This is a genomic window from Tepidicella xavieri (assembly GCF_004363315.1).
Taxonomy (GTDB): domain Bacteria; phylum Pseudomonadota; class Gammaproteobacteria; order Burkholderiales; family Burkholderiaceae_C; genus Tepidicella; species Tepidicella xavieri.
The window spans coordinates 55,877-111,785 of sequence record NZ_SNYL01000002.1; the positions used below are offsets into that span (position 1 = coordinate 55,877).

56 protein-coding genes, 2 tRNA genes and 1 riboswitch (2 of these 59 cut by a window edge) are annotated in these 55,909 nt (G+C 65.2%); of the genes, 15 read left to right on the forward strand and 43 right to left on the reverse strand.

What is annotated here, in order from left to right:
• The 3 genes in view from DFR43_RS01710 to surE are tightly spaced (at most 46 nt apart) and all read right to left on the reverse strand, a layout consistent with a single transcriptional unit that may run on beyond the window.
• A protein-coding gene (locus DFR43_RS01710; protein ID WP_425471063.1) for a peptidoglycan DD-metalloendopeptidase family protein crosses the window boundary here: on the reverse strand, nt 1-344 show its 5' portion. The gene continues 532 nt to the left of window position 1, outside the view; the window shows 344 of its 876 coding nt (coding positions 1-344); the start codon lies at nt 342-344; its stop codon lies off the left edge, out of view.
• A 46-nt stretch (nt 345-390) separates the two neighbouring features.
• A complete protein-coding gene (locus DFR43_RS01715; protein ID WP_425471064.1) occupies nt 391-1,206 on the reverse strand; it encodes a protein-L-isoaspartate(D-aspartate) O-methyltransferase in 816 nt (271 codons plus the stop codon).
• Complete coding sequence (gene surE / locus DFR43_RS01720) at nt 1,203-2,042, reverse strand: 5'/3'-nucleotidase SurE (RefSeq protein WP_133595649.1); 840 nt, start codon at nt 2,040-2,042, stop codon at nt 1,203-1,205. The genes DFR43_RS01715 and surE overlap by 4 nt, the downstream gene beginning before the upstream one ends.
• A gap of 104 nt (nt 2,043-2,146) precedes the next feature.
• Here surE and DFR43_RS01725 point away from each other — a divergent pair, with 104 nt between their 5' ends.
• On the forward strand, nt 2,147-3,139 hold the full coding sequence (locus tag DFR43_RS01725; RefSeq protein ID WP_133595650.1) for an NADPH:quinone oxidoreductase family protein: 993 nt from the start codon (nt 2,147-2,149) through the stop codon (nt 3,137-3,139).
• Nucleotides 3,140-3,161: 22 nt separating this feature from the next.
• Nucleotides 3,162-3,271, forward strand: a riboswitch (TPP riboswitch).
• Nucleotides 3,261-4,628 carry a sodium:solute symporter family transporter gene (locus DFR43_RS01730; protein WP_133595651.1) on the forward strand — a complete coding sequence of 456 codons (1,368 nt, stop codon included), beginning with the start codon at nt 3,261-3,263 and terminating at the stop codon, nt 4,626-4,628. (Overlaps the previous riboswitch by 11 nt.)
• A 77-nt stretch (nt 4,629-4,705) precedes the next feature.
• Here the strand turns inward: DFR43_RS01730 and DFR43_RS01735 are convergent, their stop codons facing one another.
• On the reverse strand, nt 4,706-6,016 hold the full coding sequence (locus DFR43_RS01735) for a glutamine synthetase family protein (RefSeq protein WP_425471065.1): 1,311 nt from the start codon (nt 6,014-6,016) through the stop codon (nt 4,706-4,708).
• 200 nt (nt 6,017-6,216) lie between these two features.
• On the opposite strand from DFR43_RS01735, the gene cutA reads away from it, so the two are divergent.
• A complete protein-coding gene (cutA, locus tag DFR43_RS01740; RefSeq protein WP_133595653.1) occupies nt 6,217-6,537 on the forward strand; it encodes a divalent-cation tolerance protein CutA in 321 nt (106 codons plus the stop codon).
• Between the two features lie 129 nt (nt 6,538-6,666).
• Here the strand turns inward: cutA and DFR43_RS01745 are convergent.
• From DFR43_RS01745 to uvrC, 8 genes are all read right to left on the reverse strand, one after another.
• Nucleotides 6,667-6,742 (reverse strand) — tRNA-His (locus DFR43_RS01745).
• A 66-nt stretch (nt 6,743-6,808) separates the two neighbouring features.
• Entirely contained in the window at nt 6,809-8,722 is a 1,914-nt protein-coding gene (locus DFR43_RS01750) for a SurA N-terminal domain-containing protein (protein ID WP_133595654.1), read from the reverse strand.
• 54 nt (nt 8,723-8,776) lie between these two features.
• Nucleotides 8,777-8,852, reverse strand: a tRNA-Val gene (locus DFR43_RS01755).
• Between the two features lie 19 nt (nt 8,853-8,871).
• Nucleotides 8,872-9,144 carry an HU family DNA-binding protein gene (locus DFR43_RS01760; RefSeq protein WP_133595655.1) on the reverse strand — a complete coding sequence of 91 codons (273 nt, stop codon included), beginning with the start codon at nt 9,142-9,144 and terminating at the stop codon, nt 8,872-8,874.
• 82 nt (nt 9,145-9,226) lie between these two features.
• Entirely contained in the window at nt 9,227-10,315 is a 1,089-nt protein-coding gene (locus DFR43_RS01765) for a tartrate dehydrogenase (RefSeq protein WP_133595656.1), read from the reverse strand.
• A 16-nt stretch (nt 10,316-10,331) separates the two neighbouring features.
• Entirely contained in the window at nt 10,332-11,225 is an 894-nt protein-coding gene (locus tag DFR43_RS01770; protein ID WP_133595657.1) for a DMT family transporter, read from the reverse strand.
• Between the two features lie 16 nt (nt 11,226-11,241).
• Nucleotides 11,242-11,811: a CDP-diacylglycerol--glycerol-3-phosphate 3-phosphatidyltransferase gene (gene pgsA / locus DFR43_RS01775; RefSeq protein ID WP_133595658.1), complete on the reverse strand. Its 570-nt coding sequence runs from the start codon at nt 11,809-11,811 to the stop codon at nt 11,242-11,244.
• Nucleotides 11,812-11,832: 21 nt separating this feature from the next.
• Nucleotides 11,833-13,827, reverse strand: coding sequence for an excinuclease ABC subunit UvrC (uvrC, locus tag DFR43_RS01780; protein WP_133595659.1), 1,995 nt, complete (start codon nt 13,825-13,827; stop codon nt 11,833-11,835).
• A gap of 42 nt (nt 13,828-13,869) precedes the next feature.
• Here uvrC and earP point away from each other — a divergent pair, with 42 nt between their 5' ends.
• The 4 genes from earP (at nt 13,870) to DFR43_RS01800 (ending at nt 17,570) form a co-directional block, all read left to right on the forward strand.
• Nucleotides 13,870-14,982 carry an elongation factor P maturation arginine rhamnosyltransferase EarP gene (gene earP / locus DFR43_RS01785; protein ID WP_133595660.1) on the forward strand — a complete coding sequence of 371 codons (1,113 nt, stop codon included), beginning with the start codon at nt 13,870-13,872 and terminating at the stop codon, nt 14,980-14,982.
• 150 nt (nt 14,983-15,132) lie between these two features.
• Entirely contained in the window at nt 15,133-15,687 is a 555-nt protein-coding gene (gene efp, locus DFR43_RS01790) for an elongation factor P (RefSeq protein ID WP_133595661.1), read from the forward strand.
• A gap of 56 nt (nt 15,688-15,743) precedes the next feature.
• Nucleotides 15,744-16,649 (forward strand): AEC family transporter, encoded by a 906-nt coding sequence (locus DFR43_RS01795; RefSeq protein WP_245988798.1) that lies wholly within the window; start codon nt 15,744-15,746, stop codon nt 16,647-16,649.
• A gap of 39 nt (nt 16,650-16,688) precedes the next feature.
• A complete protein-coding gene (locus DFR43_RS01800) occupies nt 16,689-17,570 on the forward strand; it encodes an LOG family protein (protein WP_133595663.1) in 882 nt (293 codons plus the stop codon).
• A gap of 60 nt (nt 17,571-17,630) precedes the next feature.
• Here the strand turns inward: DFR43_RS01800 and DFR43_RS01805 are convergent, their stop codons facing one another.
• The 12 genes from DFR43_RS01805 to DFR43_RS01860 all read right to left on the reverse strand — a co-directional run bounded on the left by DFR43_RS01805 (nt 17,631) and on the right by DFR43_RS01860 (nt 27,942).
• Entirely contained in the window at nt 17,631-17,972 is a 342-nt protein-coding gene (locus tag DFR43_RS01805) for a cation:proton antiporter (RefSeq protein ID WP_133595664.1), read from the reverse strand.
• Entirely contained in the window at nt 17,969-18,235 is a 267-nt protein-coding gene (locus tag DFR43_RS01810) for an MrpF/PhaF family protein (RefSeq protein ID WP_133595665.1), read from the reverse strand. Before DFR43_RS01810 ends, DFR43_RS01805 begins: the two co-directional genes overlap by 4 nt.
• Entirely contained in the window at nt 18,232-18,579 is a 348-nt protein-coding gene (locus DFR43_RS01815; RefSeq protein ID WP_133595666.1) for a Na+/H+ antiporter subunit E, read from the reverse strand. The genes DFR43_RS01810 and DFR43_RS01815 overlap by 4 nt, the downstream gene beginning before the upstream one ends.
• A 1-nt stretch (nt 18,580) precedes the next feature.
• A complete protein-coding gene (locus tag DFR43_RS01820) occupies nt 18,581-20,035 on the reverse strand; it encodes a complex I subunit 5 family protein (protein WP_133595667.1) in 1,455 nt (484 codons plus the stop codon).
• Nucleotides 20,032-20,469, reverse strand: coding sequence for an NADH-quinone oxidoreductase subunit K (locus tag DFR43_RS01825; protein WP_133595668.1), 438 nt, complete (start codon nt 20,467-20,469; stop codon nt 20,032-20,034). The genes DFR43_RS01820 and DFR43_RS01825 overlap by 4 nt, the downstream gene beginning before the upstream one ends.
• Nucleotides 20,466-20,930, reverse strand: a complete 465-nt coding sequence (locus DFR43_RS01830) for an MnhB domain-containing protein (protein WP_133595669.1) — start codon at nt 20,928-20,930, stop codon at nt 20,466-20,468. Before DFR43_RS01830 ends, DFR43_RS01825 begins: the two co-directional genes overlap by 4 nt.
• Nucleotides 20,927-23,203, reverse strand: a complete 2,277-nt coding sequence (mbhE, locus tag DFR43_RS01835) for a hydrogen gas-evolving membrane-bound hydrogenase subunit E (protein WP_211338577.1) — start codon at nt 23,201-23,203, stop codon at nt 20,927-20,929. The genes DFR43_RS01830 and mbhE overlap by 4 nt, the downstream gene beginning before the upstream one ends.
• A gap of 95 nt (nt 23,204-23,298) precedes the next feature.
• Nucleotides 23,299-24,684, reverse strand: a complete 1,386-nt coding sequence (locus DFR43_RS01840; protein ID WP_133595671.1) for a DNA recombination protein RmuC — start codon at nt 24,682-24,684, stop codon at nt 23,299-23,301.
• Nucleotides 24,685-24,691: 7 nt separating this feature from the next.
• On the reverse strand, nt 24,692-25,708 hold the full coding sequence (locus DFR43_RS01845) for a 2-hydroxyacid dehydrogenase (protein ID WP_133595672.1): 1,017 nt from the start codon (nt 25,706-25,708) through the stop codon (nt 24,692-24,694).
• A gap of 5 nt (nt 25,709-25,713) precedes the next feature.
• The gene (locus DFR43_RS01850; RefSeq protein ID WP_133595673.1) at nt 25,714-26,442 is read right to left on the reverse strand and encodes a nitroreductase; all 729 of its coding nucleotides are present in this window, start codon (nt 26,440-26,442) and stop codon (nt 25,714-25,716) included.
• Nucleotides 26,443-26,512: 70 nt separating this feature from the next.
• Nucleotides 26,513-26,974, reverse strand: coding sequence for an acyl-CoA thioesterase (locus tag DFR43_RS01855; RefSeq protein ID WP_133595674.1), 462 nt, complete (start codon nt 26,972-26,974; stop codon nt 26,513-26,515).
• Nucleotides 26,971-27,942 (reverse strand): histone deacetylase family protein, encoded by a 972-nt coding sequence (locus DFR43_RS01860; protein WP_211338578.1) that lies wholly within the window; start codon nt 27,940-27,942, stop codon nt 26,971-26,973. The genes DFR43_RS01855 and DFR43_RS01860 overlap by 4 nt, the downstream gene beginning before the upstream one ends.
• A gap of 191 nt (nt 27,943-28,133) precedes the next feature.
• Here DFR43_RS01860 and DFR43_RS01865 point away from each other — a divergent pair, with 191 nt between their 5' ends.
• The 6 genes from DFR43_RS01865 to rpoD all read left to right on the forward strand — a co-directional run bounded on the left by DFR43_RS01865 (nt 28,134) and on the right by rpoD (nt 36,858).
• Complete coding sequence (locus DFR43_RS01865) at nt 28,134-28,673, forward strand: phasin family protein (protein ID WP_133595675.1); 540 nt, start codon at nt 28,134-28,136, stop codon at nt 28,671-28,673.
• Between the two features lie 183 nt (nt 28,674-28,856).
• Entirely contained in the window at nt 28,857-29,909 is a 1,053-nt protein-coding gene (locus DFR43_RS01870) for an extracellular solute-binding protein (protein WP_133595676.1), read from the forward strand.
• A gap of 101 nt (nt 29,910-30,010) precedes the next feature.
• Nucleotides 30,011-30,769 carry a 3-hydroxyacyl-CoA dehydrogenase gene (locus DFR43_RS01875; RefSeq protein WP_133595677.1) on the forward strand — a complete coding sequence of 253 codons (759 nt, stop codon included), beginning with the start codon at nt 30,011-30,013 and terminating at the stop codon, nt 30,767-30,769.
• Nucleotides 30,770-30,840: 71 nt separating this feature from the next.
• Complete coding sequence (locus tag DFR43_RS01880) at nt 30,841-32,373, forward strand: GGDEF domain-containing protein (protein WP_133595678.1); 1,533 nt, start codon at nt 30,841-30,843, stop codon at nt 32,371-32,373.
• A gap of 52 nt (nt 32,374-32,425) precedes the next feature.
• The gene (gene dnaG, locus DFR43_RS01885; protein WP_211338579.1) at nt 32,426-34,369 is read left to right on the forward strand and encodes a DNA primase; all 1,944 of its coding nucleotides are present in this window, start codon (nt 32,426-32,428) and stop codon (nt 34,367-34,369) included.
• Between the two features lie 317 nt (nt 34,370-34,686).
• Nucleotides 34,687-36,858: an RNA polymerase sigma factor RpoD gene (gene rpoD, locus DFR43_RS01890; RefSeq protein WP_425471067.1), complete on the forward strand. Its 2,172-nt coding sequence runs from the start codon at nt 34,687-34,689 to the stop codon at nt 36,856-36,858.
• A gap of 84 nt (nt 36,859-36,942) precedes the next feature.
• Here rpoD and DFR43_RS01895 read toward each other — a convergent pair whose 3' ends face one another.
• Nucleotides 36,943-37,794, reverse strand: a complete 852-nt coding sequence (locus tag DFR43_RS01895) for a class III extradiol dioxygenase family protein (protein ID WP_133595680.1) — start codon at nt 37,792-37,794, stop codon at nt 36,943-36,945.
• A 17-nt stretch (nt 37,795-37,811) separates the two neighbouring features.
• On the reverse strand, nt 37,812-38,207 hold the full coding sequence (locus DFR43_RS13690; protein ID WP_281276354.1) for a protocatechuate 4,5-dioxygenase subunit alpha: 396 nt from the start codon (nt 38,205-38,207) through the stop codon (nt 37,812-37,814).
• 84 nt (nt 38,208-38,291) lie between these two features.
• Between DFR43_RS13690 and DFR43_RS01905 the strand changes: the two genes are divergently transcribed.
• On the forward strand, nt 38,292-39,248 hold the full coding sequence (locus DFR43_RS01905; protein ID WP_211338580.1) for a LysR family transcriptional regulator: 957 nt from the start codon (nt 38,292-38,294) through the stop codon (nt 39,246-39,248).
• Here DFR43_RS01905 and DFR43_RS01910 read toward each other — a convergent pair.
• The 8 genes from DFR43_RS01910 to DFR43_RS01945 all read right to left on the reverse strand — a co-directional run bounded on the left by DFR43_RS01910 (nt 39,200) and on the right by DFR43_RS01945 (nt 46,009).
• Complete coding sequence (locus tag DFR43_RS01910) at nt 39,200-40,201, reverse strand: aldo/keto reductase (protein ID WP_133595683.1); 1,002 nt, start codon at nt 40,199-40,201, stop codon at nt 39,200-39,202. The genes DFR43_RS01905 and DFR43_RS01910 overlap by 49 nt on opposite strands.
• A 9-nt stretch (nt 40,202-40,210) precedes the next feature.
• Complete coding sequence (locus DFR43_RS01915; RefSeq protein WP_133595684.1) at nt 40,211-41,173, reverse strand: Gfo/Idh/MocA family oxidoreductase; 963 nt, start codon at nt 41,171-41,173, stop codon at nt 40,211-40,213.
• A gap of 82 nt (nt 41,174-41,255) precedes the next feature.
• Nucleotides 41,256-42,125, reverse strand: a complete 870-nt coding sequence (locus DFR43_RS01920; protein ID WP_133595685.1) for a class III extradiol dioxygenase subunit beta — start codon at nt 42,123-42,125, stop codon at nt 41,256-41,258.
• A gap of 9 nt (nt 42,126-42,134) precedes the next feature.
• Nucleotides 42,135-42,575: a protocatechuate 4,5-dioxygenase subunit alpha gene (gene ligA, locus DFR43_RS01925; protein ID WP_133595686.1), complete on the reverse strand. Its 441-nt coding sequence runs from the start codon at nt 42,573-42,575 to the stop codon at nt 42,135-42,137.
• Nucleotides 42,576-42,586: 11 nt separating this feature from the next.
• Entirely contained in the window at nt 42,587-43,522 is a 936-nt protein-coding gene (locus tag DFR43_RS01930; RefSeq protein ID WP_133595687.1) for an amidohydrolase family protein, read from the reverse strand.
• 14 nt (nt 43,523-43,536) lie between these two features.
• A complete protein-coding gene (gene ligK, locus DFR43_RS01935) occupies nt 43,537-44,220 on the reverse strand; it encodes a 4-carboxy-4-hydroxy-2-oxoadipate aldolase/oxaloacetate decarboxylase (protein ID WP_133595688.1) in 684 nt (227 codons plus the stop codon).
• Nucleotides 44,221-44,243: 23 nt separating this feature from the next.
• The gene (locus DFR43_RS01940; RefSeq protein WP_133595856.1) at nt 44,244-45,272 is read right to left on the reverse strand and encodes an amidohydrolase family protein; all 1,029 of its coding nucleotides are present in this window, start codon (nt 45,270-45,272) and stop codon (nt 44,244-44,246) included.
• A gap of 44 nt (nt 45,273-45,316) precedes the next feature.
• Complete coding sequence (locus DFR43_RS01945) at nt 45,317-46,009, reverse strand: substrate-binding domain-containing protein (RefSeq protein ID WP_211338581.1); 693 nt, start codon at nt 46,007-46,009, stop codon at nt 45,317-45,319.
• A gap of 131 nt (nt 46,010-46,140) precedes the next feature.
• Between DFR43_RS01945 and DFR43_RS01950 the strand changes: the two genes are divergently transcribed.
• Nucleotides 46,141-47,094 (forward strand): LysR substrate-binding domain-containing protein, encoded by a 954-nt coding sequence (locus DFR43_RS01950; protein WP_133595689.1) that lies wholly within the window; start codon nt 46,141-46,143, stop codon nt 47,092-47,094.
• Between the two features lie 29 nt (nt 47,095-47,123).
• On the opposite strand, the gene DFR43_RS01955 is transcribed toward DFR43_RS01950, so the two are convergent.
• The 9 genes from DFR43_RS01955 to DFR43_RS01995 all read right to left on the reverse strand — a co-directional run.
• Nucleotides 47,124-48,029: an NAD(P)-dependent oxidoreductase gene (locus DFR43_RS01955; protein ID WP_245988800.1), complete on the reverse strand. Its 906-nt coding sequence runs from the start codon at nt 48,027-48,029 to the stop codon at nt 47,124-47,126.
• Between the two features lie 8 nt (nt 48,030-48,037).
• Nucleotides 48,038-49,354, reverse strand: coding sequence for a TRAP transporter large permease (locus tag DFR43_RS01960; protein WP_133595691.1), 1,317 nt, complete (start codon nt 49,352-49,354; stop codon nt 48,038-48,040).
• 1 nt (nt 49,355) lies between these two features.
• The gene (locus DFR43_RS01965) at nt 49,356-49,877 is read right to left on the reverse strand and encodes a TRAP transporter small permease (protein ID WP_133595858.1); all 522 of its coding nucleotides are present in this window, start codon (nt 49,875-49,877) and stop codon (nt 49,356-49,358) included.
• Between the two features lie 84 nt (nt 49,878-49,961).
• Nucleotides 49,962-51,002, reverse strand: coding sequence for a TRAP transporter substrate-binding protein (locus tag DFR43_RS01970; protein ID WP_133595692.1), 1,041 nt, complete (start codon nt 51,000-51,002; stop codon nt 49,962-49,964).
• 247 nt (nt 51,003-51,249) lie between these two features.
• Nucleotides 51,250-52,569, reverse strand: a complete 1,320-nt coding sequence (gene fahA, locus DFR43_RS01975; protein WP_133595693.1) for a fumarylacetoacetase — start codon at nt 52,567-52,569, stop codon at nt 51,250-51,252.
• 7 nt (nt 52,570-52,576) lie between these two features.
• Entirely contained in the window at nt 52,577-52,783 is a 207-nt protein-coding gene (locus DFR43_RS01980; protein WP_133595694.1) for a DUF2783 domain-containing protein, read from the reverse strand.
• Between the two features lie 15 nt (nt 52,784-52,798).
• Nucleotides 52,799-54,403: an FAD-dependent oxidoreductase gene (locus tag DFR43_RS01985; protein ID WP_133595695.1), complete on the reverse strand. Its 1,605-nt coding sequence runs from the start codon at nt 54,401-54,403 to the stop codon at nt 52,799-52,801.
• Between the two features lie 40 nt (nt 54,404-54,443).
• The gene (locus tag DFR43_RS01990) at nt 54,444-54,986 is read right to left on the reverse strand and encodes a VOC family protein (RefSeq protein ID WP_133595696.1); all 543 of its coding nucleotides are present in this window, start codon (nt 54,984-54,986) and stop codon (nt 54,444-54,446) included.
• A 21-nt stretch (nt 54,987-55,007) separates the two neighbouring features.
• Nucleotides 55,008-55,909, reverse strand: the 3' portion of a protein-coding gene (locus tag DFR43_RS01995; RefSeq protein WP_133595697.1) for an MBL fold metallo-hydrolase. It continues 55 nt past the right edge of the window; the window shows 902 of its 957 coding nt (coding positions 56-957); the start codon falls outside the window, past its right edge — the gene reads right to left on this strand; the stop codon is at nt 55,008-55,010.

The following is a 55,909-nucleotide window of genomic DNA, read 5'->3' on the forward strand; positions in this document are numbered from 1 at the left end:
ACTGGCTCCGGCGGCACCACGCGCAACACCTGCCCCACCTCGATCACGTTGGGGTTGACGATGCCGTTCCAGGCTTGAATATCCCGCCAGTTCTGGCCGGTTTCCAGGCCAATGCGAATCAGCGTATCGCCGGGCCGCACGGTGTAGTAACCGGGCTTGCCGGCGTTTTCGGCACCAGGAGGCAACGGGGTAGAGGCGGCCGTGGAGGCCGGCACCGGCGCACGATCGACCACCGGCGCACGCTGGGCCGGATTCTTCGGCGCCGCGCAACCCGCCAACACCAGCGCCGACAGCAGCATCACACCCAGGGCGCTCGTCCTCCCGCAGGGCAGATTCGGTTCCATGCAATACCTCATCGAAAATCAAAAAGCCCAACGCGCCGCATGGCGGTCAGGCCACCCCCGATTTTAGAGGGACAAACAGGACCGCTTCGAGCACGTTCCTCACATAGCCATGCGCGGTGCGCTCCACCACGACCAGACTTTGCCGGCCCGGCGTGAGTTCCGCAGGCGCCACCAGCCGGCCGCCGACCGCCAGTTGCTCCAGCCAGACCGCAGGAATCTCCTGCCCGCCTGCCGCAGCCACGATGCCCGCGTAAGGCGCGCCCGAGGGGAAGCCCGCCATGCCATCGCCAAAAATCAGATGCACATTGGGCAACCGCAAGGGGCGCAGATTCTCGCGTGCGCGCTCATGCAGGCTGCGGATGCGCTCCATGCTGTAAACCTCTTGGCACAAATGGCTGAGCAGCGCGGCTTGATAGCCGCAGCCGGTGCCGATTTCGAGCACGCGCCCCAGTCGGGCGGGACGGTCGGCGCAGAGCAGTTCCAGCATCCGGGCCACCACACTCGGCTTGGAGATGGTTTGCCCCCAGCCGATCGGCAAGCTGGTGTCCTCATACGCCTGGGCCACCAGGCCAGAGTCCACGAAACGGTGGCGCTCCACCGTGGCAAAAGCCTGCTGCACCCCGGGGTGACGCAAGCCCTGCGCCACGAGCCGCTGAACCATCGCCAGGCGCACGGCCTGCGAGTCCAGCCCCGCCCCCGTGGGCAACGCACTGAACGCGGCGGGGTGTTGCCCACTGCTGCGCCCTGAAGCGGCGGCAGCGGCACCAGCCACCGACCGGGCATGAGGGGACGAAGCCGGCGCCGCCGAGCGGGCCACCCACCCCGGCAAACGATCGGCTGAAGGGGGCGTTCGGCGGTTCACCGGGAACGGAACTCCGAGGAGGCTGCGGCGGGCAGCGGCTCAGCCATGGGCTGGCGGGCCGACAAGTGCGCCACCGACTGGGCCCAGTAAGCCAGTCGGGCATGATCGGTCAGATCGATTTGCAGCGGGGTGACCGACACATAACCCTGGGCCGTCGCGTGGAAATCGGTACCTTCGGCCTCGTCCTTGGCCGGCCCGGCGGCGCCGATCCAGTACATCGTCTCGCCGCGCGGGTTGACTTGCTTGATCACGGGCTCGGCCGCATGGCGCCTGCCAAGGCGAGCGACCTTGAACCCCTGCAACTGGGCCAAAGGCAGGCAAGGAATGTTGACGTTGAGGAGCCACGGCTCGTGATGCCCGCCCTCGGCCGCCTGCCGATGGGCCAGAATGGACGGCGTCAGAAAGCGTATCAACTCCTGGGCTTTGGCCGCTGCCGCATCGAGGTGGCGCCAGCCTTTCTCGGTCTGGGAAAACGCCACCGCAGGCACGCCAAACAGATAGCCCTCCATCGCCGCGCCGACGGTCCCCGAGTAGATGGTGTCGTCTCCCATGTTGGCGCCGTTGTTGATGCCCGAAACCACCAGATCCGGGGTGTAGCCCAGAAACCCCGTCAGCGCGATGTGGACGCAATCGGCCGGGGTGCCATTCACATAGCGAAAGCCGTTGTGGGCGGTGTGCACGTACAGCGGCGAGTGCAGAGTCAGCGCGTTGGATTTGGCGCTGTTGTTGTGCTCCGGCGCCACCACCTCGACGCAGGCGATCTCGCTCAAGGCCTCATACAGCGCCTGGATGCCCGGCGCCTGATAGCCGTCGTCGTTGGACAGAAGGATTTTCATCAGAGGTGATTGTAGGCCGTCGCCACAGGGACAAGCGCGTCTGGCCGGCTGGCCCGGTGCTGCCTATGATGGCCGCTGAGCCATTTTTCGAGAAGGAGACCCGCATGCAAGCCTGGCTGTGCGACAACCCCGTGGGCGTGGAGGCCCTGACCTGGAAGAACCTGCCCACGCCGACACCCGGCCCCCGGGAAGTGCTGATCGAGATCCACGCAGCCAGCCTCAACTTTCCCGACCTGCTGATCGTCCAGAACAAGTACCAGATCAAGCCCCCGCTGCCGTTTGTGCCCGGCGCGGAATACGCCGGGGTGGTGCAGGCGGTGGGCAGCGAGGTGACCCACCTGAAGCCCGGACAGCCCGTGGCCTGTCTGAGTGGGACGGGCGGCTTTGCCACCCACACCCTGGCGCCGGCCGCGCTGTGCATGCCCCTGCCCCCCGGGTTCGACCTGGTGGATGCGGCCGCTTTCATCATGACCTATGCCACCTCTTACCATGCCCTCATCGACCGCGCGGCCCTCAAGGCAGGGGAAACCGTGCTGGTGCTCGGCGGTGCCGGCGGGGTGGGCACAGCGGCCATCCAGATCGCCCGGGAGGCTGGCGCCCAGGTGATCGCCGCGGCGTCCAGCGAGGAAAAATGCGCGCTGTGCCGTGAGGCAGGGGCGCACGCCACCATCAACTACAGTGAGCATGCGCCCGCAGGCACACTGCGCGACGCAATCAAACAGGCCACGGACGGCAAAGGGCCTGATGTGATTTACGACCCGGTCGGCGGGGATTTTGCCGAACCCGCTTTCCGCTCCATCGCCTGGCGGGGGCGCTATCTGGTGATAGGCTTCGCTGCTGGCCCCATTCCCAGCCTGCCGCTGAACCTGCCGCTGCTCAAGGGGGCGTCCATCGTGGGCGTGTTCTGGGGCGACTTTGCCAAGCGCGAGCCCCAGGCCAATGCCGCCATGCTGCAAACCCTGGCGCAGTGGTATCTGCAAGGCAAGATCAAACCCGTGATCGACCGCACCCTGCCCATGGCCGAGCTGCCCCAGGCCTATGCGTGGATGGGCAGCCGCCAGGTCAAAGGCAAACTGGTGCTCGTCAATCCGCGCTAAACTCGCAGCTCATCCATTGTTCAACAGTCGCCAGGGGAGTCCCGCCAAGGGGCTGAGAGTGCGCCCAAGCCGCGCAGACCCTGGAACCTGATCCGGTTCATGCCGGCGGAGGAAGCGCGACATGGCATACGCCACTTTGGCCGCCCTGGGGGCGGCGCTCTTGCTGTTCGTCTGGGTCGGGCTGCGGGCCCGCAGCGCACCAGGCGATCTCGATCAATACCTCACGGCCCGCAATTCGCAGGGGGCCGTCACGCTCGGCCTGTCTTTTCTGGCTTCGGGCATGGGGGCGTGGATTCTGTTCGCCCCACCCGAAGTGGGGGCTTTCGTGGGCCCGGTGGCCGTGGCGGGGTATGCGCTGGGGGCGGCATTGCCCTTCTTGGTGCTGGCCTGGTGCGGTTCGGCCATCCGGCGCCGGCTGCCGCAAGGCCGCAGCATCGGCGAATACGCCCAGCAACGCTTTGGCAACGGCTTGCGCCACTGGGTCTCGGCCTTGTCGGTGCTGTACATGCTGTGCTTCATCACGGCCGAACTCACGGCCATCGGCGCCATCACCGCTATGCTGTCAGACATCCCGGGCAGTCGGACGGTGGTGGGCGTGGCCGTCACCACGCTGATCTACACCGCGTGGGGCGGTCTGCGCGCCAGCCTGGCCACCGATCGCTGGCAGGCCTGGCTGTTGGTTGGGCTGCTGGCCATCGTGGCGGGGGTGGCGGTGCCCACGCTGCCCAGCAGTGCTTTTGACAACCCCCTGCCCGCCGCCCCGATCGGGGTGTCGCTGTCGGTGGCGCTGACGCTGGTGATCGCTGTGACCGCGGCCAACCTCTTTCACCAAGGGTACTGGCAGCGGGTCTGGGCCGCGGCCAGCGATTCCGCCTTGCGCCGAGGGGCCTGGATCGGCGGCATGGCGACGGTGCTGGTGGTGCTCCTCGTCGGTGCCCTGGGCATCCTCGCCGCCGCTTCGGGCAAACACCTGGGGCAGCCGCCCATTCCTTTCTTCGCCCTGCTGGCCGATGCCCCCGGCTGGCTGGCCCTGCCGGCGCTGCTGCTGGCGCTGGCGCTGGTCGCTTCGTCGGTGGACACCCTGCAAAACGGCATCGCCTCGCTGGTGGCCACCAGTCGGCGCGGGTTTTCCCTGTCAGCGGCGCGCTGGGTCACGGTCGCGCTGATGGTGCCGGTGGTGTTGGTGGCGTTGCAAGGGCTGTCGGTGCTGCGCCTGTTCCTGATCGCCGACCTGCTTTGCGCCACGGCCGTGGTGCCGGTGCTGTTGGGCCTGTGGAACCGCATGACCCCAGCCGCCGCCGTGGCGGGCTGCGTGGCGGGCCTCATCGGCGCGGTGCTGCCCGGATGGATGCAAACCGGCTCACTGGCGGGCAGCCTGCTCGCGGCCAGCTTCCCCGACAGCATCCCCACCCTCGCCCCCTTCCTGGGGGCCTTGGTGACATCGACCGTGGTGAGCATGGGCTGGGCGCTGGCGCGGCCGGCGCGTTGAGCCAGCCTGTTGAGGGCGTCCGGCCCCGCCGGGCCTCGCTGCCGCCTGCCGGGGCTTTGGCCGGCGGCTCGGCGCGCTCACACATGCAGCAACAGGAAGCGCCGCTCCCAGGGGCTGACCACGTCGAAATACTCCTGGTATTCCGCCTCCTTGATGGCGCTATAGGTTTGCAGAAAATGCTCGCCAAACAGCTCGGCCAGCGGCTGACAGGCCGTCAGGCGTTCGATGGCGTCATCCAGATGGCGCGGCAACTGGTGGGGCTGCTCGTAGGCGCTGCCCGTGGTCGGCTCGGTCGGTCGGATGCGCTGCTTCATGCCCAGATAACCACAGGCCAGGCTCACCGCAATCGCCAGATAGGGGTTCACATCCACCCCCGCCAGCCGGTTTTCCACGCGCCGCGCCTCTGGCCCTGAATGGGGCACGCGCAGGCCGCAGGTGCGGTTGTCGTAGCCCCAGCTCAGGTTGATGGGTGCCGACGTGAAGCGCGACAGGCGCCGATATGAATTCACATAAGGCGCGAAGACCGCCGTGGCCGCCGGCAGATAGGTTTGCAAGCCGCCGATGAAGTGGAAAAACTCGTCGGAAGCCTGGCCGTCGGGCCGGCTGAAAATGTTTTTTCCCGTGGCCGTGGAGAGCACGCTCTGGTGGATGTGCATGGCGCTGCCGGGCTGCCCTTGCATGGGCTTGGCCATGAAGGTCGCGTACATGTTGTGGCGAATGGCCACCTCCCGCACCGTGCGCTTGAACAGAAACACCTGGTCGGCCAGCGGCAAGGGGTCGCCGTGGTCGAGGTTGATCTCCATCTGCGCCGTGCCCATTTCATGGATGAGCGTATCGAGCTGGATGCCCTGGGCTTCGCACCAGTCGTACATCACGTCGAAGATGTCGTCGTACTCGTTGACCGAATCGATGGAAAAGCTCTGCATGCCGGCCTCGGTGCGGCGGGTGCGGCCCACCGGGGGCTTGAGGGGGATGTCTTCATCGGGCTCGATCTGCACCAGGTAGAACTCCATCTCTGGCGCGACCACAGGCTTCCAGCCTTCGGCTTCATACAGCCGGATGAGGCGACGCAACACGGCCCGCGGCGACAGCGGGGTTTCCGTGCCATCGAAGCGGTAGCAGTCGTGGATGATTTGCGCTGTCGGCTCTTTGGCCCAGGGAACGGGCCGCAGGGTGGTGGCGTCGGGCACGAGCATCATGTCGCCGTCGGCCACCGAGGTAAAGTCTTTCTCCGGATAGTCGCCGGTCACAGTCATGGTCAACACCGCTTCAGGCAGCCGCAAGCCGACGGCAGGGTCGTACTTGTGGCGCGGCACGATCTTGCCCCGTGCCTGGCCGGCCATGTCGGGGATGAGGCATTCGACTTCGGTGATGCGGTGTTCATCCATCCACCGCTGGATGTAAGCTGGGTCCTGTGTGGCTGAAGGCTGGTCCATAAAATGGTCAAAAATGGCGATGGCGCAACTGTACGCCCAAGCTGGCGGCCTTGCACAGCCGTTTGGGCAAGGCGCGTTGGTGCCGCTTTGCCGCTCAGCGGCTCGGTGCCGCGCCCTGCATCGTAACCACAGGAGCATCACCCCATTCGGCCATGAACGACGTGCAACTGATTTTCACCACCACCGACTCTCGCGCCACGGCCCAGGCACTGGCCCGGGCACTCGTGCAGGCGCGACTGGCCGCATGCGTGCAGATCGAGACCATCGACAGCGTGTATGAATGGAACGGTGCGATCCAGGAGGCCCGCGAATTTCGCCTCTGCATCAAGACCACGGCCACGCAAGCCCGCGCGGCCATTGACCTCATCCGCGCCCAGCACCCTTACGAATTGCCCGCCATCTGGTGGAGCGCTGCCCAGTCCTCCCCGGAATACGCCGCCTGGGTCGCGGCGCAGACTGGACCTGCCCCCTGAAGCACAAGGGCCGCAAAGTTGCACGCAGAGGGCCTTGGCGGCATAGCGCCATTCCATCCCCGGGAGCACGGGCGCATAAAAAAGCCCTTGCCGCCGAAAGGCGCAAGGGCTTTGAACATCATGAATGCTTGGGGTGGCTGATGGGACTCGAACCCACGACAACCAGAATCACAATCTGGGACTCTACCAACTGAGCTACAGCCACCGTAGCCTTCAATTATAACCTGTATTGCGCTCCTTTTTACGGAGCCCAAAGCTGCTCAAGCCATTTTTACGAAGCCTGCTGGCGCTTGGCGAGCACCTGCACCTTGTAGCGGGCACGCAAGGCTTGCAGATAGGCTTGCGCCTCTGCCTGGGCCCAGAGTTCGGCCAGTTGGTTGCGCTCCAGCGAAGCGCGTACGGCGTCAGGGGCTTCACGCTCCAAGACACGATTGACGCGAATCACCATCACGCCATCGGCCCCCAGATCGGCGCTGGTCCAGGCGGCGGTCGAGGGGCCGGCACTGGCGCTCAGCGCCGCCCCCAGAGCCGGGCCGGGCAGCCCTTGATCATCGATGCGCGACACCACCACAGGTGCTTGCAAGCGCGGCTGGGCGCCGTCGCGCCAAGCGGCCAGCTGCTTCTGGGCCTCCTCGCGGGCGGCTTCCTGGGCGCGCTGTTGCAGCAGGCGCTCCCGGACTTCGGCCTTCACGTCATCGAGCGGCTGCAGGCGTGCCGGCCGATGCTCCAGCACCCGGGCCGACACCAGGCGGCTGGCGCCGATCTCCACGGCTTCGGTGTTGCGCTTGGTGCGCAGCGAATCGGGCGCGAAGACGGCCTCCAGCACGCGGCTGTTGGCCAGCGCGGCATCGCGGCCTGCATCCAGCGGCCCGGTGCGCAACACGCCATTGGCGCGGCGCACGGTCAGCCCCAGGGCTTCGGCGGCGGGCGCCAGCGAATCGGCCTGTTCGTACACGAGGTTGCTGAAATCCTCGGCGGCTTCGGCGAAGCGACGCTGGGCTTGCTGCTGACGCAGCTCGCGCTCCAGGCGCGGCCGCGCCACCTCGAAAGGCTCGGGCGCGGGGCGGCGAATGTCGGTCACTTGAATGATGTGGTAGCCGAATTCGGTTTCGACCACGTCGGAAATGGCGTTGCGTTCGAGGGCGAAGGCCGCATCCTCGAACGGCTTGACCATGGCGCCGCGGGAGAAAAAGTCCAGATCGCCCCCCTGGGCCGCAGAGCCCGGGTCCTGCGAGCGGGCACGGGCCAGCTCGGGGAAGCGTTCGGGGTGCTGGCGCAATTCCGCGAGCAACGCCTCGGCCTCGGCCTTGACGGCGGCACGGGCTTCGGCGCTGGCACCGGGCTCCACGGTCAGCAAAATGTGGCGAGCGCGGCGTTGCTCCTGCAGCGCCAGATTGGCGCTGTTTTGCTCATGGTAAGCACGCAAGTCGGCTTCGCTGAGTTGCAGGCGGGCGGCCACGGCGTCGAGGTCGAGGACCAGGTATTCCACATCCACCTGCTCGGGCGACTGAAACAGTTGCGGGTTCTGGTCATAGAAAGCCTGCACGTCGGCATCCGTCACCTGCACCGCGGCGCGGAAGTCGGCGGGGCGGAAATGCGCCACCTGCACCTCTCGGCGCTCGAAGAAAGCCTGCAGGGCCTGGTCGGCCACAGCCGGCGTGAGAAAGGCAGACGCGGTCAACCCCTCGATGACTTGGCGCCGCGCCAGATCCGCCCGGACGGACGCTTCAAACATCTCGGGCGTCATGCCCTGCGCGCGCAACAGTTGCTGATAGCGTTCCACGTCGAGCGTGCCATCCGCGCGGCGCAGTGCCGCGATGTTCGGGTCCTGGGTGAGTTCCCGGGCCAAGCGCTGGTCGGTGGCGAGAAACAGCCCGTCCTGCGCCGCCAGCGCGAGCACGCGGTCATTGATGAGCCGCTCCAGCGTGGCCATGCGGCTGGATTCGTTGTCGAGCAGGCTGCGATCGATGCCAGGCATGGAGGCCACCAGACGATCCATCTCGTTGCGATGAGCCAAGTCCCACTCTTGGCGGGTGATGTCGATGCGCCCGACTTTGGCCACCACGTCACGGTTTTCGCGGAGGTTGCTGTACCCCTCGACGCCGAACAACACGAACGCCGGAATGATCAACAACATCAGGAAACCCATCAGGAATTTGATGTTGTTGCGAAAGAAATCAAACATGTCTGCGCTGCCCGAAACAGAAAAGGCGAACCCGCGTTCGCCTTTTGATGGAGGTGGTGGGTGCTGACGGGGTCGAACCGCCGACCTACGCCTTGTAAGGGCGCCGCTCTACCAACTGAGCTAAGCACCCCACCGAAATCGGAAAACCGTTACTTGATGGCGTCTTTCAACGCCTTGCCAGGACGAAACTTAGGAATTTTAGCCGCTTTGATCTTGATGGCAGCGCCCGTGCGGGGATTGCGACCCGTGCGAGCCGCGCGCTTGGCGACCGAGAAGGAACCGAACCCGACCAGCGACACGGTGCCGCCTTTCTTCAGGGTGGTGCTGATGGCCTGGATGGTGGCTTCCAAGGCGCGCGCCGCCGCCGCTTTGGACAAATCGGCGCTGCTGGCGATGTGCTCGACGAGTTCAGCCTTGTTCATGGAATCCCCTCAAGAATCGTTGAAATGGATGAATCGGGCCGGCAAACGCCACCGTGGACGGCGGCTTGGCGCATGCCGGGTGTCAGATCATACCAGCGACGGCGCGACCCAGGTCCTGCGTGGTGGCTCGCCCACCCAGATCGGGCGTGCGGGGTCCGCCGCTGCCCGGCTCCAGCACCGCCTCGATGGCCCGCAGCACGGCATCGTGCGCATCGCGATGCCCCAGAAAGTCCAGCATCATGGCGCCGCACCAAATCTGGCCGATGGGGTTGGCAATGCCTTTGCCGGCAATGTCGGGGGCAGAGCCATGCACCGGCTCGAACAGCGAGGGGTGGGTGCGATCCGGGTTGAGGTTGGCGCTGGGCGCGATGCCGATGGTGCCCGTGCAGGCTGGGCCCAGATCGGAGAGGATGTCGCCGAACAGGTTGCTGGCCACCACCACGTCGAAGTGGTCGGGGCGCTGCACGAAGTGGGCCGTGAGAATGTCGATGTGGAACTTGTCCACGAACACCTCGGGGTAGGTTTTGGCCATCTCGGCCACGCGCTCGTCCCAATAGGGCATGGTGATGGCAATGCCGTTGCTCTTGGTGGCGCTGGTCAGGTGTTTCTTGGGGCGGCTTTGGGCCAATTCGAATGCAAACTTCAGCACCCGGTCCACACCGTGGCGGCTCATCACGGTTTCCTGCATCACGATCTCGCGCTCGGTGCCGGGGTACATGCGCCCACCGATGCTGGAGTACTCCCCTTCGGTGTTCTCGCGTACGATCATCATGTCGATCTCGCCGGGCTGGCGCGGGCTGCCGTCGCGCCGCACCACGGGCGCGATCACGCCGGGCATGAGCCGGGCCGGTCGCAGATTCACGTACTGGTCGAATTCGCGCCGAAACAGCAGCAGGGAACCCCACAGCGAGACGTGATCCGGAATCTTTTCGGGCCAGCCCACCGCGCCAAAGTAGATGGCGTCGTGCCCGCCAATCTGATCCTTCCAGTCGTCGGGCAGCATCTGGCCGTGCTTTTCGTAGTAGGCCCAGCTCGAAAAATCGAAGTGGTCGAACTGCAGGCCGATGTCGAACTTCGAGGCCACGGCCTCCAGCACGCGCAGCCCTTCGGGCATGACTTCTTGGCCGATGCCGTCACCGGCAATCACGGCAATGCGATGGGTCTTTTTCATAGAGAGAGATGCGTCTTCAGGCTTTGGCCGGCCGAACCACCAGGCTCACGCCCAGCGCGGTGATGGCCGTACCGGCAATCGTGACCACGGTGATGGGTTCGCTGAACAGCAACCAGGCCAAAATGGCCGTGCAGGGCGGCACCAGGTACATGAGGCTGCTGACCGAAGCCGCCGCCCCCCGCTGGATGAGCATGTAAAGCAACGAACTGCCGCCCAGCGTCAGGCCGAGCACAGACCAGGCCATCGCGCCGACCAGTTCACCGTTCCAGTTCATGCCCTCGGTTTCCAGCAGGGCCAGCGGCAGCGTCACGACGAAGGCGGCGATGAGTTGCACGGTATTGGCGCTGCGCACATCGCACGGCTGCACGAATCGCTTCTGGTAGAGCGTGCCCACGGTGATGCTGATGAGCGCGATCACGGCAAAAGACAGGTTCAGCCAGGTGGCGGTGTCGCCCTCGCTGCCGGCGCCAAACTTGCGCGCGACCACGAGCACCAACCCGGTGAAGCCCAAGGTGAGACCCAACCATTGCCGGCGGGTGACGGCACCACCCGTGGCCGACAGCCACACCGCCGTCAGCACCGGTTGCAGGCCCACCACCAGGGCCGACAGGCCCGAGCCCATCCCGGCCTTCACCGCCGCCCACACCCCGCCCAAGTAGCCCGCGTGCATGAGCACACCCAGCACCGCCAAATGCAGCCACTGGGCGCGGTCCTTGGGCCAGGCCACCTTGGCCAGCCAGATCCACGGCAGGAAGCACAGGATGGACAGCGCATAGCGCCAGGCCAGGAAGGTCATGGGCGGGGCATGCGGCATGCCGTAGCGTGCCACGATGAAGCCCGTGCTCCAGATCAGCACGAACACCCAGGGCATGGCGCGCAGCCACGAGTTGTCTCCGGCGTTTCCGACCATGATCGTCAACCCCGGGTCAGCGCGCCTTGGCCCGGATTTCGGGCAAGGCTTTGCGCAGGTAATAGACCATGGACCACACCGTCAGCACGGCCGCCAGCCAGATGAGCAGCGTCCCCCAGAAACGGGTGTCGATCACGCCGAGCACCGTGCCGTCGTACAGGAGAAAGGGGATGGCCACCATCTGCACCGTGGTCTTGAGCTTGCCCACCATGTGCACCGCCACGCTCTTGTTGGCACCGATCATGGCCATCCACTCACGCAACGCGGAAATGGCAATCTCACGACCGATGATGATGAGCGCCACGAACACGTCGGCGCGGTCCAGATGCACCAGCACCAGCACGCAGGCGCAGACGAGAAACTTGTCGGCCACCGGGTCGAGGAAAGCCCCAAAGGAAGACGTCTGGTTGAGCTTGCGCGCCAGGTAGCCATCGGCCCAGTCGGTGATGGCAAACGCCACGAACAGCACGGTGGCGATCAGGTTCTGCGTCGCCTCGCTCAAGCCGGGCCAGTAAAACACCGCCACAATGAGCGGAATGGCGACGATGCGCGCCCACGTGAACAGTGTCGGCAGGTTGAAGAACATGGCCGTGATTATGCGGGCGAATCAGTGCAGGGCGCGGTAGATGGTTTCGGCCAGTTCGGCAGAAATGCCTTCCACGGTGGCCAAATCCTCGACGCTGGCGGCAGCCACGCCGCGCACGCCACCGAAGCGCTGCAACAGCCGGGCCCTTTTCTTCGGCCCCACGCCGGGGATGTCTTCCAGCCGGCTGCCGCCGGTACGGACTTTGGCGCGCTGCGCCCGCATGCCGGTGATGGCGAAACGGTGCGCCTCGTCGCGGATCTGGGCCACGAGCATGAGCGCGGCCGAATCCGCCCCCAGGTAAATCTTCTCTCGGCCATCGGCAAACACCAGTTCCTCCAGGCCCACCTTTCGGCCTTCGCCCTTCTCCACGCCGACGATGCGCCCCACGTCCAGGCCGAGCGCCTCAAACACCTCCCGCGCCACGCCCACCTGCCCTTTGCCACCGTCGATGAGGACGATGTCGGGCAGGCGCGCCTGAGCGGGCTGCGCCGTGCCGTCGTCATCGCGCAGCGCCTGGGCCAGTTTGCCGTAGCGCCGCTGGAGCACTTGGCGCATGGCGGCGTAGTCGTCACCGGGGGTGATGCCGTCGATGCGGTAACGGCGGTACTGGGCATTCTGCATCTTGTGGCCTTCAAACACCACGCACGAGGCGACGGTGGATTCGCCCGCGGTGTGCGAAATGTCGAAGCATTCGATGCGCAGCCGATCCAGTGCGTCGTCCGGCAGGTCCAGCGCCTGGGCCAAGGCACGGGTGCGGGCCTGCTGCGAACCTTCCTCGGCCAGCAAGCGGGCCAATTGCAGTTCGGCGTTTTTCTGCGCCATGTCCAGCCAGGTACGGCGGTGCTCGCGCGGATGGAACACCGTGTGCAGGCGAATGCCGCTTTGCGCCGTCAGCAGTTCGATGAGGTGCGCGTCCACCGGCGCCCCCAGCACCAGCACGGGCGGCGGCGGCACGCCGGTGTAGTGCTGCGCCATGAAGGCTTCCAGCACACGCTGCTCCACGCTGCGCGACGGTTCGACCGCGCCGGGCGCCTCGCTCGGCGCCGCTGCGGCGGCATCGTCCCAGGCGGCCAGCACCGCGCCCTCCTCCACATGGGCGGGAAAGTACGGACGGTCCCCCAGGTGCCTGCCCCCACGCACCATCGCCAAATTCACGCAGGCGCGACCGCCCTGCACCCTCACGGCCAGGATGTCCACGTCCTGATCGGTGGTGCTTTCCATGGCTTGCTGGTGCAGCACTTTGGACAGGGCCGTGATCTGGTTGCGCACTTCGGCGGCCTGTTCGAAAGCGAGCCGCTCGGCATGGGCCATCATGCGGCGCTCCAGCTCATCGAGCACGGACTGCGTCTCCCCGCGCAGGAACGCGCTGGCGCTGCGCACGTCTGCCGCATAGTCGGCCGGGGCGATGAAGCCGACGCACGGCCCGCTGCAGCGCTTGATCTGATACAGCAGGCAAGGCCGGGTGCGGTGGCTGAACACCGTGTCTTCGCAGGTACGCAACCGAAACACCTTTTGCAGCAGCTGGATGGTCTCCTTCACCGCCCAGGCATTGGGATACGGGCCGAAATACTGGTGGCGTTTGTCCACCGCGCCCCGGTAATACGACATGCGCGGATAGTGGCCTGGATCGGGCGGCGAGACGCCCTCGCCCGAGCCCGCCGTGGGCGCCGGCACCCAGGTGCTGGCGCTCAGCCGCAGGTAGGGGTAGCTTTTGTCGTCCCGAAACAGGATGTTGAAGCGCGGCTGCTGCGTCTTGATGAGGTTGTTTTCCAGCAGCAGGGCTTCGGCCTCGGAGCGCACCACCGTGGTCTCCAGCCGCGCAATCTTGCTGACCATGTGGCCGATGCGGGTGCCGTCATGGCTGCGGCTGAAGTAGTTGGAGACGCGGCGCTTGAGGTCGCGAGCCTTGCCCACGTACAGCAGCAGGCCGTGCGCGTCGAAAAACCGATAGACGCCCGGCAAGGCAGGCAGAGCGGCCACGGCGTTGAGCAGTTCGTCGGGGTGCGGACTCGTCATGATGCCTGCCGATTGTGGCACCAAGCCGGCGACAATTCGGCCATGTCATCCACCTTTCCCCCTTTGCGCTGGGACGTTTTTTGCCGCGTCATCGACAACCTGGGCGATGTGGGCGTGTGTTGGCGCCTGAGCCGCGCATTGGCCGCCCGCGGCCAACAGGTGCGGCTGTGGATGGACCAGACCGAAGCCTTGCGCTGGATGGCTCCCGGTGCCCTGGAGGGCCATTGGCCCGGCATCACGGTTCTGCCCTGGAATGACGAGGGAGATGGCGCTCCCCCATATGGCCAGTTGCCGCGCTCGGACGTCTGGATCGAGGCCTTTGGCTGCGAGCCGCCACAGCCCTTCATCGCGCAGCAACGCGCCCTGTGGCCCGCCGATCAGGCTCCTGTGTGGATCAACCTCGAATACCTCAGCGCCGAAAGTTATGTGGAGCGCACGCACGGGCTGCCCTCGCCCTTGATGAACGGCGCAGGGCGGGGTTGGACGCGCTGGTTCTTTTACCCGGGCTTCACGCCTTGCACCGGGGGGCTGCTGCGCGAGGCCGACCTGCTGCAACGGCTCGACGGCTTCGATGCCCAAGCCTGGCGGCAAACGGCCGCCCCGGCCGCTGCGGCTGTCACGACGGGGCGTTGGTTCAGCCTGTTTTGCTACGAACCGCCGGGCCTGCCCTGGCTGCTGGAGCAGTTGCACAGCGCGCCAGACGCCGTGCTTTGTGTGACCCCCGGCCGCGCGCAAGCCGCCGTGGCGCAGTGGCTGGGCTCGCGGCCGTGGCCGTCGGCGTGGCCGGTGCGGCCATGGGTGGACCAACCCCGCTTCGACGAAATGCTGTGGGCCTGCGACCTCAATGTCGTGCGCGGCGAAGATTCCCTGGTGCGCGCCCTGTGGGCAGGCCAGGCATTCGTCTGGCACATTTACCCCCAGCACGACGGCGCCCACCACGCCAAGCTCGACGCCTTTTTGGACTGGCTCGACGCCCCGCCAGACCTGCGCGCCTTCCATGCCTTCTGGAACGGCTCGGGCGGCGAGCCGCCACCGGATTTGTCGGCCGCGCGGCTGCAGGATTGGGCCGAGGTGGCCCGCGCGGCACGCCGCCGCCTGCTGGCCCAGACCGATCTGACCACGCAGCTCTTGGCCTTCGTCGCGGAAAAACGTTAAAATCGAAGGCTTTGCAAGGCCTCGAACCGAGCCTTTGGAGGCGGGTACGGGCCGGCTCGCGCCGCCGCTGCTGACTGAAAAGCGCGCCCTCCAAGGCCAGCCCCAGTCAGGCGACATTCCACCAGCGGCCCAACCATCCACGGAAACACCATGAAACTCGCTCAAGAAATCCGCGCCGGCAACGTCATCATGCACGGCAAGGACCCGATGATCGTCCTCAAAACCGAATACCAGCGTGGCGGCCGCGGCGCAGCCACCGTGCGCATGAAGCTCAAGGCCCTGCTGAACAACAGCGCCACCGAAGTGGTGTTCAAGGCCGACGACAAGCTCGACAACATCATTCTGGACAAAAAGGAGTGCACCTACTCCTACTTCGCCGACCCGATGTACGTCTGGATGGACGCCGAATACAACCAGTACGAGGTCGAAGCCGCCAACATGGGCGACGCCCTCAACTACCTCGAAGACGGCATGGCAGCCGAAGTCGTGTTCTACGACGGCAAGGCCATTTCCGTCGAACTGCCGACCAGCGTCGAGCGCGAAGTGACCTGGACCGAGCCCGCCGTCAAGGGCGACACCTCCGGCAAGGTGCTCAAGCCCGCCAAGATTGCCACCGGCTTCGAGGTCCAGGTGCCCATCTTCGTCGAACAGGGCGACCGCATCGAGATCGATACCCGCACCGGCGAATACCGCAAGCGTGTCTGATCGCCCCGGCCATTCACACGGCCCCTTTTCCCAAAGGCTCCACGGAGCCTTTTTTCTTGCCTTCACGCCAACCGGGGCACGCCATGGACCTGCTGAGCCGCATCGCCGAAGTGATCGTGCCCGTCTTTCTGATCGTGGGCATCGGCTACGGCTACGCCCGCAAGCACCCGCCGGACCTGGCCGGGTTCAATCGAATCGCGCTGGATGTGCTCGCGCCGGTGCTGGTGTACTCGGCACTGGCTTCGAAAGATTTTCGTCTGGCCGACCATCTGCCCCTGCTGCTGGGCGGAACCATCCTCATTCTGGGCAGCGGCCTCCTGGCCTGGCCCCTGGCTCGAGCTTTGCGGGTGTCGCCGCGCACGCTGGTGCCGGTGGTGATGTTCAACAACTGCGGCAACATGGGACTGCCGCTGGCCTTGCTGGCGTTTGGAGCCGAGCATTTTGGCGCAGCGGTCGCCCTGTTTGCCATCAGCAACCTGCTGCATTTTTCCATCGGCGCGCGCCTGACGAGCCGCGCTGCCCGCACCCGTGAGTTGCTGCTCAGCCCGGTGATGGTGGCAACCGCCCTGGGCTTTGCCAGCGCGTTGATTGACATCCGACCACCAGACCTGATCCTGTCCGGCATGCAACTGCTGGGCGACTCGATGCTGCCCATGATGTTGTTCGCCCTGGGCGTCCGGCTGACCTCATTGACCCGCGCTGGCGTGGCGCTGGGCTTCGTCGGCGCCTTGGCCCGCCCATTGATCGGATTGGCCATTGGTCTGCCCCTGGCGTGGGCACTTGGCCTGGAAGGCGCGGCCAAAGGCCAACTGCTTCTCTTTGCCGCCCTGCCCCCGGCCGTGATCCAATTCATGCTCGCCGAACGGTATCGGCAAGAGCCGGACAAGGTCGCGGCCATGATCCTGGTGGGCAATGCGCTGGCCATCGTCTTCGTTCCCCTGGCACTTGCGCTGGGGCTTTGAGTCCAACCTTTGACCGTCACCACCATAACCCTTACCGCCATGGACGCCACACACAGCCTACAAGCCAGCCGCCTGGCCGATGCCGCCGTCGAAATGCACCTGATGTCTGATGGCGAGCAGCGTCTGGCGCCCGATGCCTACCGGCTCGCTTTCGCCGACCCCGAATTCCTGCTGCGCCGAGAAACCCGCGGCATTCGCTTTCAGCTCGAGCTGCTCAAACCCGATCTGGCCCAGCAAGCCCATGGGGTGGAAAACACCATCGTCGTCTTCGGCAGCGCCCGCTTCCGCGAACCCGCTGAAGCCCAGCGCCAATGGGAAGCGGCCCGAGCCAGTGGCGACCCGCAAGCCGTCCGCCGTGCCGAAGCCCTGCGCCGCAACGCCCATTACTACGACAAAGCCCGCCGGTTTGCACAGCTCGTGGCCGACTATAGCCTGAGCTGCCCGAAGGCAGACCAGCTCTACATCGCCACCGGCGGCGGCCCCGGCATCATGGAAGCGGCCAACCGCGGCGCCCATGACCGGGGCGTGCTCAACGTTGGCCTCAACATCCTGCTGCCCCACGAACAAGAACCCAACCCCTACATCAGCCCGGAACTGTGCTTCAAATTCCACTATTTCGCGCTGCGCAAGATGCACTTCCTGATGCGAGCCAAAGCACTGGTGGCCTTCCCGGGCGGTTTTGGCACACTCGACGAACTGTTCGAAGTGATGACGCTGGTGCAGTGCAAGAAGGCCAAGCCGGTGCCGATTTTCCTCTTCGGCTCAGAGTACTGGAAACGCCTGATTCACTTCGAGGTGCTGGTCGAAGAAGGCGCCATTTCCCCTGAGGATCTGGACCTGTTCCAGTATGTGGACGAGCCCGAGGAAGCCTGGGAAGGCATCAAACGCTTCTACGGCCTGCCAGACGCCTGTGGGCGCTGATCCGTCGCCCTCCGATGGCCGGCCGGCGAAGCCCTCAGCGACCGGCTGGCACACGATCCTTCAGCGGCGGCTGGCTTTCTGCGCCGGATCGTCACCCACCAGCGGGGCTTGGGAAACGTGGGCAATCGTCCCGGCTTCGCGCACCGCCGCCCGAGCCAGCAGATGTGAAGCCACCGGCAGCGTGGCCAGCAGGAAGCCCACGATCAACACCAGACGCCATCCCCACTCCCACGACAGGGCCGACAGCGCCGCGCCCACACACACCATGGCCAAGGCCAGCGTGCCGGCCTTGGTGGCGGCGTGCTGTCGCGTCAACGCATCGGGCAAGGCGATCACCCCCCAGGCCGCAATGACCAGCAACACCCCGCCAGCCACAATGAACAGTGCCGCCAATGCGCTCATGATCCCGCCCCCTTGTCCACCAGCCGGGCCCAGCCGATGGTGGCCACGAAACCCACCAGGGCCAGCCCGATCGCCACATCCAGAAACACGGTGCGCCCCGTGTAGAGCGAAGCCGCCACGCACAGTCCCACCGCCGCGGCCAGAAAAATGTCCAGCGCGACGATGCGATCGGCGTGCTGCGGCCCCTGCACGATGCGATAGGTGGCCATTCCAATGGCGATGAGCGCGGTCATCACCAGCACCCAAGTGGCCAGAGCGATCATGCCTTGCCTCCAAACAAGACCACCAGGCCGGGTTCGAAATCCTCCCGAATGCCCTGCACGAGGGCATCGGTGTCGGAAGCGTCGAGCACGTGCAACAAAATCTCCCGTTTGTCCATGTCGATGTCGAGGGTGGTGGTGCCGGGCGTCAGGGAAATCATGCAGCCCAGCAACGATGCGCCTTGGGCGCTCATGGGCGCGAAGTGCACCCGCAAAAAGGCCGCCGGCGGCGGCTTGCGCTCGCCCAGGCTGGCCCGCAAAATGACCTGAACCGTCTGAAAGCCTGAAATCACCACGGCCTTGAGGAAACGCGCCAGCAACACGATGGCAGCGATCAGCTTGCGCATGTCAACGCCCTCCCAGGGTATGGGCAGCGGCCTGAGCGTACTCGACCAGGAACTGCGGATACAAAGAGATGCTCAGCGTCACGGCCGCCAAGCCCACGGTGGCCAACCAGGCCGGCCACAGCCGGGTGTACGCCGGCAGGCTCCAATGCTCGTCGGGATGCGGCTTCCAGAACGCCTCCATCCAGATCTTGACCATCGAATACAGCGTGAGCACGCTGACGATGAGCGCGATCACCGTCCAGGCGATGCGCCCCTGGGCAATGGCTTCTTGCAGCACCAGCAGTTTGGACCAGAAGCCCGACAGGGGCGGAATGCCCACCAGCGACAGCGCCGGGATGAGGAACAGCACCCCGAGCAAGGGCTTGACCTTGTACAAGCCGCCGATCTTGCGCAGGTCGTAATTGCCCGTCAGGCGCCAGATGATCGCAGCAATCAGGAACAAATTCGCTTTGACCACGATGTGGTGGAGCGTGTAGAACAAGGTGGCGGCATTGCCCGCCTCGCTGGCCAGCGCCACGCCCAGCAGGATGTAGCCGATCTGGCTGACGATGTGGAAGGCCAAAATGCGCCGCATGTCCCAGTGGTAGGCCGCGCCCAGCACCCCAAAGAGCATCGTGCCGGCAGCAATCCAGCCCAAGGCCTCGTACACCAGGTCGGGCGCCGGCGCAAAAATGTCGCCGGCGGCACGCAGCACCGCATACACCCCCACCTTGGTCAACAAGCCGGCGAACAACGCCAGCACCGGCGCCGGCAGGGTGTGATAAGAGGCCGGCAACCAGGCAAACAAGGGGAACGCGCCTGCCTTGATCAGGAATGCCAGCAACAGACCGGACACCAGCAGCGTGAGCACCCAAGGCGAGAGCTGGGGAGCGGCCTGGGCCATCGCGGTGTAGTTCAGATGCCCGGTGGCCCCGTAAATCATGCCCACGGCCAAGAGCAACAACAAGGTGCCAAAAATGTTGAGCACGAAATACTTGAACGTGCCGTCGAGTTGATCGATGCGGCCGCCAATGGCAAACAGCCCCACCGCGCAGATGAGCATCACCTCGAACCACACATACAGGTTGAACAGGTCGGCGGTGGCAAAAGAGCCCCCCACGCCTGCCAGCACGCCGAACATGAGTGGCAACAGCAAGGGGTGACGCGGCTCGCAATCGGCATCGCTGGCCAGGAACACCAGCGAGGCCAGCCCCATGATGGCGGTGATCAACACCATCGCCGCGCCGGTGCGGTCGATGTGAAACTCGATGCCAAAAGGCGCGCCCCACCCGCCAAACACGGCCTGGGCCGCAGGGCCATGGTGCGCGGTATCGACCAGCGCCACGGCGCAGCCGAAAAACAGCAGCATGCCAAGATAACTCAGCCCCTGCTGCAAGCCGGGGCGTTTTTGTGCCAGGGCCGTGGCCACGACGGTGGCCAACGGCACCAGCACCGGGCTGATGGCCAGCACGCTCATGCAGCCTCCTTGCGCGGGGCGCTGGCAGCGTCCGGCCAAGCCGGCTCATGGGCGGCGCCGTTGTACGGCGGCTTGACGGGATCGGTAGGTAGGGGTTCAGCCATGCGAAGTTCGAGGGCATCGTCGGTGCCCGCGCGCTGAATGAGGCGCAGCACCAAAGCCAGAGAGAAACAAACCAGGGCAAAGCCGATGACGATGGCGGTGAGCACCAGCGCCTGCGGCAGCGGGTTGGCGGCATCGCGCAGCACGGTCTCGCCCAGCGGCACCACCGCCGGCTCCATCACCTCGATGCGGCCCGAAACGAACAGCACCAGATTGACCGCGCTACCCAGAATGCCCAGGCCGAGCACGCAGCGAAACACGTCCTTGGACAGCGACAGGTAAATCCCCGCGGAGACGGCCACCCAGACCGTCAGGGCCAGTAACCAGATCATGAACGTCCCTCCTCCGTGGCCTCTCCACCATCCTCGGCCTCGCCCAGGGCCAGCAACGCCAGGGCGTAGCCCGCCAGCGCGCCCCACACGCAGAGATACACGCCAATGTCAAACAACAGCACCGTGGAAATGGCGAACTCCGTGAACCCCAAGGGAATTTCGCCCCACCAGTGGGTGAGGAAGCTTTCGCCGGAAAAGAACGCCGGGATGCCCGCCAGCGTGCCCACCCCAACCCCGATGGCCGCCAAGCGCACGGGCGAGCCCGTGGGCAAGCGGCGGGCGGCGGCATCGCTGCCCTTGGCAATCGCCCACAGCACCGACGCGCTGACAGCCACCAGCCCGCCAATGAAGCCACCGCCAGGCTCGTTGTGCCCGCGCAGCAGCACCCACACCGAGGCGGCCAAGATCACCCAATACAACGGACCGGCCACCGACTCCAGAATCACCAAACGCTTGTTCATGCCTCACCTCCCTGACGCCGGACGCCGGGCTTGTCGTTGCGCATGTGGGCGCGAACCGCCTGCAACAGCGGCAGCGCAGCGAGGAAAGACAACATCACCACGCTGATTTCGCCCAGGGTGTCCAAAGCACGGAAGTCCACCAGAATGACGTTGACCACGTTGCGGCCATGGGCCTCGGGCACGCTTTTCTCGGCGAAGAACTTCGACAGCATTGGGTCGAAAGCCCCGCCCACGGCCACCAGCAGCCACAGCGTGACCACCCCGCCGAACACGAGCGACACCACGAGCGCGGATCGGCTCACATGAGCGCCGGCCAGACCCTGCCCCATGCCGCGCTGCTTGAGCTTGAGCAACACCGAAGCCACGACGATGACAAACACCGACTCGACCACGAACTGGGTGAAGGCCACGTCGGGCGCCCCCACGTACATGAAGAACACCGCGCTGCCGAAACCCACCAGCCCGGAGGCCAGCAACAGCACCAGGCGGTCACGCATCAGCACCGCCAGCACGCCACCCGTGGCAATGATGGCGCAGGCTCCGACGAAGCCGGCCGTGGGCGTGATCCATGCGGGCCACACCCACTGGCTCCAACCCGCCAGCAGAATGCCCCCCATGAGCGCCGACACGAAGCCGAGCAGCAGCACCCCGTAGTCCGGCAGGCGCCCATGCTGCAAGGCGCGCGTGGTCCAGGCCGCGGTGGCGGGAATGCCTTTGAGGAAGCGCTCGTAATTGGCCACCATGCTGAAGCTGTCGAGCACGCCGGCCAGGCGGTCGAACAGGCGGTGCAGCGGGTCCCAATACCAGAAGATGGCCGCGCCAATGCCCAGGGTCACCAGCAGCGACAAGAGCCCTGGCCCCACCTCCAAGGCGAAATGCACTGCCACCGCCTCGGCACGTGGCGACATGGCTTGCGAAGCCACGCTCACCAGCCAATCGGCCATGAAGGGAAAGATCCCCAGCACGATGCCCATGGATGCCAGCAGCAGCGGCGGGGCGATGAGCGCGAGCCCCCCCTCGTGGGCTTCCGGGGTGTCGTTGCGGCCCGGGTGGCGCCAGAAAATGCGCACCGCCGCCACCCCGGCCACGGCCACGGCCACGGCCCCGAAAATGGTGTTGGCCACCTTCACGATTTCCATCACGTCACCCACGGCCTTGGCCTCGGAGATCACATCCTTGACCACATAGCCGAACGACAACGGCACGCCTGCCATCGACAGGCCCGCCAGCAAGGCCGCCGCTGCCGTGAATGGCATCGCATGGCGCAGGTTGCCCAGGCGGTCGATCACGCGCGTGCCGGTGCCATGGTCCACATTGCCGGCGACGAAGAACAACGGCGCCTTGTACAGCGCATGCGCCAGCAACAAGGCGCCCACCGCCACCGTGGCGCCGCGGCCATCCATGCCCACCAACATGACCAAGGTGCCCAGGGTGGCGACGGTGGACCAGGCCAGGATGCGCTTCAAGTCACGCTCGCGCAGGGCCAGCAACATGGCCCAGGCGGCCGTGATGGAGCCAAACAGTTGCAACGTCCACTGCCACAGCAGCCAGTCACCGAAGCCGGGATCGAGCCGAGCCACTAGATACACACCGAGCTTGACCATGGTGGCCGAATGCAGGTAGGCCGACACCGGCGTGGGCGCGGACATGGCATTGGGCAACCAGAAGTGGAACGGGAACTGGGCGCTCTTGGTGAAGGCGCCGAGCAGGATCAGCACCAGCGCGGTCGTCAGGGCCGGGGTACGCTCGGTATCGGGCAACGCGGCGATGATCTCCTGGATCGACAACGTGCCCATGACCTGCCCGAGCAAAATCGCGCCAGCCAGCAGGGCCAGGCCGCCCGAGCCGGTCACGACCAACGCCTGCTGCGCGGATTTGCGGCTGCTGAGATCCTCGTGGTTGAAACCGACCAGCAGGAAGGAAACGAGGCTGGTCATCTCCCAGAACAGGAACAGCACGATCAGGTTGTCGGCCGTCACACAGCCGATCATGGCGATCATGAACATCGTCAGCAGGATGTACAGCCGGTTCTGCTGCGGATGCCCGGCCAGATAGCCGCCCGCATAGACGAACACGGCCGTGCCCACGCCGGTGATCATCAGCAGCATGAGCAACGACAAGCCGTCGATGTGGAAGTCGAGGTTGACGCCAATGGCCGGCACCCAGGCCACCGAAATGTCGGCAGGCAGGTGCACGGCGGTGGCCGTCCACAGGACGATGAGCAACGCCGTCAGCGGAATCAGCACGAAAGCTGCCCGGGCACCGAGGCTCATCGCTTCGGAGGGGTCATGGTGAGGGGAGTGTTGCGCCATGGGGGCAGAGTGTAATTTTTTTTGTCAGGTGGGCTTTCGCGGCGGGTGGAAACACGTCACGAATCTTCATAGCGATCCAGCGCCGGCAGGATGGTTCCCGCCTGCTCGGCGGGAAGCGCCTCCACGCTTTTGAGGGCGCGGCCCATGGCCCGGCTGCGGACTTCGGCGGCATCGAGCGTATTGAGCACGGTCTGGGTCTGGTTTTTCACCTTGGCCAGCACGTCGCCGAATTTGCCGAACTCCGTCTTGACGGCGCCGAGCACCTGCCACACTTCGCTGGAGCGTTTTTCCAGCGCCAAGGTGCGAAACCCCATTTGCAAGGCATTGAGCATGGCCAGCAGCGTGGTAGGCCCCGCAATCGTGACACGGTATTCGCGCTGCAGCGCCTCCACCAAACCGGCGCGGCGCAGCACCTCGGCGTAGAGCCCTTCGGTAGGCAGAAAGAGCAAGGCGAAATCGGTGGTGTGTGGCGGCTCCAGGTATTTTTCCGCAATGGATTTGGCCTCCAGCCGCACGCGGGCCTCCAGCGCCTTGGCAGCCGCCTCGGCGGCCACGGGGTCGGCCTGGCGCTGGGCTTCGAGCAGGCGCTCATAGTCCTCGTTGGGGAATTTGGCGTCGATGGGCAGCCACACGGGGGCGCCATCACCGCCTTTGCCCGGCAGACGGATGGCAAAATCCACCACGTGACGGCTGCCCGGGCGGGTGGGCACCTGGGCGGCGTACTGCTCGGGCGCGAAAACCTGCTCCAGCAACGCGGCCAACTGGGCTTCGCCAAACATGCCGCGGGTCTTCACGTTGGTGAGCAGGTGCTTGAGATCCCCCACGCCGGCGGCCAGCGCCTGCATTTCCCCGAGCCCTTTGTGGACTTGCTCCAGCCGTTGCGCCACGTGGGCAAAACTTTCGCTAAGGCGGGTCTCCAGGGTCTGGTGCAGTTTTTCGTCCACCGTGGCGCGCATTTCGTCGAGCTTGGCGGCATTGCTTTGCTGCAATTGGGCCAACTGGGACTCCAGCGTCGCGCGCACCTCGGCCATGCGGCGGTCGTTCGCCTGGCTGAGGGCCTGCAATTGCTCGGTGAGCCGGTCGCCCAGGGTGCCACGCAACTGCACGAGCTGCTGCGCAAAAGCGTCGAGCTGGGCGTTCTGGGTTCGGGCCGTTTCGGCGCCCTGCCGCAGCAAGGCCTCTTGAAACGTGGCCAGGGTCTGCGAGACTTCCTGCCGTTGCCCGCGGGCCGACTCGCTCACCTCGCGGCGCAACTCGCTTTCGAGCCGATCCAGCCGATCGGCCTGGGCCTGCATCCAGGCCCAGAGCCGCTGCCGCGCCTCCACGGCTTCGGCAGGCTCGGGCGGCACTTCCGGCTGGAGGGCCTTGCGGGCCAGCCAGAGCAAAACGGCAAGCTGGGCAATGGCCAGCAGCGCCAGCCACAGGTAGGGGGATGCGGTCATCCCCCGATTATCGGGCGACTCGCAAGCGCGGCGGCGCGTTCACGGGGGTCAAAGCCCGGCCCTGGGTCAGAAAGGCGATGAGATTGTCGGCCGCCAGATGGGCCATGGCCAGCCGGGTGGCCCGGGTCGCGCTGGCGATGTGAGGCGTCAGCACCACATTGGGCACGGTCAGCAAATCCGGGTGAACCCGTGGCTCTCCCTCGAACACATCGAGCCCGGCCGCTGCGATGCGGCGCTCACGCAGGGCATGCGCCAGTGCCGCGTCGTCCACGATGCCGCCGCGGGCGATGTTGACCAAGGTGGCGGTCGGCTTCATGAGCGCCAGCTCGGCCGCGCCGATGAGGTGGTGGTTCTCTGGCGTGTAGGGCAGCACCAGCACCAGGTGATCGGCCTGCCGCAACAGCGCCTCCTTGCTCACATACGTGGCCCGGCATTGCGCCTCGATGGCCGGATCCAGCCGGGAGCGGTTGTGATAAATCACCCGCATGCCGAAACCGTGCGCCCCGCGCAGAGCGATGCCCTGCCCGATGCGGCCCATGCCCAGGATGCCCAGCGTGCTGCCGTGCACGTCCTGCCCGGCGAACAGATCGTAGGCCCAGCGGTCCCAGCGGCCGGCACGCAAGAAATGCTCGCTCTCGGTGACGCGGCGCGCGGCGGCCAGCAACAGGGCGAAACCGAAATCGGCCGTGGTTTCGGTGAGCACATCGGGGGTGTTGGTGCCCACGACGCCCGCTTCTGTCATGGCCGCGACGTCGAAATTGTTGAACCCCACCGCCATGTTGGCCACGATGCGCAGTTGCGGACATGCCTGCAGCAGGGCCGCATCGATGCGCTGGCTGCCCGTGGTCAGCACGCCGGCCTTGCCTTGCAAGCGCGCGATCAGTTCCTGCGCCGACCAGTCCTCATCGTGCTCGTTGTCGCTGACCTCGAAATGCTGGCGCAATTTGTCCAGCACCTCGGGAAAGATGGCCCGCGCCACGAGCACCGCGGGCCTGGGCGCCGGCGTATCGGGCACAGCGCGCATGCCGTTCACTCCAGCCAGGTGGTGAACTCGGCCACCGGCACGCGCGGGGTTCGGAAGGTGTTGACCTTGTCGGCCGTGTCGGCATAGCCCAAGGCCATGCCGCAAACGAGCATCTCATGCTCGCCGGCGCCGATGTGCGGCAGGATGATGCGGGCATAGCCGTTCCAGGCCGCCTGCGGGCAGGTGTCCAGCCCGTGGGCGCGCGCGGCCACCATCAGGTTTTGCAAAAACATGCCCGTGTCCACCAGCGAGCCGCCGCCCATGACCTTGTCGATCGTGACCATCAGGCCCACGGGCGCGTCAAAGAAACGGAAGTTGCGCTGGTGCTGGGCGTGCATTTTGTCCTTGTCGCCTTTTCCGATGCCCAGCAGGCCATACAGCCCCCAGCCGTTTTCCCGCCGCCGATCGATGTAAGGGCTGACCCACTGCTTGGGATAGTAGTCGTAGGCCTCCTGATACTCGGCAGCCAGCGCCGGGTTGTCGCGAATGGCATCGTGGGCGGCGCACACCTTCTCACACAGGGCATCGCGGCTGCGCCCTTGCAGCACATAGACCTTCCACGGCTGGGTGTTGGTGCCTGACGGGGCGCGGCTGGCCACTTCGAGGAGGTGGGTCAGCACCTCCCGGGGCACGGGCGTGGGCAAAAAGGCGCGAACCGACATCCGGCCAGTGATGGCGGCATCCACGCTGGCGGGATCGTGCACCGGCGGGCGGGCCGTGGGATTTTGGGTCATGAAGTCTCCTCGGTTGACGGTTGTGACGTTGACGTTAACGTCAATTATGACCCCCCGCGCCGATTCGCGCTCAGCACAGCGCCGCCAAGGCCTCGCGCAACGCCGGCGGCAGGGGCACAGGGCGGCGTGTTTGGCGGTCCACGTACACGTGGACAAAGTGCCCGGCCGCCGCCGTCAGCTCGCCCGAGGCGCTGAACAGCCCCACCTCATAGCGCACGCTGGACCGCCCCAGATGGCCAACCCGCAGCCCGGCATGGATGGTGTCAGGGAAAGCCAGCGATTCGAAATAGTTGCACTGCGTCTCGATCACCAGGCCAATGACCGCACCGTGATGGATGTCGAGCGCGCCCTGCTCGATCAGGTAGCCATTGACGGCGGTGTCGAACCAACTGTAATAGACGACGTTGTTGACATGGCCGTAGATGTCGTTGTCCATCCACCGGGTACCGATCGTGCGAAAGACGCGAAACGCGTGACGTGGCTGCGGCCTGGGCCGCTCGACGGCAGATGCGGGCTGCGAAGGCGTGCTCATGGCAGGCCATTGTGCCACTGCGCAGCGGGCAAGGCAGCCTGCCAGCGCTGCCAATGCGACACCGCCAGACGCCAGGTGTTGAACTGCACGCGCAAGGTGGACTCGATGTCGTGCCCATAGCCGCCGGCCATCGTCATGGCCATGGGAATGCGGCGCTGCCAGACCCATTCGAACACCCGCCGATCGCGCGCCTCCATCCCGTCATCCGTCAGCTTCAGGCGCCCCAGGCGGTCGCCTTCATGGGGGTCAGCCCCGGCCAGATAGATCACCAACCCCGGCTCGAAGCGGCGCTCCAGTTCATGCAGCGCCCATTCCAGCGCCTCGATGTAGGTGGCATCGTCGCAGCCATCGGGCAGATCCACGTCCAGGTCGCCCGGCTCTTTGCGGAAGGGGAAGTTTTTGGCACCGTGCAGCGACAGGGTGAATACCGAGGGATCGTCGCGAAAGATGCTGGCGGTGCCGTTGCCTTGATGCACGTCCAGATCAATCACCGCCACCCGCAGCGGGCGCTGCCGCCGCGCCGCCCCGTGCCGCTGCCACTCGGCCTGCATGAGCCTGGCGGCCACGGCCGTGTCGTTGAACACGCAAAAGCCGCCGCCCTTGTGGGCATACGCATGATGGGTGCCACCGGCCAAATTGGCCGCGATCCCCTCACCCGCCATGGCCGCCCGGCACGCCTGCACCGTGGCCCCCACCGAGCGCCGGGCGCGTTCGGCCATCGCCGGACTCCAGGGAAAGCCAATCTCACGCTGCTCTGCCGGCGTCAACCCCCCTTCGGCCACGGCCTGGATGTAGCGTGGGGTATGCGCCAACGCCAGTTCGCCGTCGCTGGCCGGCAGGGCCTGTTGCAGACGCACCTGGGGCAAGCCCGCTGCCAGGCGCTCCCGCAAAGCCGCGTATTTCGCCATCGGGAAGCGGTGCCCCGGCGGCAGCGGCAGAACGAATTGATCGGCGTAGAAGGCAAGCACACCGCCATTGTGGCCCGTCGATCAAACCCTTGCGACGGACCCCCCAATCTTTTTTGCTGCACCGCAACAAAAAGGCTTGCAAAAACCCGAGGAATCCCTATAATTGAATTCATGTTGCAGCGCAGCAAATCCATCCCAGTCACGGATCGCCGCCTTCAACATGCCGACGAACATACTCAGGAGAGCAGGACATGCTGACCGCTGAACAACTGGTTGCCGCGCAAAAGGCCAATATCGAAACCCTCTTCGGGCTGACGCAAAAGGCTTTCGAAGGCGTGGAAAAGCTGATGGAGCTCAACCTCCAGGCTACCAAAGCCGCCCTGGCCGAATCGGCCAATAACGCCCAAGCCGTGCTCAGTGCCAAAGACGCCCAGGAACTCATCGCCCTGCAGGCTTCGCTGATGCAGCCCCTGGCCGAAAAAGCCGCCGCCTACAGCCGCCAGCTCTACGAAATCGCATCCGGTACCCAGGCCGAATTCACCAAAGTGGCCGAGGCCCAAAGCCAAGAGGCCCAGCAGAAGTTCATGGCCGTGGTGGATAACGTGGCCAAGAACGCCCCGGCCGGCTCTGAGACTGCCGTGGCCGTGATGAAGAGTGCCGTGGCGGCCGCCACCAACGCGATGGAAACCGTGCAGAAGGCCGTCAAACAGGCCAGCGAAGTGGCGGAAGCCAACTTCCACGCCATGGCCAACCAAGCCGCTGCCCCCAAATCTTCTGGCCGCCGCCGTTGAAATCTGGCGGCCAACCCCGATTTACAGGTTGTCTCCTCGGGTCTCTTCGAACCACGTTTCAGAGACCTTTCAAGGGCTTCGCGTCGCGAAGCCCTTTTTTTCTCCAGCAAGGCAAATAGGAATCGTTTTTGTTTGTGTTAGTATGGCGTCTGTCACCGTTTTGTTCCTTCACGAAGACGCACCATGAACCTTCGCCACACCCTTCGCCTTGCCCTTGGCTCCCTGGCGCTGGCCGCCGTCGCGGTTTCGGCCTCCGCGCAAGACAAAGTGCTCAACCTGTATTCCGCCCGGCACTACCAGACGGACGAGGTGATGTATGAAGCCTTCACCCGCACCACGGGCATCCGCATCAACCGCGTCGAGGCCGACGATGCCGGCATCATCGCCCGCTTGCGCGCCGAAGGCGCTGCCTCCCCGGCCGACGTGGTGCTGCTCGTCGATGCGGCGCGCATAGCCGCCGCCGACAGCCAGGGGCTGTTTCGTCCTATCCAATCTGCCAAGCTGGATGCCGCCATCCCCGCCAACCTGCGGGCCGACCCCACCCCCGAAGGCGTGACCTGGACCGGCTTTTCCACCCGCGCCCGCGTGATCGTGTACGACCCGCTGCGCGTCAAGCCCGAAGACGTGGCCACTTACGAGCAACTGGCCGACCCCAAGCTCAAAGGGCTGGTCTGCACGCGCTCCGGCTCGCATCCGTACAACCTGTCGCTCTTTGCCACCGTGGTCGAGCGGCTGGGTGACGAAAAAGGCCAAGCCTGGCTCAAGGGCATCGTGGACAACATGGCCCGCGCGCCCAAGGGCGGCGACACCGATCAGATTCGCGCCGTGGCCTCCGGCGAATGCGGCGTGGCGCTGACCAACAGCTACTACGTGGCTCGCCTGATCAAGTCCAATCGCCCGGAAGACCGTGCCGTCATGGAAAAAGTGCGCGTGGTCTTCCCTAACCAAGCCACCACCGGCACCCATGTGAATATCGCAGGCGCTGCGGTGGCCCGGCACGCCAAGAACGTGGACTCGGCCATCCAGTTCATGGAATTTCTCGCCAGCCCGTTTGCGCAAGAGTATTTCGCCAACGGCAACAATGAATTCCCAGCCGCCAAGGGCGTGAAGATCGACAACCCAGCTCTGCGCTCCATCGGAGGCGACGATTTCAAGTCGGAAAACATTCCCCTGGGCGTGGTGGCCAAGAACCTGACGAAGATCCAGCAGATGCTGGACCGCGTCGGCTACAAGTGACCGCCTGACAGCCCACCTTTCCACCCTGTCGAACCCGCTCGCGCGGGTTTCTTTTTGCGTCATAATTGACGTTTACGTAAACGTCAAACAGGAGCACGGCAATGGAGATCGCAGGCAAGGTTTTCGTGGTCACGGGCGGGGCATCCGGCCTGGGCGAGGGAACGGCACGCATGCTGGCCGCAGCGGGCGGCCGGGTGGTCGTGGCCGACATGCAGGCCGACAAAGGCCAGGCCGTGGCCAAGGACATCGGCGGCGTTTTCGTGGCTTGCGACGTCACCCGCGAAGCCGATGGCCAGCAAGTCATCGACCAGGCCACCGCCATGGGCAAGCTCATGGGCTTGATCAACTGCGCCGGCATCGCCCCGGCCGAAAAGACCGTGGGCAAGAACGGGCCGCATGACCTCGGTCTTTACACGAAGACCATCATGGTCAATCTGGTCGGCACCTTCAACATGATCCGCCTGGCCGCCACCGCCATGAGCCGCAACGAGCCCGAGCCGACCGGCGAGCGCGGCGTGTTGATCTCCACCGCGTCCGTGGCGGCTTTCGACGGCCAGATTGGTCAAGCGGCCTACGCGGCCTCCAAAGGCGGCATCGTCGGCATGACCTTGCCCATCGCCCGCGATCTGGCCCGCAGCGGCATCCGCAACATGACGATCGCACCGGGCATCTTCGGCACCCCCATGTTGTTTGGCATGCCCCAGGAAGTTCAGGACGCGCTGGCCGCCAGCGTGCCCTTCCCTTCGCGTCTGGGGCGCCCGGAGGACTATGCCAAGCTGGTTCGGCACATCATCGAGAACGACATGCTCAATGGCGAGGTGATCCGGCTCGATGGCGCCATTCGCATGGCCCCGCGCTGATGGCTTCAAGGGCTGCCGTGCAGCCCATTGACCGGTGTAAGATGATAAGGTTCACACCTACGATCTAGGGCATGCCGGCATCCACCCCCCAGGAGATTGCAAGAGAAGCGGTCAAGCGGTTGGCCGCACGCAAGCTGCCTCCCACGCCAGAAAACTTCCAGGCCACTTACCATGAAGTGGCCGGCACCAAGCCGCTTCGGCCCTTCCCGTTGGAGAACCTGCGCCACATCGGCGCCATGCTGCCCGACCGCACCCCGGCGCAGATACGCTTCAAGGCCCAGTTTGGCAAGGCGGTGACCCAGCACAGCTGGGAGGATCTGGAAAAAGCCCTGGTCAATCACCTGAAAAACCACTCCACACCGGAAACGCCAGCCCCCGTGCCAACGGCGGTGCCGGTGGTGGAGGAGCACAGCCTGCCGGCAGATCTGCGCGAACAGGTGGCCCGCATCGTCAACTTTTCGCTGCCCGCGGTGGGCAATGACGACACCAAAGTCGTCGAGCTGGCCGAAGAGCTCGTGGCTTACCTCAAGCTCGACAGCTTGCATCTGCCCACGCTGCGCAAGATGATGGCGGATTTCGCGTTCCGCCTGTCGTTCGTGGCCGAAGAGCAGCAGCACATCCGGGAGACCCTGCTCGGCCTGCTGCACACCGTGTTCGAAAACATTGGCGCCATCACCCCTGAAAACCCCTGGCTGCAGGGCCAGATGGAAGCGCTCATGCAAGCCACGCAGCCGCCCCTGTCCACGCGGCGGCTGGAAGACGTGGAGCGCCGCCTCAAAGGGCTGATCGTCAAGCAGATCGAAGCCAAAGAGCAAACGCTGGCCGCCCAGCAGGTGATGAAAGAGACGCTGAGCACCTTTCTGCAGCGCCTCTCTCAGACCGCCGACAGCAGCGAACACTATCAGCAGCAGTTCGAAGCCTGTGCACAGCGGCTGGAACATGCCCGCAGCCTCGCCGAAATGGCGCCGGTGGTCCAGGAAGCCATCCAATCGGCACGCAGCCTGGCACTGGACAGCCGCCGCACCGGCGAGGAACTCTCCAGCCTGCGCCAGCGGGCCGAAGAAGCCGAGCAGGAGGCGCAACGGCTGCGCGACGAGCTCGACCGCATGAGTGAAATGGCCCGCCACGACCTGTTGACCGGCACGCTCAACCGCAAAGGCATGGCCGAGGTGGCTGCGCGAGAAATGTCACGCGCCGACCGTGGCGCCAGCCAACCCTGTCTGGCCCTGCTCGATATCGATGACTTCAAGCGCCTGAATGACCGACTGGGCCACCTCAAGGGTGACAACGCCTTGCAACATCTGGCCCGGGTAGCCAAAACATCGCTGCGCCCACAAGACGCCGTGGCCCGCTTCGGGGGAGAAGAGTTCGTCATCATCCTGCCCGACACCTCCATCACCGAGGCGGTCGAAGTCATCACCCGGTTGCAGCGCGAGCTCTCCAAGCAGTTGTTTCTGGAGGGAGACGAGCACATCCTCATCACCTTCAGCGCCGGGGTGGTGCAACGCCGGGATGGCGAGTCCATCGAAAGCATGCTGAACCGGGCCGACCAGGCCATGTACGCGGCCAAACGGCAAGGCAAAAACCGGGTGGTGGCGGCCTGAACCGGCCGCCCCTTGCGCCATTCCCCCGGCGATGCATCGGTGAAAATACCGCGTGGCCATCCCTCCGAGCTTCATTCAGGAACTGCTGTCCCGCGTCGATATCGTCGAGGTGGTGGGGCGCTATGTGCCCTTGCGCAAAGGAGGGGTCAACCTCATGGGGCTGTGCCCCTTCCATGGTGAGAAAACCCCATCCTTCAGCGTCAGCCCTGGCAAGCAGTTTTTTCATTGTTTCGGTTGCGGCAAGCATGGAGACGCGATCGGCTTTCTGATGGAGCACACCGGGGTGAGCTTCATCGAGGCCGTCAAAGACCTGGCCCAACAAGTGGGCCTGGCCGTGCCCGAAGAAGACGTGCCGCCCCAAGAGCGTGCCCGCGCGGCCGCCCAACGCCGCCACCAAGCCACCCTGACCGAAGTGCTGCGCAAGGCCGAAGACGCCTTCAAGGCCCAGTTGCGCACCGCCCCGCGCGCCATCGAATACCTGAAAGGGCGTGGCGTCAGTGGCGCGGTGGCCAAAACCTTTGGCCTGGGCTACGCCCCGCCTGGCTGGCGGTTCCTGTCCACGGTGTTTCCCGATTACCAAGACGCCTTGCTCGTGGATGCCGGACTGGTCATCACCGCCGAGGAGACGGCTGGGGCGGACGGCGCCCCCGCCCAGGAAGCGCGGCGCTACGACCGCTTCCGGGACCGGATCATGTTCCCGATTCGCAACGTCAAAGGCGAAACGATCGGCTTTGGCGGACGGGTGCTCGATCAAGGCGAGCCCAAATACCTGAACTCCCCGGAGACGGCCGTCTTCAGCAAAGGGCATGAGCTCTACGGCTTGTTCGAAGCCCGAACCGCCATCCGGCAGGCCGGCTATGTGCTGGTCACGGAAGGCTACATGGACGTGGTGGCCCTGGCACAGCTCGGCTTTCCCCAGGCCGTGGCCACCCTCGGCACCGCCTGCACGCCGGACCACGTGCGCCTGCTGTTTCGGTTCAGCGACCAGGTTGTCTTCAGCTTCGATGGCGATGCCGCAGGCCGCCGCGCCGCCCGCAAAGCCCTCGAAGCCACCCTGCCCTGGATCAGCGACACCCGCAGCGCCAAGTTCCTCTTTTTGCCGCCGGAGCACGACCCAGACAGCTTTATTCGTGCCCACGGCCCGCAAGCGTTCGCCCAGGCCATCCAAGACGCCCACCCCTTGAGCCGATTTCTCATGGAAGTGGCCAGCAGCGACTGCGAGCTCGACACCGCTGAAGGGCGGGCCCGCATGGCCAGCCAGGCGCGGCCGCTGTGGGGTGCCATGCCCGACGGCGCGCTCAAGCGCCAGCTGCTGCAAGAAATCGCCGACCAGGTGGGGCTGGACCCGCGTGAGCTGGCGCAACTCTGGCAAGGGCGGGCCAGCGGCACCACACGGCGCGCCGGTCTGCGCGGCGAACGCGCCACACCCGCAGCCACCACCCCGTCCGCGCCTACCAGCCCCGCGCCCATGGGCCCAGGCCGACCGATACCTGCGCCACGGTCGCCCCGTCGCCGATCCGTGCAACGCGGGCTGCTGGGGCGGGCCGACCGGGTGGCGCGGATCGTGCTCAGCCACCCGCAAGCCTGGGACTGGCTGACGGCCGATGACCATCAACTGCTCGCCCAAGAGCCCGAGCCCCACGGCCCGCTGTTCGCCTGGCTGGAAAGCCAATGGCTCGAACATGGCCCACAGCCCTGGGCGGCGCTGAGCGTGGCCTTGCGCGGACAGCCGTTTGAAGACCTGGCCTTGGCCCTGCACGCCAGCGGCATCGCCCTGGAAGCCCCGCCTGCCCATGGCGAAGCGCCGCCCCAAGCCCCCACCGAAGGCGACCTGCGACGTGAATTGCGCGAACTGCTGCGCCGCATGCGGATCGAGCACCTCAAAGCGCTCGAAACCGCGTGGATCGCCCGGGCCGCCTCCGACCCCGAAGCCCTGGCACGCTACCGGGAGACGCAGGCACTGCGCAAGGCGCTGGAAGCCGAAGCAGGAACCTAAAACCATCGGTATAATCCAAAAGTTTGCGCAAGTGCGACAGCAGCACCTCCGGGCAGGCCAAAGGCTCACGAACGAGTGATGGGGTCAGACTCCCCCGGCCAAGGCAGCACGCCTTCAACCCGCAAGGGCTGCAATCCAAATGATCGCCCCCACAGCTTGCGCGACGCGCCGCGGCATGCCGGCGCGCCTGCGTCCCGTGTTCACGGGGCCGAGTGTTTTGTGTCGTCTGAATCCATCGTCGGGGCAGCCCCCGGCAGAAAGTGTTGTTCGTGAGCACCAAGAAAACGTCCGCCAAGTCCAAGACCACGGAGCAGGAACTGCCTGAACAGGAGGCCGTGGCCGAGGCGCCTGCCAAGAAGAAGACCACTCGCACGGCCAAAGCCACTGGCGAGAGCAAGCCCGCCAAAGCCGCGGCCAGCAAGCCGGCGGCCAAGCGTGGCCGCAAGCCCAAGGCCGCCAAGGCCAGCGAGGACGACGACATCGACCTGAGCGATCTGGACGAGGACCTGGGCGAAGACCCGGACGTGATCGAGGCCGAGGCCGCCGAAGCCGAGCCGACTGAAAAGGCCAAACCCCTGCGCATGAAGATCAGCAAGGCCAAGGAACGGGCCTTGATGAAGGAGTTTGGCCTGGATGACACGGTGCTGACCGAGGAAGAAGCCAAGGCCCGGCGCGAACACCTCAAAGCCCTCATCAAACTGGGCAAAACCCGCGGCTACCTGACCCACGGCGAAATCAACGACCACCTGCCCGACAAACTGGTGGAGCAGGAAACGCTGGAAGTGGTGGTCTCGCTGCTCAACGACATGGGCGTGGCCGTCTATGAACAGACGCCCGACGCCGAAACGCTGCTGTTGAGCAACACCGGCCCCACCGCCGCCACCGAAGAAGAAGCCGAAGAAGAAGCCGAGGCCGCCCTGTCCACGGTGGACAGCGAATTCGGCCGCACCACGGACCCGGTGCGCATGTACATGCGCGAAATGGGCACGGTGGAGCTGCTGACCCGCGAAGGCGAGATCGAGATCGCCAAGCGCATCGAAAGCGGCCTGCACGACATGATGGCGGCCATCTCGGAAAGCCCGGCCACCATCAACGAAATCCTGACGATGGCCGAAGAAATCCGCAACGGCACCACCGTCATCTCCACCGTGGTGGACGGTTTTGCCGATGCCGACGAGGCCGACGACTATGTGGCCGAAGAAGACTTCGACGATTACGACGAGGCCGACGACGACGATGGCAAGGGCGGCTCCAAGGCATTGACCCGCAAGATGGAAGAGCTCAAGCGCGAAGCGCTGGAACGTTTCGACGCCATCCGCGACCTGTTCGAGAAGCTGCACAAGGTCTACGACAAGGAAGGCTACGGCTCGGCCAACTACCTCAAGACCCAGCAAGCCCTCACCGAGAAGCTGATGACCATCCGCTTCACGGCCAAGGCCATCGAGAAGCTGTGCGACACCGTGCGCCAGCAGGTCGAGACGGTGCGCAAGAAAGAACGCGAGCTGCGCAAGATCATCGTCGAGAAGTGCGGCATGCCCCAGGAGAAATTCGCCGCCGAGTTCCCGCCCAACTTGCTCAATCTGGAATGGGTGGAAAAACAGGCCGCCGCTGGCAAGCCCTGGAGCGCCGTCATGGGGCGCAACATTCCGCCCATCCAGGAATTGCAGCAGCAGCTCATCGACTTGCAGGCCAGCGTGGTCGTCCCGCTGGAACAGCTCAAGGACATCCACAAGCGGATGAACGAGGGCGAAAAAATGTCGCGCGACGCGAAAAAAGAGATGATCGAGGCCAACCTGCGCCTGGTCATCTCCATCGCCAAGAAGTACACCAACCGCGGCCTGCAGTTCCTCGACCTGATCCAGGAAGGCAACATCGGCCTCATGAAGGCGGTGGACAAGTTCGAATACCGCCGCGGCTACAAGTTCTCGACCTACGCCACCTGGTGGATCCGCCAGGCCATCACCCGCTCCATCGCGGATCAGGCCCGCACCATCCGCATCCCGGTGCACATGATCGAGACCATCAACAAGATGAACCGCATCAGCCGCCAGCACCTGCAGGAGTTCGGCTACGAGCCCGATGCCTCCATCTTGGCCGAAAAGATGGACATGCCAGAGGACAAGATCCGCAAGATCATGAAAATCGCCAAAGAGCCGATCTCGATGGAAACGCCCATCGGCGACGACGACGACAGCCACCTGGGCGATTTCATCGAGGACACGGCCAACACGGCGCCGATCGATGCCGCCATGCAGGCCGGTCTGCGCGAAGTGGTCAAGGAAGTGCTCGACACGCTCACCCCGCGCGAAGCCAAAGTGCTGCGCATGCGCTTCGGCATCGAAATGTCCACCGACCACACCCTGGAGGAAGTGGGCAAGCAGTTCGACGTGACGCGCGAGCGCATCCGCCAGATCGAGAGCAAGGCGGTGCGCAAGCTCAAGCACCCCAGCCGCTCAGACAAGCTGCGCAGCTTCATCGATTCGCTGTAAGCCACCGACATCGCGCATCCAGCCCAACGGGAGCCACAGGCTCCCGTTTTTTGTGGTTCACCGTGGTTCCAGCCGGAGCCGGCATCAAGCCAGCACCTCCAGCGCCAACACCCCCGTGGCGGTGTTGGAGATGGGGATGTGGTAGTGGCTATGCACCTTGCGCACTCCAGCACCGGCCGTGGTGAGTGCTGCGCGCATGGCCAGCCACATCAGCAGTTCGACCCCCTGGGTACCGGCGCGATCCACCAGTTCCGTGTCGCTGAACTGGGTGGCCCATTCCGGGTTGGAGACCATGCTCTCCATGAACTGCTGGTCAAACGCTTTGTTGATGAAACCGGCTCGCTCACCTTCGAGCTGATGGCTCAGGCCGCCTGAGGCCAACACCGCCACGCGCTGCTCGCTGCGCCACGACTGGATGGCCGCACCCACAGTCTTGCCCAGTTTGTACACACGCTTGGCCGTGGGCAGCGGAAACTGCACGGTGTTGATGTCGATGGGCACGATCTGCACCGGGGCCACGGCGTCGTTCGGCCAAAACAACTTGAGCGGCAACGTGCAGGCATGGTCCACCAGCATTTCCTGGCAAGTGACGATGTCAAACTCCTGCGCCATCAGGTGTCGGATGATGTGCCATGAGAGGTCCGGGCAGCCTGCCACAGGGGGCGAGGTGGGGATGCCCCAGCCTTCGTCGGCGTTGGCGTACTCGGCCGCTGCGCCCACGGCGAAGGTGGGCATTTTGTCGAGGAAGAAGTTGAGGCCGTGGTCGTTGTAGAAAACCACGAGCACGTCGGGCTTGACCCGGGCCAGCCAGTCGTGGATGGGCGGGAAGCCGTCAAAGAAAGGCTTCCAGTAGGGGTCGCTCTGCAGGCCTTTGGCGATGGCGCCGCCAATGGCCGGGATGTGGGAGGTGGCCAGACCACCGATGAGACGTGCCATGCTTGCACTCCTGACACTCAATGCGAGACGGGGGTGGAATGTGAGGCCGCAGGCCAGTCGGGCTGCTGATTGGCCGCCTGCAGCCGGGCCATGAAGGCCTCTTTGGTGGTGCCGGTCTGTTGGGCGCCGATGTCCTGCATGTTGAGCCCGAAAATGCCCGCGAACTTGGCCAGGTAATAGGCGTTGCCGCCCGCTTCGAGCAGGGCCAGCACCTGCCTGGACCGGACCGCGGCAGCCTGCTGGGCCGTCAGACGGTACTTCCGCATATAGGCCTCAGGGTCGGCCAGAAAAGCCTGGCGATTGGCCGCTTCGTTGAAGGAAAAGCACATTTTGTTGAGCGCATAGCCCTTGCGGGCCATCTCGCCGTCGAACAGCGCCGTGCCAGGTATGGCTGAACGGTTTGGAGCGTTCACAGGGCCTCCTTGGTTGATGATGGTTGGGGCCACAGTGTCCCGCGCCTGTTGCAAAAAATAAACCGATGAATCATCATCAAACCCATGAAAAATTTCGATTGGTCTGACTTGGACGCGCACCTGCTCAGGCTGCTGGTGACCGTGGTGGAGACTGGCTCCGTGACCGGCGCCGCGCAGCGACTGGGGGTGACACAGTCGGCCGTGAGCCATCTGTTGGACAAGCTGCGGGCCATCGTGGGCGATCCGCTGTTCGTCAAGAGCGGGCGCGGCATCGTGGCCACGGCGCGGGCTGAGGCCCTGGCGCCGCAAGCCCGGGAGCTGCTGGCCGCCCTGGAACGCTTCGCTCGCGCCGAAGCGTTTGACCCGGCGCGCTGGCACGCCACCCTCACCATTGCCGCCAATGATTTGCAGCGCGATGTGCTACTGCCACCTCTGTTGGCCCGTCTGCGGCAGCAGGCCCCGGGGGTGGACTTGCGGGTGATTCCATCAGGCATTCCAAGCCTGGATATGCTGCGGCAAGACCATTGCCAGATCGCCATCAGCCCTCGTCCGCCCGAAGGGGCGGACATTTTGCAGAAAAGGCTGTTTCAAGACGCATACCGTGTTTTCTACGACCCCGAGGCGCGCCATGCCCCCAAGACGCTGGCCGACTACCTGCAAGCCGAGCATGTCACGGTGGTGTATGAGTCGCAACGCCTGCTGGACGTGGACCAGTGGATGATCGCCCGAGGGGTGCGACGGCGCTTTCGGGTGATGGTGCCGGGCTTTGCCGGCGTGCCGGCGTTTCTGCGCGGCAGCGACCTGTTGGCCACCGCCCCCTCCATGCTGCGCGTGCACCTGCTGCGCGGGCTGGCACATATACCCGTCCCGGCGCCCTGCCCGCCTCTGCCCATGTACCTCATCTGGCACCGCAAGCATCAGGCCGATCCGGCGCACCGCTGGCTGCGCGGGGAATTGGAGGCCGTGGCCGCCGGCTGCGCGGATTCAGCCTGTCAGGCGGACTCTTCGGTATCGACCTCGCGGCGGGCTTGTTCGTTGTAGCGGTTGCCACTGACCAGCCGATCATTCATCACCGCATCGAGCCGCTCCAGCACCTCGGGCGACAACGACAGGTCGGCCGCGGCGATGTTGTCGCGCAAATGCTCGACGTGAGTGGTACCCGGTATCGGCAGGATGTCCGGCCCCTGGTGCAGCAGCCAGGCCAACGCCAGCTGCGCGGGCGAGCAGCCCACCTCCTGCGCCACCGCCAGATAGGCGGGCAGCAAGCCGGCGTTGTGGGGGTAATGCGCGGGCGTGAAACGCGGCATGGTGCGGCGGATGTCCTTGGCATCGAAGGCGTCGATATCGAGCGGCCCACACAGAAACCCGCGCCCCAGGGGGCTGAACGCCACGAAGCTCACGCCCAGTTCGCGGCACGCCTGCAAGACGGCAATCTCGGGGTTGCGCGTCCATAGCGAGTATTCGGTTTGCAGCGCGGCAATCGGATGCACCGCATGGGCTCGCCGCAGCGTGGCGGCCGACACCTCGGACAAGCCAATCGCACGGATCTTGCCGTCGCGCACCAGGTCGGCCAGGGCGCCGACACTGTCTTCGATCGGCACCGACTTGTCCCAACGGTGCAGGTAGTACAGATCGATGACGTCGGTACGCAGGCGCCGCAGCGCCTCCTCACAAGTGGCCTTGAGGGTGGCGGGCCGGCCATCGATGACGCGCACCTTCACGCCCTGCTCATTGGGCACCCCCGTCATGCCACACTTGCTGGCCAGGGTGAACCGCTGGCGCAGCGGCGCCAGAAAGCGGCCAATCAGCGTCTCACTGACGCCAAAACCGTACAGCGCGGCCGTGTCGAAATGGGTGATGCCCAAATCCAGCGCGGCGTGCAGCAGGCGCTCGGCCTCGGCCTCTGGCACCGGCTGCCCGTAGGCATGACACAGATTCATGCAGCCCAGGCCAATGGCGCTGACCTGGAAGGGACCGAGTGAGCGTTGTTGCATGGGTGTGCTTCAAGCCTGCAATTGCTGCTCCAACTGGTGCAGCACTTGGTAGCACGGCAGCACCTGGGCCACGCTGGCATTGGGCTCGCGCCCCTCGCGGATGGCGGCGAAGAACTCACGGTCTTGCAGCTCGATGCCGTTCATCGACACATCCACCCCCGACACGTCGATCGGCGTCTCCGGCCCCTTGCTGTGCGACTGCACCAGGTCGTCGTAGCGGGCGATGTAGGTGCCGGTGTCGCCGATGTAGCGGAAGAAGGTGCCCAGCGGCCCGTCGTTGTTGAAGCTCAGCGACAGCGTGCAGATGGCGCCGTTGGCGGCCTTGAGCTGGATGCTCATGTCCATCGCGATCTTGAGCTCGGGGTGGATCGGCCCCTGGATGGCGTTGGCCTGCACGATGGGGCTTCGCGTCTGGTAGGCGAACAGGTCCACCGTATGGGCGGCGTGGTGCCACAGCAGGTGGTCGGTCCAGCTGCGCGGCTGCCCCAGCGCGTTCATGTTGGTGCGCCGGAAGAAATAGGTCTGCACATCCATTTGCTGGATGTGGTACTGCCCGGCCAGGATGCGCTGGCGCACCCACTGATGGCTGGGATTGAAGCGGCGGGTATGGCCGCACATCGCCACCAGCCCGGTCTGCTTCTGCAGCGCCACGACTTCCTCGCCCTCCTTGAGCACGTCGCACAGTGGGATCTCCACCTGCACGTGCTTGCCCGCCTCCAGGCAAGCCTTGGCCTGCGCGGCATGCAGCTGCGTGGGCGTGCACAGGATGACGGCATCGACCTCCTGGATCTTCAGGCTCTCGGCCAGATCGGTGGTGACGTGCGGGATGCCGTACTGGTCGGCCACTTCCTGGGTTTTGTCCAGTTCGCGGCTGATGAGCGACACCACTTGCACGTCCGGAATGTTTTGGATGCCGTCCAGGTGCTTGATGCCAAAGGCACCGGCGCCGGCAAGCGCGACTTTGATCGTCATGTCATTGCTCCTGTTGGGCCGCCACCCCCTGCCTGGCGCGGTAGGCGCTTGGTGGGGAGCGGACGGCGAAATCACGGTGGGTTCACGGGTTTTCGAGGATCAGGTGCCCGACGGCCGTGTTGGACGCGGGCACATGGTAGAAGCGGTGCGCCACCTTCGGCGGCTTGCCGGAGCCGGCCACGTCGCTCATCGCGCCGCGGGCGATCAGCCACATCACCAGCTCGATGCCTTCGCTGCCGGCTTCGCGCACGTACTCGATGTGCGGCTTTTGCGCCAGGCCGGCCGGATCGGCGATGAGCTGATCCAGGAAAGCATTGTCCCATGCCTGGTTGATCAGCCCCGCCCGCGGCCCCTGCAGCTGGTGGCTCATGCCGCCGGTGCCCCAGATCTGCACGTTCAGCGGCTCGTCGTACGACTCGATGGCCCGGCGGATGGCCTGCCCCAGTTGGAAGCAGCGCCGCCCCGACGGCACCGGATACTGCACGACGTTGACCGCGAAGGGAATCACCGCGCAAGGCCACTCGAAATGGTCCTGCGGCGGCGTGCCGCACACCAGCGACAGCGGCACGGTCAGACCGTGGTCCACGTCCATCTTGTTGACGATGGTCAGGTCGAAATCCTCCTGGATCACCGACTGCGCGATGTGCGAGGCCAGCTCCGGATGCCCCTTGACCACCGGCACCGGGCGCGGCCCCCAGCCCTCGTCGGCCGGCTGGTATTCGGCCGCGGTGCCGATGGCGAAGGTGGGAATCAGCTCCAGGCTGAAGGCGGTGGCGTGGTCGTTGTAGACGAGAAAGATGACGTCCGGCTGGTGCTGACGGAACCACTCCTTGGAAAACTCGTAGCCCTTGAACAGCGGCGCCCAGTAGGGCTCGGCGGTCTTGCCCAGGTCGATGGCCGCGCCGATGGCCGGCACGTGCGAGGTATAGACGGATGCGGTGATCTTGGCCATGGGTGTTCCTTAAATGAGCTTGCCGGTGCCGTGGCCCTGTGGCTGGTTCTGCGGCTGGGCCGAGCCGTTTTCGCCCAGATAGCGGTTGCCCTCGATCGAGCGCCCGCCCTTGAGCATCATGTCGCGGTATTCCTCTTCGGTCATGCCGGTCATCGAGCCAGCCATCTGCTGGAAGCTCTTGCCCAGCGTGGCGCCCAGCTTGGCCAGGAAATAGATGTTGCCGCCTAGCTGGATGCAGCGGTTCAGGTCCGCCTCCAGCACGGCCTGTTTCTGCGCCTCGCTCATCGGCCACTCGTCCAGATAGCGGCGCGGATCGGCCTTGAAGCGTTCGCGGTTGTCGGCCTTCATCAGCGACATGCAGAACTGGTTCAGCCAGTAGCCCTTGCGCGACTGCTCGGCATCGAAGATGACCGTTCCGGGAATGTCTTTGTAGGGTTTGTCCAGTGCCATGCAAGGCTCCTTCACTTCACTTCTTCGGGCCAATACAGCCGCATGGGGTTGTCCACCAGCAGTTTTCGCTGCAGCTCGGCCGTGGGGGCGATATGGGGAATGAAGTCCACCAGCAGCCCGTCATCGGGCATGTGGTCCTTCAGGTTCGGGTGCGGCCAGTCGGTGCCCCAGAGCACGCGGTCGGGGAAAGTCTCGACGATGCGCCGCGCAAAAGGCACCACGTCGCGGTAGGCGGCCTGCTCGCCGTGCAGCGCCGGCGGGCCGCTGTAGGACAGCCGCTCCGGGCAGCTGACCTTGCTCCAGACGTTCTCGTGCTCGCGCATGAACCGCACGAACAGCTCGAACTCGGGGCCGTCCAGCGGCTTGCGCACATCGGGGCGGCCCATGTGATCGACGACCACGGTGGTCGGCAAGGCGGTGAAGAAGTCCCACAGTTCGGGCAGATCCTGGGCCTCGAAATAGATCACCACGTGCCAGCCCAGTTGGGCGATGCGGCCGGCGATCTCCATCAGCTCGTCCTTCGGGGTGAAATCCACCAGCCGCTTGACGAAATTGAAGCGCACCCCGCGCACGCCAGCGGCGTGCAGGGACTGCAACTCCTCATCGGTGACGCTGCGGCGCACGGTAGCCACCCCGCGGGCCTTGCCGCCGGAAGCCAGGCAGGCATCGACCAGCGCGCGGTTGTCGGCGCCATGGCAAGTGGCCTGCACGATCACATTGCGCGCAAAGCCCAGGTGGTCGCGCAGGGCGAAGAGCTGTTCCTTGCTGGCGTCACAGGGCGTGTACTTGCGCTCCGGCGCGTAGGGAAACTGCGCGCCCGGCCCGAAGACATGGCAGTGCGCATCGACCGCCCCGGCCGGCAACTGGAAACGGGGCTTGCTGGGGCCGTCGTACCAATCCAGCCAGCCCGGGGTTTTGGTGAAATCACCCGTTGTGGGTTTGCTCATGGAAGGCGCTCCGGTCAATCGATGTAGCGCAGCCCTTTGGCCGCCAGGGCGTCGCGCATGCGGTACATGTCCAGCCCCAGCACGCCGCTGGCCAGTTGCTGCCGCTTGGTCGCCTCGTTGGCCTCACGGGCACGCGCGGCGGCCAGGGTCTGCGCGGCCAAGGCCTTGGGCACGCAAACCACCCCATCGTCATCGGCCACGATGACGTCGCCCGGGTGGATGAGCTGCCCCGCGCACACCACGGGGATGTTGACCGAGCCCAGCGTCTCTTTGATGCAGCCTTTGCTGGATATGCACTTGCTCCAGACGGGAAAGCCCATCTCGTTGAGCGTTCGCACATCGCGCACGCCGGCATCGATGACCAGCGCGCGCGCGCCGCGGGCCTTGAAGCTGGTGGCAAGCAAATCGCCGAAATAGCCATCGGTGCAATCGGCGGTGATCGCCGCCACCACGATGTCGCCAGGCTGGATCTGCTCCGCCACCACATGCATCATCCAGTTGTCGCCGGGATGCAGCAATACGGTCACGGCTGTGCCGCTGACCTGCACCCCGCTCTGGATGGGACGCATGTAGGGTTTGAGCAGGCCGACACGGCCCATGGCCTCATGGACGGTGGCCGAGCCCAAGGCGGCCAATGCGTCGGCGGCCTCACGATCGGCCCGGGTGATGTGGCGATAAACCACGCCAAGTTCGTACATGATGGTTCCTCCTGGTCGCTGCGTCACAGACCTTTGGCTTTGAGGGCGGCGTCCAGCCGCGGGAAAACGCGCCGGGCATTGCCCTCGAACACTTTGAAGCGCTGCTCCTCGGTCAGGTGCGGCGTGGCCAGGATGTAGCGCTTGGTGTCGTCGTAGTGGTGGCCGGTTTCGGGGTCGATGCCGCGCACGGCGCCAATCATCTCGCTGGCAAACAGGATGTTGTCCACGGGGATGACCTGGGTCAGCAAATCGATGCCGGGCTGGTGATAGACGCAGGTGTCGAAAAACACGTTGTTGAGCAGATGGTCTTTGAGCAGCGGCTTTTTCATCTCTTGCGCCAGCCCGCGGAAGCGGCCCCAGTGATACGGGACGGCGCCGCCACCGTGCGGAATGAGGAACTTCAGGGTCGGAAAATCCTTGAAGAGATCCCCCTGAATCAGCTGCATGAAGGCGGTGGTGTCGGCATTCAGGTAATGCGCGCCCGTGGTGTGGAAGCAGGCATTGCAACTGGTGGAGACGTGAATCATGGCCGGGATGTCGTACTCCACCATGACTTCGTAAATCGGATACCACCAACGGTCGGTCAAGGGGGGCTCTTTCCAGTGGCCTCCCGAGGGGTCCGGGTTGAGGTTGATGCCGACGAAACCGTACTGCTCGACACACTTGCGCAGCTCTGGGATGCAGGTGCGGGGATCGACGCCGGGCGACTGCGGCAACATGGCCGCGCCGATGAAATGATCGGGGAAGAGCTGGCTGACGCGGTGGCACAGCTCGTTGCAGATGGCCGCCCATGCCGCGGAGGTGTTGAAGTCCCCAATGTGGTGGGCCATGAAGCTGGCCCGGGGGCTGAAGATGGTCAGATCACTGCCGCGCTCGCGCATCTTGGCCAACTGGTTGGTCTCGATGGACTCGCGGATCTCGTCGTCACTGATGCGCAGCGCCTTGGGATCGGCGCACAGGCTTGGGTCTTTCAAGGCAGCGATTTGCAAATCTCGCCACGCCCCCAGGGCCGCCGGAGCCGTGGTGTAGTGGCCATGAACGTCGATGATCAGGGGTTTGCGCATGGTTGTCCTCGGAACGAATCAAATCGGATGGGTCAGGCGGGCTCCATGCCCTGGCGGCGCTTGGCGGCAGCGGCGTCAGGGCCGGCCATGAAGGCCAGGCATTGACGCACGGCTTCGGGTTGCAGGCTCGATGCGGCCACCCCACCCGCAAACACGGTCTCGATGGCCACCTCGGGCGGCAAGTCTCCCAGCAGGGTGATGCCGGGGACATGCAGCATCTCGCTGCGCTGCTGAAAACCCAGCTCCACCTCGCCGGTGGCCACGAGCGAGGCCACGGCCACGCCCGGCGGCGGGGTGACGATGCGTGGGCGGATGGCATCCATGATGCCCCAGCGCTCGAACAATGCCGCCAGCGCCACCCCGCTGGGTCCGGTGGAATAGCCAATGGAACGGGCCGCGCACACCGCCTGCCGCAAGGCGGCCTCGGTGGAAACGTCGGGCAGCACGGCCCCTTGGCGCACAGCCACGGCCACGGCAGAGCGCATCAAATCGACCCGGCTGCCCGCCAGCACATGCCCTGAAGCCATCAAGCGCTCCAACGCATCGGCCGCCAGAAACACGGCATCGAACCGTTCGCCGGCCTGCACACGGCGGGCCGCATCCACCCCACCAACCGATTCGACCGCCACTTCCACCCCCGTGCGCTCCCGGTAGGCTTGCGCCAGCTCGGCCAACACTTGGCGGGTGGCCATGGAGGAGATGGCAGTCAGTCGGGTGGGTGTCATGAACCGTGTGCGGCAACAGGCTGGCAGATGCATCGATTGTGGCCAACGCCCTGTGCCGCCACAAGCCCGAGCGGCATCTATCAGCTATAAAAATTTGGCATTTCTCAAGCGTGGCTATTTACAATCCTTCCATGGATCTGAAGCAACTCGAATACTTCGTGCGCGTGGCCGAAATGGGCAGCTTCACCCGGGCCGCCGCAGCGCTGCAAGTGGCACAACCGGCATTGAGCCGGCAAGTGCGCCTGCTGGAGGTGGAGCTGCGCCAGACGCTGCTGCTGCGGAACGGCCGCGGCGCCATCCCGACCGAGGCCGGCAAGCTGCTGCTGGATCATGGACGCGGCATCCTGCATCAGGTGGAGCGGGCGCGCGAGGAGATGGGCCGCGTGCGCGGGGCGCTCGCCGGCCGCGTGGCCATCGGCTTGCCCCCGACCATGGCCCGCCTGCTCACCGTGCCGTTGACCCGGGCCTTTCGGCAACACATGCCGCAAGCCCAACTGTCCATCACGGAAGGGTTGTCGGCCAGCATGGCGCAAGCCGTGGCCGATGGACGTCTGGACCTGGCGGTGCTCTACAACGCCCCGCCCATGACCGACATCGACCTGCAGCCCCTGTTCGACGAGATGCTGGCGCTGGTCGAAGCACGCCCGGCCGGCTTGCCGGAAGATCCGCCGCCCGACCCGATCACCCTGACCGAACTGTCGCGCCGGCCTTTGGTCATACCGAGCCGACCGAATGCGGTGCGCATGCTCGTCGAGACGGCCATGGCCCAACGGGGGCTGCGCCCGACCATCGCGCTGGAAATCGATGGCGTGGGCGCCATCCTGGACCTGGTCGCCGAGGGCATGGGCTGTGCCGTGCTCTCTCCCCATGCCGTGGCCAGCACGGTGCGGCCATCGGCCTACACGGTGCGGCCGATCGAGCAGCCGCCGCTGACCATCCGGGTGTGGCTGGGCACGAGTTCCCAACGCCCCACCACCCTCACCCAGCAAGCGGCCATGGATTTGATCCGTCAGGCCTGCGCCCCGCTGGCGCCCCAGCGCACAACCGCTTGCCCGGTCATGCCGGAGCCGGATGCAGCAGGGTAAGCCGGGACAAGCCAGAATACGCCGGCCAATCAGCCCTTGCCCCGCGCGGCCAACAAACCGTCGGCATATGACTGCCAAGGTTCGCGGCGACCATCCGCCGGGATGTGCCCGGCGCGGGCCTGGGCGGCCACCCAGTCGTGCTTCTCGGCCGTGGCGGCAGCCATCCACGGCTCGAAACCGGCTTCCCGCACCGTCTGCGCCACCTCGCGCATTTCCTCGGCGCGCCGTCGGCCGTGCTGGGCCACGCGGCTGAAGAAATAGCCGCCTTGCTGGGTCCAGTCGATGCCGGGGAACGTCTCCTGCAAGGTGGCGATCATGGCCGCTTCCACCCCATAGTGGCGCGCGGCGCTGTAGCTCTCGATCACCAAAGCTTCCAGCCCTTTGATGAGGATGCTGCGACACATCTTGGTGGCCGAGGCCACGCCGATGCGCGGCGAAACCACCTCCACATCCATGCCCCAGGCACGCAGCACGGGCGCCAGGCGGTCGGCCTGGGGTCCACCCAGCAGCATGGGAACGCGGATGCCATAGGGGGGCACCGACGTCATCACACCCGCTTCCACATAACGGCCGCCGGCCACCTCCACCACAGCGGCCGCCCGCTGCTTGATGCCTGGCGAGGCCGAATTCAGATCGAGCAGCCAACTGCCGGGGCGCAGATGCGGGGCCACGGCCTCGGCCACCGTCAGCGCCTGGGAGGCCGTGACGGCGGAAATCACCAGATCACTCTGGCGCGCCAGCTCTGCGGCCGAGGCGCAAGCCGCCACCCCTTGCGCCGCCGCGTGCGCCCGCTCGGCCTCGGCCACTTCGGGCTGGGCAAACTTCAAGTCCCAGGCCCCGACCCAGGGCAGATCGAACGCGCGCAGCGCCTGCCCGAAGATCTTCCCCACCTCACCATAACCGATGAGGCCGACACACTGCACCGGACGCTCCATCGGCTCCATCAGAGACGCAGCACAAACAGCGTGATGGCCGGGAAGGCCGCCAGAATGGCGGTGCGCACCAGATCGCTGATGACGAAGGGCGTGACGCCACGGTAGGTGTGCGTGATCGGGATGCCCTTGGCCATGTTGTTGATCACGAACAGGTTCATGCCCACTGGCGGTGTGATCAGCCCCACCTCCACCACGATCAGCACCAGGATGCCGAACCAGATCGCCGTCTCCTCAGGCGTCAGGCCGAAATCCAGCCCCATGATCATGGGAAAGAAGATCGGGATGGTCAGCAGGATCATGGACAACGAGTCCATTACACAGCCGAGCAGCAGATAGATCAGCAGCACCGAAGCCAGCACCAGCCACGGGCTCATGCCCAGGTCCAGCACCCACTGGGCCAACTCCTGCGGCAGTTGCGAAAGCGCCAGGAACGTGTTGTAGAGCCCCGCGCCCAGCACGATCATGAAGATCATGCCCGTGGCCAGCGCCGTGCCCAAAATGGCGTCGCGCAGCGTGCGCCGGTTCAGGCCACCGGCCGCCCAAGCGGCCACGCCCGTGCCAAACGCCCCGACCGCCGCCCCTTCGGTGGGCGTGAACAGGCCGGTGTAGATACCGCCGACCACCGCCAGGAAGATGACGATCACCGGCCACGTCTTGGCCGTGGCTTTCCACCGTTCCTTCATCGGCACGGGGGCCATCTTGCCCGCGCTGTCGGGCTTGAGGCGCACATACACGGCAATCACGATCATGTAGCCAATCGCCGCCAGAATGCCCGGCACGAACGCCGCCAGGAACAGCTTGGCAATGTTCTGCTCGGTGAGGATGGCGTAAATCACCAGCACCACCGAAGGCGGAATCAAGATGCCCAGCGTCCCGCCCGCGGCCAGACAGGCGGTGGACAACGCCCCGGAATAGCCCGCCCGGCGCAGTTCGGGCAAAGCCACTTGACCCATGGTGGCCGCCGTGGCCAGCGACGAGCCACAGATCGCGCCGAAACCGGCGCAAGCCCCCACCGCCGCCATGGCCACGCCGCCCTTGCGGTGCCCGATCCAGGCCTCGGCCGCCTTGAACAGCGCCTGCGACAGCCCGCCCAACGCGGCAAACTGCCCCATCAGCAGAAACAGCGGGATGACCGACAGCGAGTAGTTGGAAAACGTGCTGTAAGTGACCTGCTTGAGCTGGTTGAGGATGGGTATGGGCGTGCCATAAATGAAATACGCCCCCACCAGCCCGCACAAGGCCATGGCCAGACCGATAGGCACCCGGATGAAGATCAGCGCCAGCAGAACAGGGAACGACCACGCGGCCAGTTCGATTCCGGACATCTCAATGTTCCTTTGCTTCTTCAACGGGCCAACCGGCGGGATAAGACGCCAGGCCAAACATGATGAGGTTTTTCGCGATGTAGGCCAGGCAGCCGATCACGGCGCCCACCAAGCACAGGGCATAGGCCCACCACACCGGCATCTGCAAGATGAAGGTGGACTCCATGTACATGCGCTTTTCCAGCATGCCTTCCCACAGGCGCCAGGTCAGCACCAGCCATAAAGCCAGCATCAGCAGATCGCTCAGCGTCACGACGGCGCGCTTGGCCCAGCCAGGCAAGTGGGAATAGAGGATGTCCACCGTCGCGTGGCCACCGCGCAGGTAAGTCCAGGGCAGGAAAAAAAAGACCGCCACGGCCGTGCCGATTTCGACCAGTTCGAAATCGCCGGGCACCGGCCCCAGCCCGACATCGATCAGCGCCCGGCCACTGACGCTGGCCACGATCATCAGCGTGAGCAGCACCAGCAAGATACCGCCCATGATGGCAGACCACTTGGCCAGCCGAAACACCCATGCAATCATGTTCAAGACCTCAATTGCAGAACAGGCAGGGTCGCCCCTGCCTGCGTTGTCCCCTCTGCTACGAGTGGGCTCAAACGAGAGAGTTTACTTCCCGCTGTGCTTGGCGATCAATGCCCGGGCCTCAGCTGCGAGTTTGGCGCCATCGATGCCACGGCCACGCATCTCGTTGACCCAGTCGGCCTCCACCGAAGCGGCCGTTTCCAGGAAGCGGCGGGTTTCGGCTTCACCCAGCACCACGATGTTGTTGCCCGTCTTGCGGGCCTCTTCGTAAGCCGCCTTGTCGCCCTGGTCCATCGCCCGACCAAAGGCCGCCGAAAGCTCCAGACCGGAGTTGTTGTCAATGACTTTCTTCAGATCGGCCGGCAGGCGGTCATAGGTGTTGCGGTTCATGGCAAATGCGAAAGCCATGTTGTACAACCCCTTGTCGCCCGAGAAAGCGGTGTGGTTCTTCACGATTTCGGTCACCTTCACGCTGGGGGCCACTTCCCAGGGGATGGTGGTCCCATCGATGACGCCGCGCGACAGGGCTTCCGTGACGGCGGGCACAGGCATGCCCACCGGCGTGGCACCGAGTTTGACCAGCATGTTGTTGACGATGCGGGTGCCGCCACGGATCTTCATGCCGCGCAAGCTCTCCAGATGGGTGATCGGGTTGCGGGTGTGGAACAGCCCGGGGCCATGGGTGTGCACGGCCAGCAGCTTGACGTCGCGAAACTCCTCGCTCGCGTGCTTTTGAACGAACTCCCACGCCGCCTTGGAAGTGGCCTCCGCCGCACCCGGGCCGGATGGCGCGATGAACGGGATTTCGAACACCTCGGTGCGCACGAAGCGGTTCGGGGTGTATCCCAACACCGTCCAGATCACATCGACCACGCCATCCTTGGCCTGGTCATAGAGTTGCGGCGGCGTGCCCCCCATCTGCATGGCCGGGAAAATCTGCACGCGCAGACGGCCCTGAGACTCCTCCTCGATCTTCTTGGCCCACGGGGTGATGGCATTGGCCGGGATCGTCGCCTGCGGGGGCAGGAAATGGTGCAAGCGCAGCGTGACCGTCTGCGCCATCGCGCTGGCGGCCGTGAAGGCTGCGCACAACACGCCCAAGGTACGGAGTTTGAGCAGTTTCATGGTTGGATCCTTTCCAAAGTCGTCGAGGAAGCGGCGCCAGGATGGCACAGGTCAATGTTATTCAGCATAACCGGTGCATGCATAAAAATGCATAATGGTAACCCGAATACGAATCAGAACCCGCCATGCATGCGCCGCACTTCACTGTATGCCACCCTAAAGCCAGTCAAAAGGGAAGAAAGAAGCTATCTGATATAGCAAGACGGCATAGCCCAGGCAAAGCGCTGCCCCGCCGGGCAGCACCCTTTTAGGGCCGGGCCGGCAGCACCGTCCCCCAGCACTCGCCAAAGCCAATGCGGGCTGCGCCGGCCTTCTCGCACCAGCCGCGCAGGACCACGGCATCGCCGTCGAGCAAGAAGGTGCGGGATTCGCCATTGGGCAGTTGCAGCGGCTGCTTGCCGCCGAGCGTCAGCTCGATGAGGGCAGCGGCCTGGTCCAGCGTAGGGCCAGAGAGCGTGCCCGTGCCCAGCAAATCGCCGGGTTGCAGGTTGCAGCCGTTGACGGTGTGGTGCGTCACCATCTGCGCCACCGTCCAATAAGCGTGGCGATAGCTGGTGGCGCTGATGCGGGCATCGCGCAGTCCGGCTTCGCGCATGGCCTGGGTTTGCAGTCCCACTTCGAGCTGGATGTCGATGGCGCCCGCGGCCCGGTTGGCCGGACTGTCCAGATACGGCAGGGGCTGAGGATCGTCGGCCGGCCGCTCGAAGGCGGTGCGGTACGGGGCCAGCGCCTCCAGCGTCACCACCCAGGGGGAAATGCTGGTGGCAAAGTTTTTCGACAAAAATGGCCCCAGGGGTTGGTATTCCCAGCCCTGGATGTCGCGGGCCGACCAGTCGTTGAGCAGGCAGATGCCGAAGACGTGTGGCTCGGCTTCGGTGATGGCGATCGGATCGCCCAGCGCATTGCCGGTGCCGATGAACACACCCAGTTCCAGCTCGATGTCCAGGCGCTGGCTGGCACCCAGCACGGGTGCCTCGGCATCGGGCTTCTTGAGCTGGCCCTTGGGCCGGTGGAAAGCAGCCCCGGAGACGACGATGCTGGACGCCCGCCCATGGTAGCCAATCGGCACCCATTTGTAGTTGGGCAGCAGGGGGTTGTCGGGGCGGAACTGTTTGCCGATGTTGGTAGCGTGGTGGACCGAGGTGTAGAAGTCGGTGTAGTCGCCGATGCGGGCCGGCAGGTCGTATTCCGCCTCGGCCTGGGGCACCAGGCAGGCTTGCAGGGCGGCTTGCTGAGGGCTGCCCTCGCGCAGCGCCCGCGACAGCGCCAGGCGCAGCGCCGACCAGGCCCCCTGCCCCAGCGCCATCAAGGCGTTGAGCTTGTCCTGCGCACCGGCCTGGGCGGCCTGAGCGACGTCACCGGAGAACACGCCGGCCTGGGCCACGGCGGCCAGATCGACGATCTGCTCGCCAATGGCCACACCGCCGCGCCAGGCCTCGGCAGAACCTCGGCGCCGAAACACGGCAAACGGCAGGTTCTGAATGGGGAAGTCGGTGCCGCTGCGGTTGGCCGAAGCCACCCAGCTGCGCAGCGCCGGATCGTGGGTTTCGTTGAGCAATGGGGTCATGTCGATGTCAAACGGGTGAGGCCAGGGTATTGTCGCGGGCCAGGGCGATGGCCTCGCGCAGCACCTCGCGGTCACCGATGTGGTTGCACAGAATCAGCACCAGCTTGGCCAGCATCATGTCGGCCTGCTCGTCGGTCAGGTCGCGCTGGGCATGGATCAGCTCGGCGTAGAAAACGTCCTGATCGGGAATGTTGGGTTCACGGTTGAGTGCCATGGTCAATCTCGCTTTTCATTGCAGCTTGAGCGCGCGGCGCATGGCGGCCTGCACCTGAGCCGCATCGAAGCGGCGCCAGCGCGCGGCCACGTGCTGGTCGGGCCGGATCAAATAGACCGTGCCGGGCTGGCCATCGTAGCGCTGGGTCAGCACGCCTTTGGTGTCGATGATGTCTTTGCCCACTTCCAGCACCTCAGCGGTGAAGCCGCCCACGGTCACGGGCTGGGCCGGCCCGAAGCTCAGCAGCACGAAGCCGCGGCCGAGCTGATTGAGCAGCCACGCCGGGCGGCCGTCGCGCTGGATGGGGGCGTCGGCGCAGTTGGTGCCGGGCCGCATCTTGCCGGCAAACGCCTCGCTGTCGGGTGTGTTCAGGGAAGACTTCAAATACGGCGTGGGCGTAGACAGGCGGCCGCTGTTGACCAGTGGACGCGCGAAGGCTTGCGTCCGCGCCAGTTCCAGCACGGCGTTGCGCAGGCGCAGCGAGGTGCGGCTCTTGGGGGTGATGAAGTCGGTCGAGCGGGTGGAGTGTCCGATGTTGTCGTCGGCGGCGTAGGCGCGCTCCTCGTGATAGGTGTCCAGCAAGGCCAGCGGAGCGGCCCCGTCGAGCACGGCTTTGAGTTTCCAGCTCAGGTTGTCGCAGTCCTGAATGCCGGTGTTGGCTCCTCGCGCGCCGAAGGGCGAGACTTGGTGCGCCGCATCGCCGGTAAAAATGACGCGGCCATGGCGGAACTGGTCGATGCGTCGGCAGGCAAATTGGTACACCGACACCCATTCCAGCTCGAACGCCACGTCCTTGCCCAGCATGGCCTGGATGCGGGGGATGACTTTCTCAGGCTTTTTTTCTTCCTGAGGATCGGCGTCCCAGCCGAGTTGGAAATCGATGCGCCAGACGTTGTCACACTGCTTGTGCAGCAGCACGCTCTGCCCGCGGTGGAAGGGCGGATCAAACCAGAACCAGCGCTCGGTGGGGAAATCCGCCTTCATCACCACGTCGGCAATGAGGAAGCGGTCCTGGAAGAACTGGCCGGTGAAGTCGGCGCCGATCATGCGGCGCGTGTCGCTGTTGGCACCGTCGGCGGCGATGACCCACTGCGCTTCCATCTTGAAGATGCCATCGGGCGTCTCCACCGTGAGGGTGGCGAAGTCATCGGCCTGCTCGATGGCCAGCACCTTGTGCTTCCAGCGCAGATCCACCAGCGGGGATTCGTCGCAGGCCTTGACCAGGCGCTCCTCCAGGTGGTACTGCTGGTAGTTGATCATCGCCGGCATCTTGTGGTCGTCTTCCGGCAGCAGGTCGAAGGTGTAGGCCAGTTCGTCGCGGAAGAACACCTTGCCCACCTTCCACTGCACGCCCTTGGCCGCGAACTCCTCGCCCAGACCCAGGCGGTCCCAGATTTCGAGCGGGCGCTTGGCATAGCACACGGCGCGCGAACCCACGCTGACGGTGTTGTTGTCGTCCAGAATGACGGCGGGCACGCCACGGTAGGCCAGGTCCAGCGCCTGGGTCAGGCCAATGGGGCCGGCGCCGATGACGACCACCGGATGGCGCTTGAGGGTGCCGGTTCGCTGCTCCTCACTCTGCCGATAGGCGTATTCGGGGTAGGTGTAGGTCTTGAGCATGGTGGATGGCCAAGGGAAAGGATGGATCGGATGCCGCCGCTCAGCCTTGCGGGGTGAATTCTTTTTCGTGCATCCAGGCGGCGTGCTTGGGCGCGCGCTTGGTGCGGGCCCACTCGTTGAGCATGTCCCACTTCACTTCGTCGAGCTTTTTGTACATCTCGGGGGTACCCACGTCGGCCGCCAGTTCCAGCCGATGGCCGTTGGGGTCGAAGAAGTAGATGCTCTTGAAGATGGTATGGTCGGTCGGGCCGATGACTTCGATGCCTTCGGCTTGCAGCTTGGCCTTGATGGCCTCCAGCGTCTGCAGGCTGTCCACCTTGAAGGCGATGTGCTGCACCCAGGACGGGGTGTTCTCGTCACGGCCCATCTCGGGAGAATTGGGCAGTTCGAAGAAAGCCAGCACATTGCCCTGACCGGCGTCGAGGAACACGTGCATGTACGGATCCGGCGCCTTGGTCGATGGCACCTGGTCTTCGGCGATGGCCAGCACGAAGTCCATGTTCAAGTGCTTGACGTACCACTCGACGGTCTCTTTGGCGTCCTTGCAGCGGTAGGCGACGTGATGAATGCGGTCGATTTTCATGATCGGTGCTCCTGTGCGTGATCAACCTTCGAGGGCTTCCCACATCTGGCGGTCGCGCTCGGCCGTCCAAATGCGGGGGTCGGGGTATTGCGTGGCCTCGTCGTAGGCGCGGGTCACGTCAAAAGGCATGCAGTGATTGAAGATCACCCAATGGCCGTATTTGGGCTGCAGCTTGGCAAAGGTTTCTTCATAGACTTGGCGCAAGTCACGCCCGGCATCGGCGCCGGCCTTGACGCAGGCCCACAGGTCGCTGATGAAGGCGCGCGTGACTTCCAGCCCCTTTTGCACCTGGGCTTCGCCGCGCAGCGCCGGGCCGCGGCCAGGCACCAGCGCCTGCGGGTTGAGCTTGGCGATGTTGTCCAGCGTCTGTGGCCAGTCTTGGAAGTAGGCGTCTCCGGCGTAGGGCGTGGCGTCGAACTCGACCAGGTCGCCCGAGAGCAAGGTGCGCTCCTGCGGCAGCCAGACCACGGTATCGCCCTTGGTGTGGCCACGGCCCAGTTGCAGCAGTTGCACCTCCAGCTTGCCCAGCCACAACGTCATCTTGCCGGTGAAGGTGATGGTCGGCCACGTCAGCCCCGGCGGCACCGTCTCTACGTTGCGGAACAGGCGAGGAAAGCGGCCGATCTCGCTGGCCTTGTCCTGTTCGCCACGCTCGACGATCAGGTCGTAGGTGTCTTGGCTGGCAATGATCTGCTGCGGCTGGTAGGCGCTGGCACCCAGCACACGCACGGCGTGATAATGCGTCAGCACCACGTACTTGATGGGCTTGTCGGTGACTTCACGGATGCGGCGAATCACGTCGGCCGCCATGGCGGGCGTGGCCTGGGTGTCGGCCACCAGCACGGCATCGTCGCCAATGATGACACCGGTGTTGGGGTCGCCCTCGGCCGTGTAGGCCCAGGCGTGTTCCGACAATTGTTCAA

Bases quoted from the DNA above. Each gene is read 5' to 3' on its own strand.
- surE (WP_133595649.1), bottom strand. From the start codon at position 2,042: ATGAAAATCCTTCTGTCCAACGACGACGGCTATCAGGCGCCGGGCATC.
- DFR43_RS01725 (WP_133595650.1), top strand. From the start codon at position 2,147: ATGCAAGCCTGGCTGTGCGACAACCCCGTGGGCGTGGAGGCCCTGACC.
- DFR43_RS01730 (WP_133595651.1), top strand. From the start codon at position 3,261: ATGGCATACGCCACTTTGGCCGCCCTGGGGGCGGCGCTCTTGCTGTTC.
- DFR43_RS01735 (WP_425471065.1), bottom strand. From the start codon at position 6,016: ATGGATGAACACCGCATCACCGAAGTCGAATGCCTCATCCCCGACATG.
- cutA (WP_133595653.1), top strand. From the start codon at position 6,217: ATGAACGACGTGCAACTGATTTTCACCACCACCGACTCTCGCGCCACG.
- DFR43_RS01750 (WP_133595654.1), bottom strand. From the start codon at position 8,722: ATGTTTGATTTCTTTCGCAACAACATCAAATTCCTGATGGGTTTCCTG.
- DFR43_RS01760 (WP_133595655.1), bottom strand. From the start codon at position 9,144: ATGAACAAGGCTGAACTCGTCGAGCACATCGCCAGCAGCGCCGATTTG.
- DFR43_RS01765 (WP_133595656.1), bottom strand. From the start codon at position 10,315: ATGAAAAAGACCCATCGCATTGCCGTGATTGCCGGTGACGGCATCGGC.
- DFR43_RS01770 (WP_133595657.1), bottom strand. From the start codon at position 11,225: ATGGTCGGAAACGCCGGAGACAACTCGTGGCTGCGCGCCATGCCCTGG.
- pgsA (WP_133595658.1), bottom strand. From the start codon at position 11,811: ATGTTCTTCAACCTGCCGACACTGTTCACGTGGGCGCGCATCGTCGCC.
- uvrC (WP_133595659.1), bottom strand. From the start codon at position 13,827: ATGACGAGTCCGCACCCCGACGAACTGCTCAACGCCGTGGCCGCTCTG.
- earP (WP_133595660.1), top strand. From the start codon at position 13,870: ATGTCATCCACCTTTCCCCCTTTGCGCTGGGACGTTTTTTGCCGCGTC.
- efp (WP_133595661.1), top strand. From the start codon at position 15,133: ATGAAACTCGCTCAAGAAATCCGCGCCGGCAACGTCATCATGCACGGC.
- DFR43_RS01800 (WP_133595663.1), top strand. From the start codon at position 16,689: ATGGACGCCACACACAGCCTACAAGCCAGCCGCCTGGCCGATGCCGCC.
- DFR43_RS01805 (WP_133595664.1), bottom strand. From the start codon at position 17,972: ATGAGCGCATTGGCGGCACTGTTCATTGTGGCTGGCGGGGTGTTGCTG.
- DFR43_RS01810 (WP_133595665.1), bottom strand. From the start codon at position 18,235: ATGATCGCTCTGGCCACTTGGGTGCTGGTGATGACCGCGCTCATCGCC.
- DFR43_RS01815 (WP_133595666.1), bottom strand. From the start codon at position 18,579: ATGCGCAAGCTGATCGCTGCCATCGTGTTGCTGGCGCGTTTCCTCAAG.
- DFR43_RS01820 (WP_133595667.1), bottom strand. From the start codon at position 20,035: ATGAGCGTGCTGGCCATCAGCCCGGTGCTGGTGCCGTTGGCCACCGTC.
- DFR43_RS01825 (WP_133595668.1), bottom strand. From the start codon at position 20,469: ATGATCTGGTTACTGGCCCTGACGGTCTGGGTGGCCGTCTCCGCGGGG.
- DFR43_RS01830 (WP_133595669.1), bottom strand. From the start codon at position 20,930: ATGAACAAGCGTTTGGTGATTCTGGAGTCGGTGGCCGGTCCGTTGTAT.
- mbhE (WP_211338577.1), bottom strand. From the start codon at position 23,203: ATGAGCCTCGGTGCCCGGGCAGCTTTCGTGCTGATTCCGCTGACGGCG.
- DFR43_RS01840 (WP_133595671.1), bottom strand. From the start codon at position 24,684: ATGACCGCATCCCCCTACCTGTGGCTGGCGCTGCTGGCCATTGCCCAG.
- DFR43_RS01845 (WP_133595672.1), bottom strand. From the start codon at position 25,708: ATGCGCGCTGTGCCCGATACGCCGGCGCCCAGGCCCGCGGTGCTCGTG.
- DFR43_RS01850 (WP_133595673.1), bottom strand. From the start codon at position 26,442: ATGACCCAAAATCCCACGGCCCGCCCGCCGGTGCACGATCCCGCCAGC.
- DFR43_RS01855 (WP_133595674.1), bottom strand. From the start codon at position 26,974: ATGAGCACGCCTTCGCAGCCCGCATCTGCCGTCGAGCGGCCCAGGCCG.
- DFR43_RS01865 (WP_133595675.1), top strand. From the start codon at position 28,134: ATGCTGACCGCTGAACAACTGGTTGCCGCGCAAAAGGCCAATATCGAA.
- DFR43_RS01870 (WP_133595676.1), top strand. From the start codon at position 28,857: ATGAACCTTCGCCACACCCTTCGCCTTGCCCTTGGCTCCCTGGCGCTG.
- DFR43_RS01875 (WP_133595677.1), top strand. From the start codon at position 30,011: ATGGAGATCGCAGGCAAGGTTTTCGTGGTCACGGGCGGGGCATCCGGC.
- DFR43_RS01880 (WP_133595678.1), top strand. From the start codon at position 30,841: ATGCCGGCATCCACCCCCCAGGAGATTGCAAGAGAAGCGGTCAAGCGG.
- DFR43_RS01895 (WP_133595680.1), bottom strand. From the start codon at position 37,794: ATGGCACGTCTCATCGGTGGTCTGGCCACCTCCCACATCCCGGCCATT.
- DFR43_RS01905 (WP_211338580.1), top strand. From the start codon at position 38,292: ATGAAAAATTTCGATTGGTCTGACTTGGACGCGCACCTGCTCAGGCTG.
- DFR43_RS01910 (WP_133595683.1), bottom strand. From the start codon at position 40,201: ATGCAACAACGCTCACTCGGTCCCTTCCAGGTCAGCGCCATTGGCCTG.
- DFR43_RS01915 (WP_133595684.1), bottom strand. From the start codon at position 41,173: ATGACGATCAAAGTCGCGCTTGCCGGCGCCGGTGCCTTTGGCATCAAG.
- DFR43_RS01920 (WP_133595685.1), bottom strand. From the start codon at position 42,125: ATGGCCAAGATCACCGCATCCGTCTATACCTCGCACGTGCCGGCCATC.
- ligA (WP_133595686.1), bottom strand. From the start codon at position 42,575: ATGGCACTGGACAAACCCTACAAAGACATTCCCGGAACGGTCATCTTC.
- DFR43_RS01930 (WP_133595687.1), bottom strand. From the start codon at position 43,522: ATGAGCAAACCCACAACGGGTGATTTCACCAAAACCCCGGGCTGGCTG.
- ligK (WP_133595688.1), bottom strand. From the start codon at position 44,220: ATGTACGAACTTGGCGTGGTTTATCGCCACATCACCCGGGCCGATCGT.
- DFR43_RS01945 (WP_211338581.1), bottom strand. From the start codon at position 46,009: ATGACACCCACCCGACTGACTGCCATCTCCTCCATGGCCACCCGCCAA.
- DFR43_RS01950 (WP_133595689.1), top strand. From the start codon at position 46,141: ATGGATCTGAAGCAACTCGAATACTTCGTGCGCGTGGCCGAAATGGGC.
- DFR43_RS01955 (WP_245988800.1), bottom strand. From the start codon at position 48,029: ATGGAGCGTCCGGTGCAGTGTGTCGGCCTCATCGGTTATGGTGAGGTG.
- DFR43_RS01960 (WP_133595691.1), bottom strand. From the start codon at position 49,354: ATGTCCGGAATCGAACTGGCCGCGTGGTCGTTCCCTGTTCTGCTGGCG.
- DFR43_RS01965 (WP_133595858.1), bottom strand. From the start codon at position 49,877: ATGATTGCATGGGTGTTTCGGCTGGCCAAGTGGTCTGCCATCATGGGC.
- DFR43_RS01970 (WP_133595692.1), bottom strand. From the start codon at position 51,002: ATGAAACTGCTCAAACTCCGTACCTTGGGCGTGTTGTGCGCAGCCTTC.
- fahA (WP_133595693.1), bottom strand. From the start codon at position 52,569: ATGACCCCATTGCTCAACGAAACCCACGATCCGGCGCTGCGCAGCTGG.
- DFR43_RS01980 (WP_133595694.1), bottom strand. From the start codon at position 52,783: ATGGCACTCAACCGTGAACCCAACATTCCCGATCAGGACGTTTTCTAC.
- DFR43_RS01985 (WP_133595695.1), bottom strand. From the start codon at position 54,403: ATGCTCAAGACCTACACCTACCCCGAATACGCCTATCGGCAGAGTGAG.
- DFR43_RS01990 (WP_133595696.1), bottom strand. From the start codon at position 54,986: ATGAAAATCGACCGCATTCATCACGTCGCCTACCGCTGCAAGGACGCC.